The organism is Nonomuraea sp. NPDC001699 (assembly GCF_053596455.1).
Map to the genome: position 1 here is coordinate 1 of NZ_JBSFGF010000022.1, position 57,671 is coordinate 57,671.

Below are 57,671 nucleotides of genomic sequence, written 5' to 3' on the forward strand. Positions count from 1 at the left end.
TCCTCCGCCGCCACCCTCGACAGCGCAGGCCAGGGCAACTACTCAGCCGCCAACGCCTTCCTGGACGCCCTGGCCATCCACCGCACCCACCTGGGACTCCCCGCCCAATCCCTGGCCTGGGGCATGTGGGACCCCCGAACCGGCGGCATGACCCACCAACTGGCCACCCATGACCTGCAACGCCTGACCCGCTCAGGCTTCACCGCCATGGACGCCCACCACGGCATGAACCTGCTGGACACCGCACAAGCCACCCCAGAACCCTTCCTGATCCCGCTCCCCATAGACCGACGAGCCCTCGCCACACGACCAGACGGCGTCCCCGCGATCCTGCGAGCCCTGACACCCGCCCCCAAACGCCGTACCGCCGAGGCTGCGCCCGCCCCTGAGACCCGCACACCACTGGAACAGCGGCTGGCGGGGTTGCCGGTGGCCGAACAGGAACAGATCGTGCTCTCCGTGGTGCGCTCGGAGGTCGCCGCCGTGGTCGGGCACGCCTCCGGAGACCAGGTGGACCCGGACAAGTCCCTCAGCGAACTCGGCTTCGACTCGCTGACCTCGGTCGAGCTCCGCAACCGCCTCAGCCAGGTCACCGGACTACGACTGTCGGCGACGCTGGTCTTCGACCATCCCACCGCGGCCGCCATCGCCGAGCACGTCGGCGACCAGGTGCTTCCCAAGAAGGAATCGGTCGAGTCGCGGGCCATGCACAACCTGGACGAGCTGGGCCTGCTGCTGAAGGAGATCTCCGCCGACGGAGAGGCGGCGACCGCTCTCACGGTGCGCCTCCAGAAGCTCATGGACGACTGGCGCGGAGGCCGTCCCCAGGCGAACAAGGACGGCGATGTGCGTACGGCCGATGCGGACGAGCTCTTCACGATGATCGACAAGGGCCTGTGAGGTCTCACGACTCCGCCGGCACTCAGAGGCCGCACCCCGGCACCATCCATCCGGCAGAAGCGGGAGTCGTAGTGAGCGGCTTGAATCCAACGGTGGCCCCTCCGGCGCCGCGGCTCGTGCACCACCTGCTGGACGACGCCGAGGCCGCGAACCCCGACGGCATCGCGGTGCGCGACGCGAAGGGCGGCTGGAGCTACCGGCAGGTGGCCGAGCTCAGTCACGCCGTCGCCGCCTGGCTGGCGGACGCGGGTGTGGAACCGGGTGACCGGATCATCGTGCGACTGCCCAACGTGCGCGAGGTGGTCCCGCTGCTCTATGGCGCCTCCCGCCGTGGCGCCGTCTTCGTGCCGCTGAATCCCGGGATGAAGGCGTATCACCTGCGCTCGGTCCTGGAGGACTCCGAGCCCAAGCTGGTCATCGGGGGCGGGGAGGCCATGCGCGCGATCACCGACCTGCCGGTGTACGAGATCGACGACCTCTGGCAGAAGGTGCGGACGCTCGCGGACCAGGGCGGATCGGCCGAGTCCGCGCAGGTCCGCGCGCAGGACGTCGCCGTCCTGATGTACACCTCGGGCAGCACGGCCGCGCCCAAGGCGGTGGTGTGCCCGCACGCGCAGGTGACGTTCGCGGCCTCGGCCATCAACGCGATGCTCGGCTACGGGCCGGACGACGTGGTCTTCTGCCGGTCGCCGATGTCCTTCGACTACGGGCTCTACCAGATCTTCCTGTCCGCCCTCGGGAACGCCGAGCTGGTGCTGGCCGGCGACGGGCCCGACCTGACGGTGCTGAGGCGGATCCAGGAGTGCGGCGCGACCGTCGTGCCCGTCGTCCCTTCGCTGGGCTCCATGCTCGCCACCCTCGGCAGGCGCGCTCCCGGCGCCGCGTCGGCGGTGCGCATGGTCACCAGCACCGGCGCCGCGCTTCCCGCCGCCACGATCGAGGGGCTGCGCGAGTGTTTCCCCGGCGCGCGCGTGGTGCGGATGTACGGCGTCACCGAATGCAAGCGGGTCACGATCATGGAGCCCGAGCTGGACCGGGAACGCCCCGACTCGGTCGGCCGCGCCCTGCCCGGAACGCGCGTGCTGATCCTCGGCGAGGACGGCACGCCGTGCCCTCCCGGCACGACGGGGGAGATCGTGGTGATCGGGCCCAACGTGATGGCGGGTTACTGGCGCGCCCCCACGCTGACCGCCCGCACCTACCGGCCGGACGGGTCCGGCGGGACGCGCCTGCACACCGGCGACTACGGGCACCTCGACGAGGCCGGTTACCTCTACTTCGAGGGCCGGCGCGACGACACGTTCAAGCGCAGGGGAACGCGGATGAGCACCACCGAGATCGAGGCCGCCGCGCTGGACATCCCGGGCGTCCGGGCCGCCGCCGCACTGCCTCCACACGGCCGGCACGATCTGGCGCTCCTCGTCGAAGGCGATCTGGAGCCGCACATCGTCCTGCGCGAGCTGGCGGAGCGGCTGGAGTCCGCGAAGGTGCCCGCGCTCTGCCGCGTCCTGCCCGCCCTACCGCTGACGCTCAACGGCAAGAACGAGCGCACGAAGCTCGCCCGGCTCCTGGAGGAGGGGCGGGAGTAGATCAAGAAAGCGGCGGCAGGGCCAGGCGAGCGCGCACGGGTTCCAGCGAAGCCAGGCTGACGGGTGCGGCCGACCAGGGGCGGTGCAGATGGTCGGCGTCTTCGCGGGGGACGAGATGAAGATGGAAGTGGAAGACGTCCTGCCAGCCGGCGGCGCGATTGGCCTGGAAGAGGGTCATGCCGTCGGGAGCGAGCACCTGCTTGATGCGCGCGGCCATCCGGTGGGCGGTCCGCATCACCGCCGCCGCGTCCTCCGGTGAGATGTCCCAGATGTCGGCTGCGTGGGCTTTGGGGATGACGAGGGTGTGGCCCTCCGTCACCGCGGTGATGTCGAGGAAGGCCATGGTCGACTCGTCCTCGTACAACAGGGCTGCCGGGAGGCGGCGGCCGGCGATGTCACAGAAGACACATCCGGCACCGGAGAGCGTACTCATCACCGGCCGGCCTTCCGCAGCAGCTGATCGGACAGCTCCCGCAACGCCCGCGCGGTCCTCGACAACGGGAACCGCGCCGCGTTACGGAAACCGGCCGCACGCAGCTCGTCCAAGGCCGAGCCGTCCTTCGCCAGCCGCATGACGGCCTCCGGCAGCGCGGAGCGGTCCGAGAAGGTGAGAGCCGAGTCGCCCAGCACCTCCGCCAGCCCCGGGACCGGCTGATGGAGCACCGGAAGACCGCACGCCTGAGCCTCCACGGCGACCAGCCCGAACGCCTCCAGCCTCGTGGAGGGGACGACCAGCAGGTCCTGCTGCGCGAAGGCCCGCCACAGCTCCGGGCGGGTCAGCCAGCCGAGGTATCGCACGCCGGACATGTCCGTGACGCGCTCCAACGCCCGGTACTCCGCCACAGGTGCGGCGACACTCAACCGAACGCCCTCGACGCCCGCGACCGCTTCCAGGAGCGCCCCGCCCTTCTCGTCCGTGAGACGTCCCGCGTAGAGCACGCGGAACTCCTCTCCTCCGTACGGCGTGCGCTCGGGAGGGGCGGTGAGCAGGTGATCGGGAATGCCCCACGGGATGTGCACGACGCGGGAGCCGTCGCAGGGGAGCAGCCCGGCCATGGCCGCCGTGGGCACCACGATCGCGTGAGCGGCGGCGACGGCCTCGCGGAGAACGGCCTCCTGACTCGGATGGTCCATGGCGAACAGTAGATCCGTCCCGTGCACCAGCGCGACCGACGGCAGATCGGGAAACGCGCGCAGCAGTGCGGGCGTCGCCCCGAACGCCAGATGTTGCAGGTGCAACAAGCCGTGCTCGCCCGCCGGGAACCGTTTGCGGATCGCGTCGGCCAGGTCGTCGACGTACGCCCAGAACCCCGGACCGTCCAGCTGCTTGCCGGGGACGTCGAGCAGGACGGGCGACCGCGCGCCCGGGTCGTCGCCGAGCATGAACACGTCGGCCGCGATGAGCGGCTCCGGCCCCAGATAGAGGTCGTGCAGCAGTTCGACGCTCCCGCCCGGGCTGCCGTGCGGCAGGTCCAGCCCGGTCAGGATCGCACCGCCGCCGCGGGCGGCCGTGCCCTGGGTCACTGGAACTCCTGGTACAGGTGCGAGATGTCGATCCCCCGGGTCTGCCGGTACTTCGTTCCCATGTGCTGGTAGCTGGCCATGGTCCCGTGCGCCACCAGAAAGATGATCTTACCGAACGTCATGTACGGGTAGACGCGCACCGGCCGGGCCACGCGGATCTCAAGGGTCCAGTTGATGGAGTGGCCGGCGTGCCCCAGCGGCGCGGAGACGTGCACCCAGACGCCCAGCCCGCCCACGGTGTGGTTCCCGTTGATCATCTGCGCGTAGCGTTCGGAGGAGGTCCGCTCGTAGGTGACCCCCAGGTAGAGCCGTTCCGGCCGCAGGACCATGCCCTCGGGCGGTATCGGCTCCTCCACGTACGTGGTGACGGCGGCGGCGTCGAACTCCCGGTCGCAGACCCGGATGCGGTCGCCCAGCCGCCAGTCGTAGGCGTTGGGGGACAGGCGCCCGGGGTCGAACGGCTCGATGACGATGTCACCGCAGCGCACGGCGGCGGCGATCGCCTGCCCGGTGAGGATCACAGCGGAGCCATCCGGTCGTGCCAGTAACGGGAGGCTTGGGGGCCCGAGGCCGCCTGGTACTTGCCCGCGTAGAGATCGATCTCACCGCAGGACACGAAGAACATGATCTGACCGATCTTCATGCCGGGGTACACGCGCAGCGGGCGGACCGGGGACAGCATGAGCGTCCACTGACCGTGGAACCCGATGTCCCCGATGGGGGCGGTGATCTCCACGAAGAGGCCGAGCCGCCCGACGGAGGAGCGCCCGAACAGCAGCGGGACGTAGACGTCGGAGCCGACCCGCTCCACGGTGTGCCCGAGGTAGAGCTCGTCGGGCTGGAGGACGAACCCCTTCTCGTCGATCGAGACGGCCTGGGTGCGATTGGCCTCATGGGCGTCGACGACCACGTCCGGGTAGGTCAGCAACGTGTCGCCGAGCCGTACGTTGTAGCTGTTCGGATTGACCTGGTCGAGGCTGAAGGGCGAGATGTCGATGCGCCCGTCCCCGGTCGCCTGGATGATCTCCGGGCCGGTGAGGATCACGTCGTGATCCGGTTCGTCGCGAAGTCGAACTCGACGCGATCCTCGATCTCCAGCTCGCGCACCAGCCGATGCACGCCGGAGAAGTCGGTGACGAGCAGGTCGTTGCCGGGAAGGGACCGGCAGTCCTCGATGATGTCCCTGGCCTTCGGGATGTCGGCGAACTCCAGCAGCTGCGGCCACATGTCGTAGTCCTCGGCGCCGAAGGCGATGATCCCCTGCGGGAGGTTCCTGATGAAGAGGTCCTGCTGCTTCCTGTCGAGCTTGCGGAAGACCTCGCGCATGATCTCCAGCATCACCGGCCCGTGCGCGGCCTCGTCCCTCGAATGCAGCCGGGCGACGAGCGCGTGCATCGGCTGGATCGTCTTGTCCGAGGCCATGAGGTCGAGGAACGCGTTGACGCTGATCTCGCCGACGGCCGTCCACAGCAGGTAGAGCAGGTCGCGCTCCCATCGCTCGCCGGCCTGCGCCTCCAGGGCGTACAACGACCGGTTGGTGATCGCGTGGGAGTACCGCTCGGGCTCGCCGGTGAGCTTTCTCGCCTGCCGGGTCCGGCGCATGGCGAGCATGTGCATGTAGGTGTGCCACACCTCGTCGACATGCGATTGCTGCACCGATTCCCTGGCCGCGTCGCTCTCCACTCCGGGAAAGACGCCATGGGCCAGCATCTCGAATGTCGGATTGGCCACGAACTCCTCGGCGGCGATGACGCGTTCGTTCCACATCAGCCAGGCCAGCGTGTTCACCAGCCTTTGCCGGTGCTCGTCGGCCGCCAGGAAATCAGGATGCTCACCGAACGGCAACAGCGACACGGGATAGTCGAACAGTTCCGGATCATATGCCTCGGGGTGAGTCACGTTGTTCAGGTCCGTACGGATGGTCGCCCGCCTCGGCCAGGCGGCGGCCAGGCGGTGGAGCGTGGTGGGGTTTATCGCGCCGAGTTCATCGATTCGGGTCGTCACGTCGACCTCTCCCTGGGCTGCCCGCCCTCTTCGTGGACGATTAGCGCTGGTTCCGGGGTGCTGCTGGACATGGTGCCGGGCGCATTTATTCAGCCCCTGTTGCTATGTGAACAATCCGCGAGCCGAGCTCGCCGAAGGGCCGCACGGCGGAATATCGATGAATTGTCGCGGCGTTCGCGACGCGTGCTCCATGCTCTTCGCGCCCGCAATACCTGTCAAGTCGGGGTGTGCCTTCGAGAAGCGGCTGTGTATCGTTTCGCGAGTATTCGAGCGGGAGCGACATGCGGGAGTTGCGTTGACGCAATCAGGTGGCGAAAATGAAAACCACGATTCGACGACCCGCTCGATTCCGGGTGCCCGCCGGCTCGTTCAGCGGGGGTTGTTCGCCGGCCCCTCGGACGTCGTCGCCGCCGACCTGTACGCCGCCGTCGTCCGCGGACCCGTCACCCGGACCCGCACGACGCTCAGTCTGGGGCCGTCCGCGAAGGTCTCCGGCGACACCTACTTCGGCCGGTTCCCGGCGAGCTACTGGCAACGCTGGACGGACGTGACGGAGGTCCGCGTCGAAGCGCGGGTCTCCGGAGAGGGACGCCTGTCGATCGGCGCCTCCGACACGAAGGGGCCCGCCAGGGTCGTCGCCACCTGCACGGTGCGGCCGGGCATGCGCGACGTCGTGCTGGTCGCGCCGCTGGACAGGTTCGTCGACGGCGGCTCCCTCTGGGCCGACCTGGAGACCGACCCCGGCCGGCGGCTGACCGTGGAACACCTGCGCTGGACGGTCGGGACGCCGCCCGCACGACGCCCGGCGGCACTGGTCGTCTGCACGACCGATCGCCCCCTCGACTGCCTGGCCACCCTGAACGCGCTGACCTCCGACGAGACCGCGCTGGAGGCGCTCGGCAGGGTGTACGTCGTCGACCACGGCGCCGACCGGCTGGGGGAGTGCGCGGGCTTCGAGGAGGTCGCCCGTCGGCTCGGCGAACGTCTGCACTATCTCGTCCAGGCCAACCTGGGCGGGGCGGGCGGCTTCACCCGCGGTCTCGTGGAGCTGGCGGGCGATCCCGCGACCGAGACGATGAGCGCGCTGTTCATGGACGACGACGTGCTGCTGGAGCCGGACGTGATCATCCGGCTCACCGCGTTCGGCGACCACACGGCGCACCCGATGGTCGTCGGCGGGCAGATGCTCAACCTCTTCCATCCCGGGATCCTGCTCGCCGACTCCCAGCAGTGCGACATCGACGGGCTCCAGCCCGGCCTGCCGATGCCGTACGGCATGCAGGACGTGGATCTCCTCCACGACGCCCTTCAGGAACGCCGGCTCGACGCCGGCGCCAACGGCTGGTGGGCGTGCCTGATCCCGCGCGAGGTGGTCGACGGCATCGGGTATCCGCTGCCGTTCTTCTTCCAGGCGGACGACGCCGAGTACTCCTACCGCGCCCGCGCGCACGGCTTCCCCACGATCACCCTGCCGGGCGCCGGCCTGTGGCACGCCGACTTCGCGGCCAAGGACCTGGACGAGCTGAACCGCTACTTCCTGCTGCGCAACTACCTGATCATCTCGGCGCTGCACGGCAGGTTCGGCCGACGCCGGCTGCTGACCAAGCTCGGCGGCGAGCTGGTCCAGCACCTGCTGTCCATGCGGTACGGCCTGGCCGCCACGCTCCTGAAGGCCGTCGAGGACTTCCTGACCGGACCCGAGGTCCTGGCCGACGGCGGCGTCACCGCCCTGTCCGAGGTCCGCGAGCTGCGGGCGGCCTTCCCCGAGACGAGGCCGCATCCGGCCACCCGCCTGCCCGGCGTCGCCTCCGACGAGCTCCGCATCGTCAACGCCGGCCCGAGACCGCGCCTGGTGACGATCAGGCGCATGGTGGCCGGGCTGTGCGGGCGTCATCGACACGCGCTCGGCGCGATCCCGCACGACGAGGCGTACTGGTGGCATGTGGCGCTCTTCAGGGTCGCGGTCGTGACCGACGCCTCCCAGCGAGGCATGCGGGTCAGGCGGTACGACCGGCGGCGCATGCTCTCCCTCGCCGTGCACGGCGGCAAGGTGCTGTTCAAGCTCCTGACGAACGGCGCGGCCGTCCGGGAGCGGTACCGGCGGGCGTTGCCGGAGCTGTCCAGCCGCGAGAGCTGGGCGCGCATCTACGGTCTGCCCAGGTCGGAGCCGGCCCCGGCGGCCCGTTGACCTGCGGGGAGCCGCGCGGCCCAGGTCAGCGGTAGAGCCTGGCCTGCAGCCCGAACAGCTCCGCGTACAGGCCGCCCGCTTCCATGAGACCCGCGTGGTCACCCGTCTCCGCCGCCCTGCCCTGATGCAGGACGACGATCATGTCGGCCAGTCGGACGGTCGAGAACCGGTGCGACATGAAGATCGTGATGGTGCCCGACTTCCGCGCGGTCTCGCGGGAGGACGCGGCGTACTGCTCGAACAGCGCGTGCTCGGCCGCCGCGTCGAGCGCCGACGCGGGTTCGTCGAGCAGCAGGAGCAGCGGATCCTCGCGCAGATGGCACCGGCTCAGGCCCAGACGCTGCCACTGGCCCTCGGAGAGCCCGACGCCGTCGCCGTAGCCGTGGCCGAGGAGACCGTCGAGCCCGCCGGGCACCGTGTCGAGGATGCCCTCGATGCCCACTCGGCGCAGCGCTCCGGTGAGCGCCTGGTCGTCCTGGATCAGGTCCGGGCGGCCGAGGCCGACGTTCTCCCGCAGGCGCAGCTCGAACCTGGCGAAGTCCTGGAAATGCGTGGCCAGACGTGCTCGCCACAGTTCGGGGGAGAACTCCCGCAGGTCCACGCCGTCGATCAGGATTCTGCCCGCGGTGGGCTCGTAGAGGCCGCACAACAGCTTGATCAAGGTGCTCTTGCCCGACCCGTTCTCGCCCACGACCCCCACGGTGCCGCCGTGCGGGATGTCGAGCGTCACGTCCCGCAGGACGAGGCGATCGGTGCCCGGGTAGGCGAAGCTCACGTTCTCCAGCCGGATGCCGCGCGTCAGGCGGCGGGGGAGCGGGCGCCGGGCCGGCCGGGTCTCCGTCCGGCCGCCCAGCCTCGCGCGCAGCGTGGACAGCCGGTCCTGGGTGAGCCCGCTGGTCTGGAGCAGGACCAGCAACGCGAGCGCGCTGGAGACCTGCACGCTGACCTGCACGGCGAGTGTGATCACGAGCACCACCTGCCCGAGGTCGGCCCGGCCGGCGAGCGCGCTGGAGATCACGGTGACGATCGCCCCGCCGTAGGCCAGGGCGAACAGCAACTGGGCCAGGGCGCGCACCAGCGCGCTCTTGAGCTGAGCCCGGGCCAGCAGGGCGGACACCCGCGACCAGCTGCTGCCCTGCCGGTCGAGAAGTTCCCGCTCCGACCCGAAGATCCGCACTTCCTTGACGCTGGCCGGCGAGGTGGCGACGGCCAGGAGATGCGCGGCCAGCCGCGTGCTCTGGCTGCTCTGCTCCTTGGCCGCGTCGACCAGGCGTTGCGCGTGGCCGCCGAGCAGGACCGGCGGCAGCGCGGCGGGCAGCAGCAGGATCAGCCAGGGGTTCAGCCACCCGAGCACGACGGCGGTGACGGCGACCTGGAGCGCCAGGCCGCAGAACTGGAGGAGCGCCTCGATGCCCGCGCGGGTCTGTGCGATCCCCTCACGGATCAGCGCGACGGACCCCGTCACCTGCGGATCGTCGAAGTGGTCGAGCCCCCGCACGCCATGGACGAGCTCGCCGAGCTGCGCGCTGAGCTCGATCTCGACGAGCTCTCCGACCTCGAAGTACGCCAGATGCGCGAAGTGCACGGCCATCAGCTCAACGACCAGCAGGACGCTCACGGCCAGCGCGAACCAGGTGGCCGTCGCGACATCCCCGCCGATCACGGCGTTGGTGAAGGCCATGAGTGTCAGAGCGATCAGTGGCGTGGACAGGTAGCCGAGGAGCACCAGCACCGCCGCCCGCGTCAGCCGCCCACGATCGGCTCGCGCGGACAGGGCGAACAGCGCCCCGGCCGTGCGCACCAGGGATCTCATCGGGTCGCCTCCAGCGAGGGGTCGTGGTCACCGAAGCGCTGAGCCTGCAGGCGGAAGAGGCCGGCATACCGGCCGTCCAGCCGCATGAGGCCGTCATGAGAGCCGCACTCCACGACCTGGCCGCCCTCCAGGACGACGATCTGGTCGGCGCGCCGGACCGTCGAGAACCGGTGCGAGATGACGACCGTCGTCAGCCCCTGGGTCAAGGTCAGGAACCGGTCGTAGAACTCGGCCTCGGCCCGGACGTCGAGCTGCGCGGTCGGTTCGTCGAGAATGAGCACGGACGCGCCCCGGTCGACGGCCAGCAGCGCGCGGGCCAGCGAGATGCGCTGCCACTCCCCGCCGGACAGGTCACGGCCGCCGGAATAGGCCCTGGACAGAGGCGTGGACAGCCCACCGGGAAGGGAGCGCAGCAGCTCGCCCGCGCCCGCGCGCTCGGCCGCCGCCAGCAACGCGGCCTCGTCGTGGATCAGGTCGGGGGCGCCGAGGCCGATGTTGTCGGCCGCGCCGAGCTCGTACCTGACGAAGTCCTGGAAGATCACCGAGAGCGATCGCTGCCATGCCCGAGGGTCGATGTCCCGCAGGTCGACGCCGTCGACGAGCACCCGGCCGGCATCCGGGTCGTAGAAGCGCGCCAGCAGTTTCACCAGCGTGGTCTTGCCCGCGCCGTTGAGGCCGACCACCGCCGTCGAGCGCCCCACGGGGATCTCCAGGTCGAGCCCCCGCAGGACGATCTTCTCGCCGTAGCCGAACACCACGTCGTCGAACCGGATGGCCCGCCGCGGCGGCTCCAGGACGGCCCGGGCCGTCGTCCGCACGCCGGCGGCCCGGGCGGCGGCCCGCTCGAACTCGACCATCGCGTGATACGCCTGCAGCCCGACCTGCGTCTTGACGTCGCTCTCCGGGAAGTAGACGCCGTACCGGATCGGCACGAGCGCGGCCTGGATCGCCAAAGAGAGCTCCAGCAGGCTCAACCCGCCGCCCGCCGCCTCCCGGGCCAGGATGACCATCGTGAGGGCGCCCCCGACCAGCGCGACCAGCGCATACCTGAGGAAGGGCGCGAAGCAGATCCGCCGGCGGCCCGACCACAGCAGCGCCAGGTAGCCGCCCGAGTCGCCGTCGTGCCGGTTCCGCAGCCAGGGCAGGATCCGCAGGACCCGGATGTCCTTGGCCCACTGCGGGGTGGTCAGCAGGCCCCGGAGGTAGACCGCCATGCGCCGCTCGCCGGCCAGGCCGTCCCACAGCTGGGAGAAACGCGCCAACGACCTGCGCTGGCCGGTCCTGATGACGATCGCGGTGGCCGTCGCGATGACGCCGGGGAGGATCCCGAGCACGACCCCGATGAGCACGGCGGCGGTCGCCAGATGCGTGTAGCGGGCGATCAGCGCGAGGGTCCCGGCGACGGCGTCCCCCGGGGTCGGCTGCACCCGGTCGAACCCGTCCCGCGCGTCCGCCAGCCTGTTGGCCGTCTTCTGCTCGTCGAGGGCGCTCATGGGCGCGTCCACCAGCGCGGACAGCATCACGCGCCGGATGCAGCGGCCGTCGACGCGCCGCGTCACCATCTCCGCCAGGGCCAGCTGGAAGGGGACGAGGAACTGCTGGAGCACGAAGCTGCCGATCGCCAGCCCGATGGCCACGGCCAGGGCCTGGGTGTCGGCCTGCACCAGGCGCTGGAACATGACGCCGGTCCAGAGGATGAACGCGGCAGGCAGCGCCCCGATCAGCACGTTGAGCCCGATCGAGGCCCCGAGCAGGCCGGCACCGGCCTTGGGGGCGAGCTCCAGGATGGCGGCCGCGTCGGCGGTGGCTCTCCCGAACCTCACAGGAGGTCTCTCACCGCGGCCAGGCGCGCCCCCAGATACCGGCGGTTGAGCTGGTCGACGAGCGGTCCGGAGACGTGAGCGGTGAGGAAGTGCAGGCTCTCGGCGAGGCCGGGGAGCCTGCTGGAGACGGGCAGTACTCGATCCATGCTTTCGTCCTCGTCGAGTGCGGTGAGTGCGCGTCGGATCTCGTCGTCGCCGAGCGGGCCGGCCGCGTTCGCGGTGTACTCGGCCCAGAAGGCCGCGCGGGTGCGCAGCCGCGTCCCCGGGGGCCTGCCGCGCAGCGCCAGCAGGTGCCTGGCGGAGATCTCCTCACAGCTGAGGAGCGCCAGCACGGGCAGCGGGGAGGAGCCGTCGCGGTACGGCATCACCGACCGCGTCGGCATCCTCGTGCTCGGCTCCGCCCGGCACCACGGGCACGGAAGCACGTCGAACAGGATCTCCGCCTTGAGGACGTCCATCCTGATCTCGCAGGGCGGCACCGCTGTGACGACCGCCGCCTCGCGCCTGGCCATCCTGCCGATCAGCTCACCGCTGCCCGCGGCGGCGCTGCTCGCCCGGAACCCCGCCAGGCACGTGTCGATCAAGGCAGCTCTGCCCGGTTCGTCGACCTCGTCCTGAGGGGACACACCGGACTCGACCCACGAGGCCACCGCCGCGCGCAACGCCGGACGGTCCCTTCCGTCCTTCGAGGGGAAGCGGGAGACGTCGGCTCCCAGGAGATATCCGGCGGCCCAGAACTCCAGGCTCACCCGGTCCCGGTCGCCGGCGTGCGCGCGCCAGCTCTCGACGACGTGTTCGGCCTCGACGTCCAGCAGGCGGCACCAGTCGCGCCAGTACCAGCCGTAGAGATGGTCGACGGGCTCGCCGGTGCCGGGCCTCGTGAAGCGGATCAGGCAGCGGGAGTCGTAGACGTCCACGGTGAACGGCGGGACGCCCGCGTCGGGCGGCGGCTCGTCCGTCCCGTCGTCCCAGTAGCCCTCGGGCAGCTCCAGGGCGTCCGCGAACACGGTCGCGTGCCGGGAACCGTGGTTGTCGTTGCCGGCGATGCTCGGCAGGTCCGCGTGGTCCAGCAGGTTCGGGACGGCGGCGGTCACCGGTATGCCCTGCTTCCGGCAGAAGACGGTGACGGCCTCGTCGTCGGCCCGGAACTCGTCGGGAAGCGTCCGGAGATACGTCGCGAGGGCCCGCGCGTGGTGCGCCGGGAGCACGAACCCGAGGGTGGGGGTGTACTCGTGCCGCGACACGGGCGCCCAGCACGAGCCGAGGGCCGCCGCCCGTCGTACGCGGTAGGAGTTGCGCAGGCTGACGTGGTTGACGTACAGGGCGATCCCGTGGTCCGGGCGCTGGGCGACCACGGAGCGCAGCTGTGCGACGAAGTCCTCGGCGATCACCGCGTCGTCCTGGAGGACCAGGTGATGGGTCGCGTCGGGGGGAGCGGCGGCCCAGGCGAGCTTCGCGGTCCGCAGCGGGCTGGGGGCGGCGTCCGGGTCCGGATCGCGTACGAGGACCGGTGTGAGGGGCCCGCACCGCTCGGCCAGGGCTTCGGCCCGGCGCGTCCGGCTGGGGTGGTACATGACGGCGAGGCTGATCTTCAGCACATGGAGCTCCTCACGGGCTCAGCCGGAAGACCGAACGAACCCGGTCCCGGCGCCTGCCGGGCGAGCTCGAAGACGGGGTGGACGGCGCGGCGCTCGTTCCGGGCCGCTTCCGTCCTCGCGGCCTGCGCCTGCTCCGGACGGGGGGCGACCGAGAAGGCGGTGCTCGGCGTGGGGTTCGGCGACCGGTCAGAGGGCAATCTGCCACAGCGGTCACCAGGACGTCTACATCGCCGGGCTCAACCGCCGAAGAACACCTGCTCGCGTGCCTGCTCGACCGCGACGAGCAAGGCGCCACGCACGACGGGATTGTGCGGGATCCTGCTGGCCTCCACCCGAGGACGGGCCAGGCACATCCCGGCGACGGCCGTCTGCACGCGGCCGGCCAGCTCGTCGCCTCCGGCGGTGCCGACGTCGCTGCCCAGCACCACCAGCTCGGGATCGAGCACGGTGCAGATCGAGGTGACGCCGAGCGCGATCCGCTGCGCCAGCTCGTCGAGGAAGGCGGCCCCCGCGGCCGTGGCGGCCGCCGTGCCGGCCGCCACGGCGACGGCCCCCGCGGCGCTCTCGGCCACGATCCCGTGCTCGGCGGCCAGCTTCTGGACCGCCCGCCAGCCCACCAGTGACTGGAAGGCGGCGCCCACCTCGTGGCGGTTGCGGTCGAACTCGCCGTCGCTCAGGGGCGCGCCGGGGACGGGCATCCAGCCGAGCTCCCCGGCCGCGCCCACCGTCCCGCGCAACAACTGGTCGCCCACCATGGCGGCCGATCCGGGACCGCGCCCGATCCAGACCAGGATGAAGCTGCGGACGTCGCTCGCGGTTCCCAGTGCCCGTTCGGCGATGGCGGCGAGATTGACGTCGTTGTCGATGGTGATGGGCATCCGCAGCTTCTGGCGCAGGACCTCGTTCACGTCACCCCGCCAGGCGGGCATGTCATAGCAGAAGCGGATGTGGCTGGTCGTCGGGTCGATGACGGCCGGGAGGGAGATCACGCACACCTGGACCTGGGCGACGTCGATCCGGGCGGCCTTCGTGAGGTAGGTGACGATCGACTGGATCGTCCTGGTGGGATCGACGGTGGGGTCGGTCGCCACCGCCGTCTCCGCCAGCACGTCTCCCGAGATGTCGGCGAGAACGGCGGTCGTGGCGTCCAGGTAGACCACGATCCCGACGACGTAGCCGCAGGACGGGTTGAGCCCGTAGAGAGCCGCCGAGGGGCCTCGTCCGCCCTCCTGCACGCCGACCTTGATGAGGAAGCCCCGATCCTCCAGGCGCGACAGGACGTTGCTGGCCGTCACCTTCGACAGCCCGGTCATCTCGCTCACCTGCGCCCGGGTCATCGCTCCCGACGAGCCCAGCAGCTTCAGCGCGGCACGATCGTTGAGCTCACGTAATAGACGCGGACGCCCGGGCTGTGCCTTTATATGTTCCAACCTGCCCCGCAAAGCACTCCCTCGGTCGGCCGAAGCAAGGCGACCATCTCCAGGATGGAATCTTCCCCAAGGGGCCGAGGCGGGAAACGATCACCAGTCGTTCAGGAAAGCGATCTTCGAACTCTATCCCAATCACCTGGCCGTGCCCGGGGGATTCGTGCACGGCGCAGCGCCGGTTCCGGCGCCGGTTCTGTCGGGCCCCGGACGGCCGGCGGCCGGAAGCCGTCGAGTGGCCACTTTTGCCACTTGAACGCCCGCCGGTCCGGTCCGGCGGGGCGTTCACGGCTGATCCCGGGTCCGGTGCATAACAGCGTGATCGGTAAAAACCGGTAGGTGCCGCATTTCGCCGGCCGCCGTTATGCTGATCTCTGTCGGAGACCGCCGCGCACAAACGTCCATTCAACGGAATGTCCAAAGGCCGCGCGAGTTCTTGGCCGAATTTGCCGCCCAGGGGGCGTGGTAACGAATCCAGGGGGTGTTCGCGCGTGGCGGCCGTCGATATCCATGACGCAATGAGGTCGGTCAGATGTGGAGGTAGTTCATGACGCTCAACGTGAACGAGCAGCCGAACAGCACCTGGCTCGCGGCAATCGACGGCAGATGGGATGACCTGGTAGAGATCATGAAACAGGACGATCTGGAGGCGATGGAGGTCGCCGGCATCCACGCCTGCTGACGTCCGCCGACCGTGCGTCGTTCAGGCGGTGAACGCGGAACGCCCTCCTCGCGGCCCGGCGTGGTGTTCCTGACCCGAGGACACGGGTTCGGTCACGCGGCGCGGGATCTGCGCATCCTGGAATCCGTCCGCGGAATGCTGCCGGACGCCGACATCAGCCTGGCGTCGTCCGGTTCGGGCTGCAGGTACTACGGCTTGCACGGTGTCCCGTTCGTGGATCTCGGGATCCCGGACGACGCCGACATGACCCACGCGGCGGGCCGGCGGGTGTTCGAGTTCCTGACGAGCGCCGGCCGGCCCGACCTGGTGATCGCCGACGAGGTGGTCTGGGCGCTGCCGATCTGCAAGGACGCGCTCGACGTGCCCTGCGTGCTGATCACGGACTGGTTCTTCTCCCAGTGGGGACGCCCGCGGGCCAACGCCCTGCTGAACAAGGCCACGGCCATCGTCGTGCCGGACTTCCGGGACGCGCACGAGGAGCTTCCGCACATCACGGTGCCGGTGCACTTCACCGGGCCGCTGGTGAACAGGTTCGGGAACGACGGGAATTCGGCACGCCACGACCTGGGAGTCCCGCCGGACGCGTTCATGGCCGTCGTCACCCTCGGCGGCATGACGGATCGGCCGGAGGCCCGTCAGATCGCGGCACTCGCGCTGGAGGCGTGGCGGACGCACGCCGGCCCGCGGGATCGCCTCTTCGTCCTGGCCGGACCGGACGCCGGTGATCCCTTCCCGCACGGCGGCGTCACCTGGGTGGGCGTCACACAGGATCCGGAACCGTACTTCTCCGCCGCGGACGTGGTGGTGGCGGACGCCGCCGGGTTCACCGTCTGCGAGCTGAGCCGGAGCGACATCGCGGTCGTGACGGTGGAGGCGGGCGTGTTGAACGACGCCACCCGCAGACGCCTGCGGCTGCTCGCCGACGCCGGTGCGACGACGGGCGTGACCGTCCGGGCGAGCCCGGACGACCTGTGGCGGCACATGAGGGCTGCCAGGGCGCCGCGTCCGGCAGGTGACGAACCGGTGTGGGCGACCGCCGACGACGTGGCGGCCCGCATCCTGGCCTACCTCGGTGGGACCTGAGGATCGGCCTGTCGCCGGCCGAGTCGTTCCTCCAGGCAGCGGACGAGCGTGGGGAGCGGCACGGCGGCGCCGCCGTCCCGGCGGTCGGTGGTCAGGCTGATGCCGGGCCGGGGAGGCAGGACGACGACGTTCGGGCGTTCGGTGAGCGTTCGGACATGGGCGCGCAGCGCGGGACTCTCCCATCCGCCAGGAGGCAGGGAGAGCGCGAGACCGACGGGAACGGTGGTGCATTGCAGAGCCAGCAGCGACGGGGTGTCCGCCAGGCCCAGCGCCAGGCGCGCGAGAAACTGAAAGGTGGCCGGCCACACGATGACGGCGTCCGGCCATTGCGCCCATTCGACGTGCCGGGCGCCCGTCTCCGCGTCGTCGGACCACTGGTCGGACCACTGGTCGGACAACGCCTCGCGGCCGGAAAGGGCGGTGAGCGCGGCGCGCGTGACGAATTTCTCCGCACTTCTCGTCACCACGGTCCGGCAATCGAGACGCGGATAGGAGACGCGCAGCCAGCTGAGCCAGAATGGCAGGTTGGCCACGCCGATGGAGCCCGTGCCGATCAACAGCAGCCTGGCGCAGCTGAAAGCGGGAGGCCGGGCGGGCGCGGCCGTTTCCCGTGGATTCACGGCATCAGCCGTCACGGCTTCTCCCCGGATCGGCGGACTTTTCAGTGAGGGTACACGTCGTCGAAGGAGAATCGATGGGAGAGCGGTACGCGGGCCAGGCGGTACTCGTGACCGGAGGCGCGTCCGGCATCGGCCGCGCGGTCGCGGCGGCATTCGCCGACGAGGGCGCCGGCGTGATAATCGTGGATCGTGATGAATCGGCTCTCGCCACGACCCTGGCGCAGTTCCGGGAAAAGGGAAAACCGGTCGCCGGAGTGAGCGCCGACATCAGCGCCGAGGCGGATGTCGCCCGTGCCGTGAAAAGCGCGGCGGCCGAGTTCGGGCGTTTCCACGTCGCGGTGAACGCGGCGGGAATTCTGCACGGACGCGGCGAACTGGCGGACCTGCCGGAGAATGACTGGCAGACGGTGCTGAACAACAACCTGACCGGCACCTGGCTGTCGATGAAGCACGAGATCGCGCACCTGCGGTCGCACGACGGCGGGGTCGTCATCAACATCGGGTCGGTCGTGGGCACGCGCGTGACGATCCCCGGCCTGGGCGCCTACGCCGCGACGAAGGCGGGCATCGCCGCGCTGACCCGTACGGCGGCCCTCGAATGCATCGCCGACGGGATCCGCGTCGCGCTCATCGTGCCCGGCCCCATCGACACGGCCATGTCCCGGCTCCCGGGCGAGGGGGACGCGCAGCGGGACGCCCGGACGGCCAGGGAGCTGCCGATCGGCCGGATCGGCCGCACCGGCGAGGTGGCGGGCGCGGCCCTGTGGCTGGCGTCGCCGCAGGCCGAGCTCTTCGTCGGTCACGAACTCGTCCTGGACGGGGGCAGCACGGTCTGACGGCGGCGTGGATCGGGAAGGAGGCGGCCTTGGCCGCGGACGTGGTGCTGTCGGCAACCATCATGGCTCATCCGCGCAGAAGGGCGGACGCGCTGGCCCTGCGCGCCCGCCATCCGGAGATGGGCTTCACCCTCGCGCTCGATCCCGACCCCGGAGGGCCGTCGTCGGCGCTGCGGACCGCGCGGGTCGCGTGGGGCATGGCCCGCGCCGACGCGACCCACCACCTGGTGGTCCAGGACGACGCGCGGTTGTGCGCGGGATTCCTGCCGCTCGTGCGCCGGGCGATCGGGCTGCGCCCTCGGGACGCGATCTGCCTGTTCACCGAATGGGGGTCCGACAGCTCGTACAACGTCCGGCTGGCGGCCCTGGGCGGGAGCACCTTCGCGCAGGTCGTCGATCACTACATCCCCACCGTGGCGCTGGTGCTGCCCGCGGACGCGGCCCGCGAGTTCGCCGGCCGGAGCCTGCCGGACATCCCCGAGGACGACATCGCCCTCCGTCACTTCCTGGACGAGAAGGGCGTCTCGCAGGTGGTGCTCGTGCCCAACCTGGTGGACCACCTGGGCGGGGAGAGCCTGCGGGGCAACGCCGCGATGGGGGAGCGCCGGGCCGCCTGCTTCCTCCCGGCCCCCCGGGGCACGGGCTGGTCCGGGCACGTCGCCGCCCCGGCGGTGCTTCCCGTGCTGTCCACCATGGACGGGGGCATCCCCCGCTGTCTGGTGCGAGGTGACCACGGAGGCTGGGCGCGCCGGGACGCCTTCCACGTACTCAGGTCGCACGGAGTGGACGCGCAGGCGGTCATCTCCCAGGGCAAGGACGTCGTCGAAGGTCACGCCGGACTGGGGCAGAAGGAGCGGAACCTCTTCTTCGGGCTGTGGCTCACCGGCTACAGCCTGGGCCTGATCGCGCGAACCGCCGCGCCCGCCCGGTCCGGTCCGCCCGCCGGGCCGGAGGTGACCCGATCCCTGGAGTCGGCCTCCTCCGGGATCCTTCGGACCGCCGGAGACCAGGCCGTTCCGCAGGCGCTGCGCACCGCCATGGCCGACGGTGTGCGCCGGGCCTGGGAGGCCGGCCATGCCTGACGCGGACGCGGTCGAAGGGAACGGCGGCCATGCCTGACGCGGACGCCGCTCCACCGAGGGTCGCCGTCGTCTCGCCGCACCTCGACGACGCGGTCCTGTCCATCGGCGCCTCCATCGCGGACTGGACGAGCCGGGGAGCCGAGGTGCGGGTCATCACGGCATTCGCCGGGGACGCGCCGGGCCTCCTGTCACCGGTGGCCCGCGCGTACCACGACTCCAGCGGCCTGGGCGCGGACGCGATGGCGACGCGACGGGCGGAGGACGAGGCGGCGGCCGCGGCGCTGGGCGCGTCCACCTGTCACCTGCCCTTCCCGGACGCCGTCTACCGGAGACGCGAGGACGGGTCGTGGCTGTGTGACGGCATGCGCTCGATGTTCGACTCCCGGCTGCCCGAGGACGGACGGCTGGGTCCGGACCTGGCGAACGCGATCATCGAGCACTGCCGAGGGGACGCCGCTCCGCACGTGCTGGTCACCTGCGCGGGCTTCGGCGGACACGTGGATCACCGGCTGACCCGGCGGGCGGTCCTGGCGGCGGCCCACGCGACGGGGTTGCCCGCGATGTTGTGGGAGGACCTGCCGTACATGCTGGGGTCGAGGAGGCGGGGGATCGCGGGATCGGCCTGGCCGTACGCCGCCGCCCCGGCCGCCTGGGAGCACAAGTGGCGGGCCGTGGAGGCGTACGGTTCCCAGCTCAGGCTCCACTGGCACGACGACCGATGGCGGACCCAGCTGCACGAGCACGCGGTCGATCGCGGGGACGGGGTCGCCGTGGAGCTCTTCTGGCCGGAGCCGGCCGGAGCGGCCGAGGGGACGGACCGTCCGCCCCCGTGGCTGCGACAGCGCGACGACCGGCCCCGCTGAGCGGGCGGGAGCGGATCAGGGCGCGGGCGCGCTCGTCCCCTCCACCGCCGGGGCGGGCCAGCGGATCCAGGTGGCGCAGACGCACACCAGCAGGGCCGCGACGACGACCGCTCCCATGCCCCACACCAGGCTGCTCGCGCCGGCGATGAACCCGATGATCGGCGGCCCCGCCAGCAGCCCCGTCGTCCCCATGGACGCCACCAGGGCCAGGGCGTCGGTGCCCTGCCGCGCGGCGGCCACGTAGATGCACGGCGTCACGGCCGCGATGCCGATCCCGACGCAGGCGAAGCCGAGCAGGGTGGGGATCAGCCCGCCGGTCAGGAGGGCGAGCCCGAGCCCGACGCCGGCCAGGACGCTTCCGGCGCGGACGACGAGGCCGTCGCCCCACCGGCTGCGCCAGCCGTCGGCGAACACGCGCGCCGTCACCATCGTGACCGAGGCCACGGCCACGCCCATGGGCACCAGCTGCGGCGGCGCGCTGACCACGTCCTTGAGGTACAGGGCCGACCAGTCGGTGATGGAGGCCTCGGTCACGGTGCCGAACACCATCGCGCAGCCCATCCAGACGGTGAGGCGGGTCGGCACGGGCAACCCGCGGCGGGCCTTGGCCGGTGCCGGCTCCTCGGGCGGGGGCGCGTCGGCCAGGAGACCCCTTCGGGCGTACGTCGTGAGCAGGAGGATGAGCGCGGCGGCCAGCACGAAGTGAACGAGGACGGCCGGCGTCAGCGAGGTGGCGCCCGAGGCGAGGACCGCGCCGAGCAGGGCCCCGCCGCTGAAGGTGGCGTGCAGCCTGCTCATGGTGGTGCGCCGGAAGCGGGATTCGAGCGCGGCTCCCTGGGCGTTCATGGCGACGTTCAACGCGCCGGCGCCGATCCCGTCACCGCACATGATGACCAGCGCGGTCGGGTAGTTCGGCGCCACGGCCAGGGCGATCAGGAGGACGCCCATGTACAGGGCCGAGAACAGCGCCAGGCGTCGTGACCCGAGACGCTTGGTCAGCACCGGGACGAGGGAGAAGGACAGGACGCCCCCGACCCCGCAGGCCATCAGCAGCAGGCCCACCTCGGCCTCGCTCAGCCCGAGCCGCGCCTTGATGTCGGGCAGCCGGGCCGCCCAGGTGGCGTACTGGAACCCCAGCGTGCAGAACAGGGCGGCGACGGCCAGTTGTGCCCGTCGAAAGTCATGGGGCGCACGCGACATGCGTTTCAGTCCCTCCCGTTGCGGTGACCGGCGTGGACATGTACCTCGAACGCCGGCCGTAGCAGCTCGGGACGGCGATCTCTCGATGGGCGTCGTAGCCCTGCGCGGACCAGAAGGGCTCCGTGCCCTCGACGGCGACCAGGGAGATGTGTTCGAACCCCGCCCGTTCCGCGTGCGCGCTCAGGTGGCGCAGGAGCAGCCGGGCCAGCCCCCTGCCGCGGAAGTCCTCGGCGATGACGAGGTCGTGCAGGTGCAGGTTGGCCGAACGGAAACGTTCCCGCTCCGGCCTGGTCAGGTCCGGGAAGCGGAACATCGGGTACGGCAGGGCGATCACGTAGCCGGCCGGCCTCCGCCCGCACTCCAGGAGGAAGCAGGTGTCCGGCGAGACCTCGGCCCGGGATCGGAGCGCGGCCCGGCCCTCCGACAGGCCCGCGTCGCCGTACACGACGGACTCAAGAGCCGCGATGTCGTCCCAGTCGCCGTCGGAGATGCCCCTGATGCGCACGTCCTGGCTCATCTGCCCTCGCCTTCCGGCGGGAGGTCGCGCTCGCGATCGACGCAGACATAGGGGAGTGGGCTGAAGCCGTTGAAGCCCTGCGTCGTGTAGCTGGTGGCGTAGGCGCCGCAGGACAGCAGCCAGACCGGATCTCCCGACGCGACGGCCCTGGGCACGGGGACCGTGACGCGGCCCTCGTTGAACGTGTCGTGGTTGTCGCAGGTGGGGCCCGCGACGATCGCCTGGACGTGGTCCCTGCCGGGATGGGTGGGAAAGATCATCGGGTACTGCACCGCGTCCATCTCGTACAAGCCGTTGAACTTGCCGCAGCTGAGGTACAGCCAGTACTGGCGCTCGCCGTCGGCCCGGCGTCGTGTGGACAGCCGGCACACGTGCGCTCGCAGGGCGCCGTGGTCGGCGACCAGATGCCGTCCCGGTTCCATGACGAAGTCCAGCGCGTGGTCCGAGATCTCCCGCAGCCGCTGCATCCCTTCCCGGATCACCGCGAACATCTTGTCCAGCGGCGGATTCAGCGGCCTGCCCCCGTGGTCCAGGTAGCCGAGCGCGGGCAGTCCACCGCCGAGGTTGACCCGGGTGAGGGGGATCCCGCGCCGGTTCAGGGCGGCGAGGACGTCCGCCAGACCGGCCAGGGCGCTGATCCACGCCTCGGCCGTCATCTGCTGGGAGCCGACGTGGAGGGAGAGGCCCGCGGGGATCAGGCCCGCCGCCAGCGCGGCCTCCAGGACGATGGGCACGTCGGCGGCCGAGCAGCCGAACTTGTCGCTCAGGCTCCACATCGCGCCCCGGCCGTCGGTGGCCAGCCTGCAGAACACCCGGGCGCCGGGAGCGTGGGCCGCGATCGCCCGCACGTCCTCCACGCTGTCGGTGGCGAAGTCCCGGACGCCGAGCCGGTACGCCTCGGCGATGTTCCGGTCGGACTTGACGGTGTTGCCGTAATGGATCCGGTCGAGGGGGGCGCCTGCCGCGATCGCCTGCGCCACCTCGTTGGGGCTCGCCGCGTCGAAGCCGGAGCCCTTGCGCGCCAGGCAGGACAGCACCTCGGCGACCGGGCACGCCTTGATCGCGAATCGCACCGAGACGCCGGGCAGCTCGCGCAGCAGCGCCGCGTACCGTTCCTCGATGCCCGGGAGATCGAAGACGAACCTGTCCTCGGTGGCGGCCTCCAGTGCGGCCAGCAGGCGGGCCGTGACGTGCATGACGGTTCCTCTTCCGGCTACCGGCTCAGCTGGTGGAAGCCGGCGGTCGAGGCGGCCCGCATCAGCCCGTTCCAGGAGTCGATCAGCAGCGCGAAGTCCTCCATGTCCCGGCGGGCCTCCTCCAGCAACCGCGGGCGGAGGCCGGTCAGCCGGTCGGCGATCGAGGCGTAGCGGCCCCCGAGCCGCTGGAAGGACCGTTCTAGGACGTCAAGGCGTGCCACGTTCTCCGACACGTCCAGCGCGGTGGACTCCCGGACGAGCTCGGCGACGAGGGAGGCGCGGACGGCGCCGTCCTGGTCGAGGAGCGTCGTGCCGGCCGCACCCATCCTCGTGTAGATCCAGTTCAGGTACAGCATCGACAGGAGGAACTTCACGAACGCCAGCTGGTAGGACGTGAAGCCGGAATCCGTCCGCCGTTCCCCGGTGTGGAAGTTCACGATGTTGCGGTTGTGCAGGACGCCCGGCAATCCCGCGGCGTGGACCAGGTGGATCAGGAAGTAGTCGCTGCCGATGGTGTCGGTCGCGGGCAGCAGCGGGACTCGTTCGTGCACCTGGAAGAAGCTGATGTTGCACATGTCGACCCGCATGGGATCGACGCGGCCGAGGACGGACCGGTCGTGGGTGAACGCCTCCGTCCCGGCGCCCTTGAACGACTCGTCGACCAGCTCGCGCTTCTTCTCCTCGGGCCAGGTCAGGGGAGCCCAGAGGGCGACGATGTCGTGGTAGAGGCCCTGGTGGAGCCGGTGCATCTCACCGAGGTCCACGGACATCTCCCCGATGAAGGAGCCGCCGACCAGCACCACCCGCCTGTCCTCGTGGCAGGGCTCCAGCGCCGTCCGCGACACGTGACGCGCGGCGTCGGACGTGCGTTTCCCGAGGGACAGGAGCTCCTGGTGGACGGGGAAGACGGGCCGGCCGTTCCGGAGCTGGTAGCGGCTGTCGGAGTCCCGGCGGTGGACCGACTCGCACCCGAGCGCGCGGGCGATCAGGAAGGCCCTGTTGGTGCAGGAGCCGTACGAGACCCCTTCGGGCAGCATGAGCGCGAGGACACGTTCGGCCTGCGCCTGCTCGGAGCGGCGGATGATCTCCCGTAGGAAACCGCGCTGCTCCGCCTCGTCCAGGTGATGCACGGTCACGTCGGGCGCCTGGCGGGTGTCGCGTACGGTTCGTGCGTGCTCCGCGAAGGCCTCCCGGCCGGAGGAGTCCAGGATCAGCACGTGGACGTCCACGTCGAAGTGCTCCGCCGCGTGGGCGGCCTCCTGGCTCAGTGCCGACACCATGGCGGTGCAGGCCCTGTTGGTGGGCAGGGTCAGGCAGATCCTCCTGCGCATGCGCTTCCTCCAGTCGAGCGTAGAGCCGGTCCCGCGGTCCAAGAGGTGAGCCCCAGCAGCCGTTCGCCGAGCTCGTTGAGCTTCGCCGGGCCGTACCTGAGCGACTCGTGCAACGTCGCGTCGCCGACCAGCGTCCTGTTCCATTCCGGCGTGCTGAGGGTCCGCCAGGACTTCACCCTGGAAGTCCTCAGGGCGTGGTGCGACTCCAGGGCGGGCATCATGGCCAGGTACTGGACCGCCCGGACGCCGCACTGGGAGCGGTTGGGCGCGACACCGTGTGCCAGCATGCCGTCCCAGATCAGCAGGTCGCCGGCCATGAGCTCGGGCCTGGCCAGGGGGAACCTGTTCCGGTCGGCGTTGGGCCGGTAGGGGTCGCGGTCGTCCGGCTGGTCGAGCTTCCACGCGTCGAACTGGCGGAACAGGTCCGGCATGCAGTGGAAGCCGCCGAGCAGCTGCTCGGTGTCGGTGAGCGCGATGAGCCCCTGGACCCTCTGGGGCGGCACGCTGCGGGTGGAGTCCACGTCCCAGTGGAGCTCTATGTCGAACCCCCTGGTCGTGGGGGCGACCAGCCTGCGGTCACGGTTCTTGACGTTGGGCGGGTTGAGGTTGAGCCGGTCGAGGGTGACCCAGAGCTCCAGGCAGTCCCACACGTCGACGAACGCGTCGTAGACCCGCTGGGTCTGGCGGCTGTCCCACATGAGCTGGTGATGGTAAGCCTCGACGAAACCGTAGACGTACAGGTCCCGTTCCAGGTCCGAGCGGAACTCCCGGTAGGCGTACCAGCTCTCCGGCTTGTCGGGGTCGAGGCCCTGGAAGTCCCAGGCGAACCCGAGCAGGCGGAGAGCGGCCTCGGTGGTGATCGCCCGATTGACCACCACATAGCCGTTCGCCTGCCAGAAGGCGAAGTCCTCGGCCGAGAGCACACGAAGCGGCAGGGATTTCTTGAGGTCCTTCAGCGGCGTGGGCGCGACATATGTCTCACCGTCCGTGCTGAGGTACGCGATTTCCGAAACGGCTCGGTACGGCTGTTCTTCTGGCGCGGGCATGTGGCGACTCCAAGGTGTGCGTCGTCTTATGAACCGAATCGTGTTGAACGACGTGCCCTCGACGCTTGTTCGAGAAATTCGGCGCTTCCGCCACCGGAGGAGCGGCCGGCCGGCTTTCGTTTCCGGCTGTCCGGTGTCGCTGCTGCGCATTTCGTGCGTGCGCAAAGTTAACTACGCATCCAGGTCCTGGACACCCCTACGTGCCGTGCTCACCCCTACACGGGACGGGTGTATCCGGCCAGGGACGGCCCCTCGGACTTTCGGCGCCGTCGCCGGGCGGGGTGGGCCTGTCAATTCACCGGCTTCTTGGAAATCGGCGCACATAAGGAAAGAGCGGGAGAACGGAAGTTGCGCACACGGTACACACCGGATCGCGGGGTGTGATCAGGGCGTCGGGGGCTCGTCGGTGCGTCCCGGGCCGGCGTCCCTGATCTGTCCCGGCTATCACCGCCCGCCGCGGGCCGCACGTCCACGCGACCGTCGCGTTCGCCCATATCAAGGACCCGGCAGTACCCGATGGGAGCGTCCACGATCGGCCGAAATCCGCAGGCGGCGCCGTTCAAGATCTTTAAAGATCGGTGTTGTTGATTGTGACCGGGTCCGTTGACAAGGCGAGCGATAGCTTGAAATATCAATCTGGTGTTTGAGTTGACGGGGTCGGCTTGGCTGCGGCTCGGCGGTGGAGCATGAAGGACTGCCATCAAGGGGGACAACCTTGCACGTGGGACGCTCAGCGCACTATGCACTCCGCTTGACGTACCTCATTCGCCCCCGTATTTCGCGGTGAGCGTGTGAAATCATGCATTTAATCGAACGCGAGTACGAGGTCGAACTGCTCAAATATGCCTTGGCCGAGAGCGACGAAAGACGGGGGCATTTCGCTCTCATCGTCGCTCCGACGGGCTTCGGGAAGACGCGCCTGTTGCACGCCCTGAACGACCTGGCGATGGAGTCGGACATCACCTGCATCAGCGCCACGTGCCTGCGGGACGAGCGCGCTGTGCCGTTCGGCCTGGTCAACCAGCTCTACCAGGAGTTGCGCCTGCTGGGCCTGACGGAAGGGGCGGCCTCGCAGCGAGGCGGCGGCGAGGCCGAGGAGTCGGGCTCGCTGGACCTGGCCTACGAGTTGTGGAATGCGATGGCCGGTTATGCGCGGAACCGGACCCTGCTGATCGCGGTGGACGACGTGCAATACGCGGATTCGCCGTCGCTGCGAATCCTGCATCATTTCGTGGGGCGTATGCACAACGCCAGGATTTTCCTCGCCTTGACCGCGAACGAGGACGCGACCGGTGTGGCCAGCCGGGTGGAGACCAATTTCCTGTACCACCCGCTGTGTGTGCGCGTCCGGCTGAACCCGCTTTCTCCAGCCGGCGCTTCCCTGATGCTCGTCCAGGACGCCGAAGGGAAATCGGATGAACAATTCGTGGCCGACATGCATCAGCTCACCGGCGGAAATCCGCTGCTCATTCGCGCGCTGATCGAGCAACGGCAGCACGTCGACGGGGACATCTTCGCCGGATCGCTGAGGACGCTGCTGCACCGCAGCGGGCCCACGGCGTTGAGAACGGCGCAGGGAGTCGCCGTCCTGGGCAGCGCGTCCACGCCCCATCTGCTGGCCGAGATGCTGGAGATCGAGATCGCGACGGTCGAACGCATCCTGCAGTGGCTGGAGACCGTCGGCGTGCTGGAGTCGACCCGGTTCCGACATCCCGTCGCCAGGACGGCCGTCCTCGCCTCGCTCGAACGCGCGGCCTCCCAGGATCTGCACTGGCGGGCGGCGAAGGTGCTGTACTCGGCCGGCTGCCACGCCGGCCTGGTGGCCGAGTACCTGCTCGAAGGCGGCGGCCAGCGCGCCGGCTGGGCGCTGGACGTCCTGCGCGAGGCCGCCGACCAGGCCATGGCGAGCCACGAGTTCAACCTCGCGGTGAAGTACTTCCGGGTGGCCGCCGAGCTGTGCGGCGACGGCGACCAGCGCGTACCGATCACGATGTCGCTGGCCAAGGCCGAATGGCTGCTGAACCCCGCCAGGGCCATCAGCCACACTCCGCTGCTCCTCCAGGCCGCCGAGGACGAGCTGCTGCGGGAGAGCGAGATCCATTGGCTGCTCATGTGCATGCTCTGGCACGGCCGCACGGCCGAGGCGGCGCAGCTCTACGAGCGGCTGAGGGCGATGTTCCAGGAGTCGGAGGGGAGTCAGGCGCGCGTCGGCGTCTGGTACCGATCGGCGAGCGCATGGCTGGCCAGCACGTACCCACCCCTGCTCCGGATGGTGCGAGGGGCTCACGACCCGGCGTCCCCGGCCGGCGTCCCCCAGGCGCAGCACGGCGAGGACCTGCACGAGCGCGCGGTCGTGGCGCTCAGGAGCAACCTGCGGCACGAAGAGGGCGAGACGGCGCTGAAGACGGCGGAACGCATCCTGCAATCCGTGCAGCTGGACGAATGCATGGTGGAGACCGTCGAGTCGGCGCTGTTCTCGCTCGTCTACACCAACCAGGCCGAGCAGGCCGACGCCTGGGCCGAGGCCCTGTACGGCCGCGCCGAGCGACATCGCGCGCCGACCTGGATCAGCGCGCTCGCCGCCTTCCGCGCCCACATCGCCATCACCATGGAGGACCTGCCGCTGGCGGTCGAGCACGCCCTGAACTCCCTCCAGATGTTGCCGGCCCACTGCCTGGGCGTCCGCGCGGCGCTGCCGCTGGCCAGCCTCATCGAGGCGAACCGGCAGATGGGCAGGCCCGACCAGGTCGAGCGCTACATCCACCGCCCCCTCGCCAAGTCCGTCTTCCAGACCAGGTACGGGCTGCACTACCTGACGGCGCGGGCGAGATACCTGGCCAGCATCGATCAGCCCGACGCGGCCCGCCGCGACATTCTGAAGTGCGGCAAGCTGATGTGCGACTGGGGGCTGGACAATCCGCTGCTGTCCCCGTGGCGTCTGGACGCGGCGGCGATCTCGGTCGAGCTGAAGGACAACGCCTACGCGCTCGCCCTGCTGGACGAGCACGGCTCCCGGCGGCATGCCGAGACGCCGTGGATCAAGGCGGCGTCGTTGACCGTCCTGGCCTCGACGGAGGAGGTCAGCAGGCGGCCGCGGCTGCTACGCCAGGCCATCGACATCCTGCTGGACGCCGGCCGCGACGTGCAGCTGGTGAACGCGCTGATGCAGCTCGGCTACTCGCTCGCCGTGCTGGGCGAGGCGGACCAGGCCAGCCTGGTGATCCGGGAGGCCGACAGCCTCGCCAAGAAATGCAAGGCCGCGCCGGTCAGGAACGAGGTGTCAGTGATCGCCGAGAACAGCTTCAATGTCGTGAAGAACACCTTGACCCCGTCGGAACACCGGGTCGCCCTGATGGCGGCGCTGGGATACACCAATCGGGAGATCTCCAGCCGGATGCACATCACCGCCAGCACGGTCGAACAGCACCTCACGAGCACGTACCGGAAGCTCAACGTGAAGGGCCGCAAGGACCTGCCGCTCCTGCTCTCCAGCCCGTAGGGGGCATGCGCCCGGAGCCGGTCGAGAGGTCAGGCGGAGGTCCTGTGATCGGGGACGGGGTTCTCGCGCTTCTCGATCGCCTGGGCGAAGTGCAGCCAGGCTTCGGCGCTCGCCCGCGCGACCCGCGCCAGCCGGGTCGCGCAGTGCGGCGGCACGCTGTCGCTGAGCATGGTCCAGTCGCTCGTCCGTGAGGCCATCTGCGCGATGTCCAGCAGGCGGAGGATCGTGCGTCCCCTCTCGCTCATCCGCAGCGACGGGTCGCGTCTGAGCTGTTCGAGCACGGTGGCGATCTCCTCCGGCGGCGCGCTCTGGGGCGCCTTGCGCGGCTGGTCGGCCTGCTGGACGTCGTCGTCGCGCAGCTTGCCGGGGACCGGGTCCTCACCGCGGCGCACCCGTTCGCGGACGTCCCTCGCCGTGGCGAGCGCGATCCCCGCCGCCTCGGCGATCTCGCGGAGGGGGGCCGAGGGCCGCTCGGCCATCAGCCGTCCGGCCAGCTGACGCCCTTCCGACGTGCTCAGGGGACGGGTGCGCCCGTCGCGACCCGTGCGGGCGTTCAACTGCTGGGAATTGCCAGTTGAACGCCTGCGGATGGAGGCGACGGTCGTGTGCGACAGGCCGCTCAGCTTGGCCACCAGCCGATCCGACCAGTCCGAGTGGGAGACGAGGATGCGAGCGGCCGCGGCCGTGCGGTCGGCCCGCGACAGGGGCAGGCCGTGCGCCGAGTTCAGCTTCACCGCCAGCACGAAGGCGTCGTGGTCGCTGCCGTCGAAGAATCTGGCCCTGATCGTGGTGCCGCCACGCAGGCGCACCGCGTTCAGCCGATGCATGCCGTCGATGACTCTCATGGTGGGACGATGGACCACGATCGACGGCAACTCGATGTCGAGCTGTGCCAGCGCGCGCACGTGCAGCGGATCCTGGCCGGCGATCCTGGGCGAGTCTCCCGGCCGCAGGACGGTGACGGGGACGACCTCGGACTCCTCCGACAGGCTGCCGAGGAACGGATCCGTCTGCTGCGTCACCTGAATGTCACGTTCCGTGTCCGCCGGCGAGCCTGGTTCCGCGCCTTCCTGCAACGCCGCGATGGTGTTCTCGCTCGACGCCGCCAGAGGGTCGAACGCTATCCGTTGCACACGTTCGGAGCAGAAATCGACCCTCTCGGCGAACGTATGCATTTGCCGAATCCTCCCCGTATGAAGACGCTGTGGAGTAGGCGCGTCACCGGCTGGAAGCCGGCCACAGGGGAGAGCGAGGCGGAGGTCGGCCGCTCCCCGGGCCGGTCCAACCATGTGAGGTGACTATTCGATCAGTATAGTTAAGACGCGCAATTTGCCCAGTCAATCGCCGAACTTTCTTCGGCGGCCTGCCCTGCCAAGGCGCGCGACATAACTGACACCCTGCTTTGGGGTGTAAACAGTGGTCAGGACGATGTCCGCGGAATAAACACGCGACTTACACAATATGAAGGTCCGTGACCCCGCCGGAGTTTTGGTTGAGCCGAAATGCGCCAGGCTTTTCCGCTGCTTCACCGGGCCCCGTAGTCGGCCTTCTTCCGGCGCAGCCCGATGATGACCAGAACGCCCGCCAGCACGGATATGGCCATGCTGGAGACGGCGGCAATGTGCATGCCGTCGACATACGCCGCACGCGCGGCGGCCCGTAAAATCTCGCCGGATTCTCCGGACAGCTTTTCCGCCGTCGCCAACGCGCCGCCGAGGGTTTCCCGCACCGCCGCCGACGGCACTTCCGGCATTCCCGTCAGGTCGGACCCGAGCAGCGAGCTGCGATAGACCGCCAGCCCGATGCTGCCCAGCACGGCCGCGCCGAGCGCGGCGCCGAACTCGGTGCTGAACTGGAAGGTCCCCGAGACGGCGCCGGCCTTGGAGCGCGGCGCCAGCGCGACGACCATGTCGGAGGTCACCGCCGAGGCCGAGCCGATGCCCCAGCCCAGCAGCGCCGTCGCCGCGACGAGCGTCACCGGGTCCGGTTGCGTGTCCAACCGCACGACCTGCAGGAACCCCACCGCCATCGAGAGCATGCCCTGGCCGATGATGAACCCCGGCCTGACCTGCCGGGCGATGCGGGCGGCGAGCGTGGCCCCCAGGATGGAGGTGACGGCCGCGGGCGAGGTCGCCAGGCCCGCCACGACCGGCCGCAGGTCCAGCACCAGCATCAGGTACTGGGTGAGGAACAGCGTCGTCCCGACGAGGGAGAACATCGCCACTGCCGCGGAGGTCAGGGAGAGGCTGAACCCGACGTTGCGGAACAGGCTCAGATCCACCATCGGCGCCGCCAGCCGCCGCTGCCGGCGCAGGAAGAGCGTCAGGAAGACCGACCCCACCGCGGCGCCGGCCACACAGGCGCGCAGGTCCCCGCCGGACGAGAGCTGCTTGATCGCGTACACCAGCGGCAGGGCCGCCAGCAGGAAGAGTGTGCCGCTCGCGATGTCGAAGGACTTGCTCGCATCGAGATCGGGGCTCTCGGGAATCAGGAACGGCCCGACGACCAGCACCAGCGCGACCAGGGGGACGTTGATGAGGAAGATGGACCCCCACCAGAACCTCTCCAGCATCCAGCCGCCGACGATCGGGCCCACCACACTGCCGACGGAGAGCGTGGCCGCCCACAGCGCGATGGCCATCTGGCGTTTGCGGGTGTCGGTGAACATGACCCGGATCAGGGCGAGCGTGCCCGGCATCAGGCTGGCCGCGGCAAGGCCCTGCAACCCGCGCGCGACGATGAGGAACTCCGCGCTGGGGGCGAAGGCGGCGCCGGCCGAGGTGATGCCCAGCACCGCCGATCCGGCCAGCAGCAGGCGCCGCTGCCCGATCCGGTCACCCAGGTTCCCCATGGGGAGCAGCAGCCCGGCCAGCGCGAACGTGTAGATGTCCACGATCCACAGCTGCTCGACCCCGCTCAGTCGCAGGTCGGCCGTGATGGCCGGGAGCGCGAAGAACAGGACGGTGACGGTGGTGGAGGTGATCAGCAAAGGCAGCATGAGGACGGCCAGCCCGGCCCACTGCTTTCCTGCCTTCTTGCCTTCGCCAACGACGTTCACGTTTTGTCTCCGAGCACGGTGATGTCAGGGAAGCGCTGTCGTGAGGGGCGCCTGTGGCGGCGTCGCATGAATCAGATCACAAAGCCGCCCGAAAGTCGCTACCCGCCCAGCGACCTGAGCCAGTCGTCGATCGCCGCAGCCGTGGTCGGGGCCTCGCTTTCGAGAACCGTGAAATGGTCACCTCTGACTTCGCACAAGGTGTGTTCGCCCGGCCAGGTGGCCCGCCACTGCCCTGTCCGGCGTCGTTGTCCGTCGGGGCCCGACGGCAGCGGAGTGTCGGGGGCGAGGCAGAGAACCGGCGTCTTGACCGGTGCCGGGCCGGTGTGCTCGAAGAGCTCCTTGGTCAGGCGGTAATAACGGCCCATCGCGGCCATCCTGGCGTCGGTGAACGGACCGAAACGATCCTCGCGCTCGAACATGCCCTCCGTCATCGCGTCGCCTATCTCGTCGACGACGGTGAGATCGGGGAACGTGTCCAGCAGCACGAGCCCCTCCGGATGGAGGCCGATGCCCTCCAGGTGGGCCGCCGCCGCATAGGCGAAGTTCCCGCCGGCGCAGTAGCCCAGCAGCGCGAACGGTCGCCCGCCGGCCGCCTCGGCCGCGCACTGCGCCCAGAAGCGGACCACGGCGTCCACGCTGTCGGGCAGCGGCTCCTCCGGCGCGAATCCCGGCACGGGCAGCGCGTAGAGATCGCGGACGCCCTGGAACCCGGCCGCCAGCCGCGCGAACTGCGCCGCCCCTCCCAGCGCCACCGGGGTGCTGAAGCAGAACAGCGGGGGCGACCCGGGCCCGGACGCCAGCAGCAGCGGCGCCGGGGCCTTGTCGGGCGTCTCCCCGGCCCGGAAGGAGGGACGCAGCTTCGCCACGGCCTCCAGCATCGCGATCGCCTCGTGCAGCTTGCCGCCGGCGGTCGCCTCGTGCAGCAACGTGCTGAGCGAGCCGTTGCCGTTGAGGGCGGAACCGGCACCGTCCTGCCCGTAGAGCTCCGCCAGGAGATACCGCGCCAGGTTGGCGGGGGTGCGCTGGTCGAAGACCAGGGTGGCCGGCAGGCGCAGCCCGGTGATCCGGTTCAGGACGTTGCGCAGCTCCACCGCGCCCAGCGAGTCGAAGCCGACTTCGAGGAAGTTCTTGTCCGGTCCCACCGCTTCGACACCGGCCAGCCCGCGGATCTTCACGGCCTCCGCCCGGATGTGGGCGACCAGGGCGTCCTGCCGTGCGGCGGGGGACAGCGGGTCGAGTCTCCTGCGGAGGTCGGTGTCCTGGGCGCCGGCGGCGGCGGTGGTGTCGGTCGCCAGGGCCTGCGCGTACTCAGGGACGGCCGACACCAGAGGGCGGGGACGCGACAGGGAGTAGGCGGGGGCGAAACGGTCCCACTCGATGTCGGTGACGACGTGCTGCCGATCGGGCGCGGCCAGGGCATGGGAGAGGGCCTCGGCGGCCAGGTCGGGCGGCATGATCCGGACGCCGATCCTGGCCAGCCGATCGCCGACGGCGGCGTCGACCATGCCGCCGCCGCCCCAGGCGCCCCAGGCGATGGACGTGGCGGGCAGCCCGGCGGCGCGCCGGTGCGCCGCGAAGGCGTCCAGGAAGGCGTTGGCGGCGGCGTAGGGGGCCTGGCCGTGCTGGCCCCAGACGGCGGCGCCGGAGGAGAACAGGACGACGACCTCCGGGGAGTGATCGCGCAGCACCTCGTGCAGGGCGAGCGTGCCCGAGACCTTCGGGTGCGCGATGCGGGCGACGTCGGCCAGGGTCTGCTCGGTGATGAGGCGGTCGGGGGCGGCGACCCCGGCGGTGTGGATCACGGCCGTCAGCGGATGAGGCAGGCGGTCCAGGGCGGCGCGCAGAGCGTCGGGATCGGTGATGTCGCAGGCGACGACGCTCACCGTGCTGCCTGTGGCGGCCAGTTCCGCCTGGAGGTCGCCGGAGCCTTCGGCGTCGGGGCCGCGCCGGCTGAGCAGGACCAGGTGGTCGGCGCCCTGAAGGGCCAGCCGGCGGGCCAGCTGCCGCCCGATGCCCCCGGTGCCGCCGGTGATCAGGACGGTGCCGTGCGGACGCCAGGGAGCGGAGTCCCGGTCGTCGGGCAGCGCGCGGATCATGCGGCGGGCGTGGGAGGCATGGGCGCGGACGGCGATCTGGTCCTCGCCGCCGGCGCCGGCGATCGCCGCCCGCAGGCACGCCAGGTCCTCGGGGTCGGGCAGGGCGGGCACGTCGACGAGGCCGCCCCACGTGGCTGGCTGTTCCAGGGCGGCGACCGTGCCCAGGCCCCACAACCACGCCTGGCCCGGGTCTCTCACCTCGTCGGAGGCGTGGACGGCCACCGCCCCGGAGGTCACCACCCACAGGGGCGCGGTCGTGCCGGCGTCGGACAGGGCCTGCATCAGCGTGACGGTCGCGGCCGCTCCGCGGGTCAGGGGCGGGAAGTCCGGATGTGCGTCCTGGTCGAGGCCGAGGAGGGAGAGCACGCCGGTCACGGGGGCGTCGGAGCAGGCGTGCCGGATCTGCTCGGCGAGCCGCGTGCGATCGGCGTCGGCCAGCTCGACGGTGACGAGCTGGGCGCCATGGGCGGTCAGGTCGTCGGCGATCCGGCCGGGCAGCGGGTCGCCCGCGGTTGCGGCGGTGACGGCGACGAGCCATCGGCCCAGGCCGGACGGGTCGCCGACGGGAGAAGGGGGCAGCGGGTGCCAGGCCATCTCGTAGCGCCAGCGTCGCAGCACGTGCTCGTCGTGCCGGCGCTGCCGCAGCCGGGTCAGCGCGGGAACGACCGCGTCCACGGCGGAGGCGTCCACGTCCAGGCGCCGGGCCAGGTCGCCGGGGGAGGCGTCCCGCAGCATGGACCAGAACCCGTCGTCGTCCGCGGCCCTGGCCGCGGCGGAAGGCCGCAGCCAGTAGCTCTGGTGGCGGAAGGCGTAGGTCGGCAGGTCGGCCACGCCGCCATCGGGCGGCAGGACGGCCGGCCAGTCGACGAACGTGCCATGGGCGTGCAGTTCACCCATCGACAGCAGGAACCGGCGCCCGCCGCCCTCGTGACGGCGCAGCGACGAGTGCGCGCGAGCGTCGGCGCCGCTCTGCTCGATGGTCTGCTGGACGCTCATGGTGAGCACGGGATGAGGGCTGACCTCCAGGAAGGTGTGGTGCCCGTCGGCCAGCAGACGCTGGATGACAGGGTGGAACCGCACCGGTTCACGCGCGTTGCGGTACCAGTACTCGGCGGTCAGCTCGGCGCCGTCGATCGGCGCGGCGGTGACGGTGGAGTAGAAGGGCACGCGGGCCGGGTGGGCGGCCAGGGGCCCGACGAGGTCCAGGAACTCCTGCCGCAGCGGCTCGACCTCGGCGGAGTGGGACGGGACCGTCGAGGTCAGCGAGCGGGCCTGGATGCGCGCGGCCCGGCAGCGGGAGACGAAGTCGGCCAGCGCCTGCGGGCTGCCGCACACGGCCGAGGCCGTGGGGCTGTTGGTCGCGCTGACGGTCACCGGGACGCCCCAGTCGGCGATGACCTGACGCACCCGGACCTCGCCCAGCTCGACCGCCGCGATGGCGCCCCGGCCTGCCAGCCGGTCCGCGAACAGGCGGCTCCGCCCCACGATGAGGCGCACGGCGTCGGGCAGGGACAACGCCCCGGCCACGTACGCGGCGGCCAGCTCGCCCTGCGAGTGGCCGACCACCGCCACCGGGCGCACCCCCACCGACTCCCACAACGCCGCCAGCGACACCATCATGGCGAACGTCAGGGGCTGCAGAACCTCGATCCGCTCCAGATCCGGCGCGCCCGGGGCCTGGCGCAGCACGTCCAGCGGTTTCCAGTCGACCAGCTTCTCGATCTCGGCGAAGCAGTCGCGGAGGCGGGCGGCGAACACGGGGCTGTCCTCCAGCAGCTCCAGGCCCATTCCGGCCCACTGCGAACCCTGTCCGGGAAAGACGAACACCGCGTCGCGCCGCCCTCCGGCGGCGACCCCCTCGACGACCGACGCGTGCGAGCGGCCCTCGGCCAGCGCCGTCAGGCCCGCCAGCAGCTCCGTCCGGTCCCGGCCCACCACGACCGCCCGGTTCTCCCAGTGCGTACGCCGGGTCGCCAGGGCGTGCCCGATCGGCTCCGGCTCCAGCTCCGCGTGCTCGCGCACGTGGGCGGCCAGGCGTCCGGCCTGAGCCCGTAGGGCCCGTTCGCCCCGGCCCGACACCGTCCACGGCACTGTCCACGGCACCCGTCCCGGCGCCATGACACCGGAGGCGTGGGAGTCTGCGGGCGGATCGGGGTCGGGGGCCTGTTCGAGAACCAGGTGGGCGTTGGTGCCGCTGACCCCGAAGGACGACACTCCCGCCCGCCGCGGCCTGCCCCGGTCCGGCCAGGGCCGGCCCTGTTCCAGCAGCCGTACGGGCCCGTCGCCCCACTCCACGTGGTGGGTGGGAGCCGACACGTGCAGAGTCCGCGGCAGGTGGCCTTCCCGCAGGGCCATGACCATCTTGATCACACCGGCGACGCCGGCGGCCGCCTGGGTGTGCCCGATGTTCGACTTGACCGATCCCAGCCACACCGGCTCCGCCGCGTCGCCGTCGTGCCCGTAGGTGGCCAGCAGCGCCTGCGCCTCGATCGGGTCGCCCAGCGCGGTGCCCGTGCCGTGCGCCTCCACCACGTCCACCTCGGACGCCGACAGCCGGGCGTCGGCCAGGGCCTGACGGATGACGCGTTCCTGCGACGGGCCGTTGGGCGCGGTCAGCCCGTTGCTGGCGCCGTCCTGGTTGACCGCCGATCCCCGCACCACCGCCAGCACCGGATGCCCGTTGGCGCGGGCGTCGGTCAGCCGTTCCAGCAGCACCATCCCGACGCCCTCGGAGAAGATCGTGCCGTCGGCGTCGTCGGAGAACGCCTTGCAGCGGCCGTCTCGGGCCAATCCGCCGAGCTGGCGTCCGATGTCCACGATCTGCGTGGTGGACAGGATCGTCACGCCTCCGGCGAGCGCGAGCCTGCTCTCCCCGCGCCGCAGCGACGCGCACGCGAGGTGCATCGCCACCAGCGAGGACGAGCACGCGGTGTCCACCGTCAGAGCCGGCCCCTCCAGCCCCAGCGTGTACGCCACCCGCCCGGACATCACCGAGCTCGACGTCCCCGTGCCCAGGTAGCCTTCGGTGCCCTCGGGGAAGGGGCCGCCGCCGATCCCGTAGTCGTTGCCGAACGCGCCGACGAACACGCCGGTCGCCGTGCGTCGCAGGGTGTGCGGGTCGATCCCGGCCCGCTCCAGGGCCTCCCAGCACACCTCCAGCAGCAGCCGCTGCTGGGGATCCATGGCCAGCGCCTCCCTCGGGGAGATCCCGAAGAACGCCGCGTCGAACCCTCCCGCGTCCCGCAGGAAGCCGCCTTCCAGGACGTAGGGGAGGCCGTCGGGGGAGTCGTCCATCGTGGTCCTGAGGCTCCAGCCCCGGTCCTGCGGGAAAGGCCCGACCCCCTGCCTGCCCTCGCTCACCAGGCGCCACAGGTCCTCGGGGGAGCCGACGTCGCCGGGGAGCCGGCAGGCCATGCCCACGATCGCGATCGGTTCGTGCTCCTTCGCGTCGAGCTCACGCAGGCGCTGGTTGGCGTGCTGGAGTTCCTCGGCCACCTGGCGCAGATACTTGAGGAGTTTTTCTTCGTCAGCCATTTGCCGCCTCCTCCGCGCTCATCGCATGGGGGTCGCCTGCCGATGACGGCTCACGAGATCATCAAGGTCCTTGACGATGTCATGCGGAGTGGGCATGGAGAGCATGTCCTGACGGATCTCCGCCGCGCTCCGGGCGAACGTCTGCTCCTCCAGGACCCGCTGCAGTTCCCGGCGAAGGCTCGCCGCACTCACCTGGTCGGGCGGAAGATGCACGCCCGCGCCGCGGGTGGCGACCCCCTCGGCCAATTGGTGGGCGTCGTAGACGGAATGCGGAATGATGATCTGCGGTACGCCGTTCAGTATCGCCGTCGCCGTGGTTCCCCAGCCGCCATGATGAATGATCGAGGCGCAGCTCTTCAGCAGGAAATTGTTCGGGACGAATCCGGCGAATTTAATATTGTCCGGGATCGCCGTCACGGAATCCCCGAAGGGCGGTTCGCTCAGCACGATGACTTCGACGTTCAGGTCCACGATCGCCTCGTAGAGGTCCTTGAGCGCGAAGGTGGCGCCGGTGCGCCACACTTCCTCCAGCGAGACTCCCATGGTGAGACAGACGCGGGGGCGATCCGGAATCGACTCGGACAGCCAGGAGGGGAATGCCCCGGGGTTGTTGTGCGCGACATAGCGCATGGGCAGGTGAGCCGACTCCGTCGGATATCTCAGCCAGGACGGGACGGAATCGAGCGTGGCGTGCCCGAGAATGACGCTCTCGTCGTAATCGCAGCCGTACTTCGCCAGCTTGGCGGCCACCCAGTCGCGGACCGGGTCCTCGTCCTCGGCGCCGGGGCGATCCTTGCGCAGACGCAGGAACAGTTCGCGCATGCGCGCCCAGTGGTCCAGGCCGCAGGTCGTCCGGACGTGCGCCGCGCCGCACACGGTCGCCGCCACCGGCCCGGAGAAGGTGACCGAGTCCCAGACGACCAGGTCGGGCTTCCAGTGCCGGCAGAAGGCCACAAGGTCGTCGTACATCGTGTCGTCGACCATGAGGTCCAGCGACAGCGGGGAGGCGAGCGCCGCGAGGGTGTCGCGCGTGTATTCATAGGTGAGGACGTGGGGCCGGGTCTCGGTGATGTCATATTCGGTGCCGTGAATGGTCTCCTCCGGCTGCAGGTTCGCCATACGCTCGGCGAGCCTCGCCTCCTTGCCGACCGCCACGCCGGTCAACCCCGTATTGTTCACCGCGTTGAGGAGATCCGGCTGTGTGGCCACCACCACGTCGTGCCCTGCCGCCTTGAGCGCCCATCCGATCGGTGCGGTCAGGCAAAGATGACTGGTCGCCGCGATTTGAGTGATCACCACACGCATATTCGGGGTCCTTTCGTGGAGCTGCCGGCGGAGTATCCAGACATGCTTCGCAAACCCTCACTGATTCACCCGACATGGTATGCACCAGACCTGGAGCGATATCCCCCTACGGCCCCCCTACGGCTCCCCTAGGGGGTGCGGCATTCTGTAATGCGCCGCCGGCCATTTTAATTCAATGAAAGGCGCAGGAATTCCCTTCGATTTCAGCGGCGCGGAGAGCGGCGGACCGTCAAGCCAGGAAGAACGCGGCCAGCGTGCGGGCGACCATCGCGGGATCGTTCTCCATGGGGATGTGGCCGGCCTTCGCGACCCGCACCAGCGTGGTGTTCGGCACCTCGTCGGCGAACCGCTGCGCGTAGCCGACCTTCTGGAAGGTGTCGTCCTCGCCCCACACCAGCAGCTTCGGCGCGTCGCAGGCGAGCAGGGCGGGCATGAGGTCGAGGGTGTGGCGGCTGTCGGCGGCGCCGGCCAGCGCCATCCAGGACCGCGCCACGCGTGGTGCGCGCCACGGGTCGAGATAGTCGGCCAGCTCCCCTTCGGCTACAGGCCGGGCCAGGGCGGTGGAAACGGCCACGCGCCGGGCGGCGAGCAACTCCTCCACGGTGGTGGCGGCGACCACGGCGGGGTCGCGGTAACGCGCCACGCCGGGCACCGGCCAGGAGTCGTAGCTCACCGAGTTCACCAGCGCCAGCCGGGGCACCGCCAGTTCGCCGCCCACCAGCAACCGCTGGGCGATCGCACCGCCGATGTCGTGGCCGGCCACGCCCGCCGGCGCGTCCATGCCGAGCGCCGCCGCGAACCGCGCCACCCAGGCGGCCAGTGCGGGCACGGTGGCCGTCTCCGGCGTCAGCTCCCCCTCCGAGCGGCCAAGGCCGGGGAGGTCGACGGCGACCGGCCGCAACCCGGCCGCGGCCAGGTCGTCGAGCACCGGCAGCCAGACCCGGCTCCAGTAGGTGCCGTGGAGCAACAGGACCTGCGGGCCGTGCTCGCCCGCCGTCAGATAGCTGGCCATGCGGCCGTCGACCTCGATCGTCATGCGTGTGGACATGGCCATAACCATGTGGGAATGGGGCAGCGCCGGTCAAATACCGTTTAGGGTATGGCCCCATGACGTTGACGCAGCTCCGAGTGCTGATCGCGGTCGCCGAGCAAGGCGGCTTCACCGCGGCGGCGGATCTGATCGGCATGTCCCAGCCCGCTGTCAGCCGCGCCGTCGCCGCCCTCGAACGTGAGCTCGGCGCCCCCCTGTTCGTCCGGCACGCCGACGGCATCGCCCTCACCGAGGCCGGACGGCGGGCCCATCTCCGGGCTCGCGAGGCTCTGCGCCACTTCGACCTGATCCGCGCGGAGGTGGCGGCCGCCGCCGGTGAGGTCACCGGGCCGCTCCGGCTGGCCAGCCTGCCCAGCGCCACCGGCACCCTCATCGCCCCCCGGCTGCGGACCTTCACCGACCGCTACCCCCAGGTCCAGGTGCGCCTGTTCGAGGGGGCCGACGACGACGTCCGCGGCTGGCTGCGCGGGGGCGCGGCCGAGGTCGGCGTGGTCACGCTCCCCGCCCCCGGCCTGCACACGATCCCGCTCAGCACCCACGAGATGGTCGCCGTGGTGCCGGACGGCCATCGCCTGGCCGGGCAGGAGAGCGTCCACATCGCCGACCTGGCCGGGCAGCCGTTCATCCTCACCACGGCGGGCTGCCGCCCGCTCATCACCGAAGCGGCACGCCAGGCCGGCGTCCAACTGGACGTCGCCTACGAGGCCGGCGGCCAGTCGGCCATCCTCGAAATGGTGGCCGCGGGCCTGGGCGTCAGCATCGTGCCCACGCTCGGCCTGCCGGCCGAGCTCGGACCGGTCGTCACCAGGCCGCTCGAACCACGCCTCACCCGCACGCTCGCCCTGGCCGTCGTGTCGCCGAGCGACCGCGGGCCCGCCGTACGAGCCTTCCTCGACCTGGCCGAACCCGGCTGATCCGGCCTTCGTCGGGGCGCGGAGGTTGTCAGTCCGGCACGTCCAGACCCGCGCTGCGGGCCGCGATCATCGCCGCGGTGACGAACTGCTCGTACGTTCCCATGCCGTTCTTCAGGCCGAAGAGGTCGGTCTGCCGGTACTCCACGACCACGTGCGAGGCCCGGTACGGCGTCGTCTTCTGCCCCATGGAGTACGTGAACCATTCCGCCGGCCGCCCGGGGAAGGGCTCGTGCGCGGGGTAACCGCGAGGCGGGGACATCGCGTCGTAGGCGACGCCGCGCGGGCCGTCGCCGCTCATGTGGACGGCCAGCGTCTCGTCGCCCTGGCCGGGGTCGCCGACCTGGATCGACCGCAGCCACCAGAAGAGGGTGAGCCGGTTGTCGTACGTGTGCCGCCCGCCGAGACCGTACGGCCGAGGGCACACCCGGGAATTCTGCTCGTCCTCGGGCAGGGCGTTGACCATGGCGTCGAAAGCGGACCGTTCCACCTCCGTCAGCGCGTTCATGTAGACCGAGCGCAGGTTCGTCCGCGGCAGCAGCGCGAAGCCCGCCTTCGGCCCGTCGTCGGAGGTGAGCTTCTGATGGGCGAAGACCCACAGCATGTACTGGATCAGCGTGACGAACCCGATGAGGTTGTCCGTCGGACGGCGTCCCGCCAGCCATGCGTGCACCCGCTCGCTCGGATCGAAGTCGAGCACCCTCAGCCGGTCGGGCAGCTGCACCAGCGGCACGTCGATGGTGGCCTGGACCGTTCCGTGGACGAGGTTCCCACCGGCGGTCAAGGCCAGGACGTCGCCCGCGGCACAGGCGGTCGTCATCACCGGGTTGCCGGCGGAGTCGAATTCGCACCTCTTGATGGGCGCCGCCAGCGCGACGGTGACGATGTTGCCCACGTTGGTGCCCGGCACGAAGCGCAGGCCGTCGGTCTGCTGGACGTCGTCGTGGGTCCTCAGGTGCCCCTGGGCCACCCGCACGGCCTGCGTCTTGTTGCTCGTCCGGCTCCTGCTCGATCGCCTGGGGCCGGTCGCCGTGTCGGCCTCCTCCTCGTCGGCCTGGAGGAACGCGGCAGGAAGCGCGGCGGGGTCGGGTGAACGGCTCGTCAGCAGGCTCAGCAGCTCGCCGATGAAGACGAGCTGACGGCGCAGGGCCGCCCATGTCGTCACCGAGTCGGTGATGATCTCGACGTCGCCGCCGTCGGACTCGATGGCCACCCCGGGGTCCTGCCAGTAGCAGACCCGTCCCTTGGACGGCAGGGCTTCCTCGGCCTGCCAGCCGTCCCTGGAATTCTTCAGAAACCTCAGCTCAGTACGCTGGAACTGCCATTCGAACCCGATCCTGGGCATGGGCGCCTCCATGGGATGTGTGCGGCCGCCCCTCCGGAGAGTGCCCGGCGCGTCCCAGATACGTGCCCGATGCTCGTCAATCGTGGAAGCGGTCCGGTTTCCTGGCCGCCGGTGTGCTCCTCGCGGTGACGGCGGCGGCAACGGTGCTCATAGGCTACGTGGGTGCAAACGTGGGCAAAGTGGACCGTCCTTCTGGTGCTGGCCGGGTTAGCCGGCGTCTACGCGATAGCCGGGTCACCCCTGGCCCTGGCGGTACTCGGCTTACAGGTGCTCTTCACCCGGCGCCGGTCCTGGTGGTTGATCGCGCTGCAGGCCGCCGCCGCCTACGGTTCCGTGTTCGTGTTCGACACTTCGGTCGGCATCCTCGGCTTCGTCGCCGGTTCCCTGCTGCTGACCAGGTCCTGGCCGCTCGCCCTCGTGGTGACGGGCAGCGCGCTGCTGCTGGGACCGGCCGACCCGGTGATCAGCATGGTCCTGATCGCCCTGATCGTCTACGGCCTGGCCACGATGCTGGACCGGATCCAGGAAGTGACCGCCGCTCGCCTGTCGCTGGCGATGACCGCGGCGGCCGAGGAACAGCTCCGCATCGCGGCGGAACTCAACCAGAGCCTGGGCGCCGCACTCGACACGATCGCGGCCAGCGCCCGGAAGGGCACGCCTGACGTGGAATCGGCCCGGCACTCGCTGAGCGAGGCCAGAGCCGCCGCCGTCGGCTACCGCGCGATGTCGCTGGCCCCCGAACTCACCACCGCCAAGGGCATGCTGATCGCCGCGGGAATCGCCACCGAGGTGCGGATGCGGCACGCGGAACCCCTCGGCCCGGCCGGCGCGCTGCTGGCCACCGTCCTGCGCGAGGCCGTGACCGAGATCGTCCGGCGCCGCGCCGCCTCCCGCTGCGTGATCGAGTCCGCCACAGAAGACGGCACGGTCCGGCTGAACATCGCCCACGACGGCACTCCCAGTGCCACGGACGAATTCCTGGCCGATCTCCCCGCCCAGGTCGCGGCGGCCGGTGGCACGCTCACCACCGGCGTCGACGACAACGCCCAGGTCTTCGTGGAGGTGGCGCTGCCCGGCACCACGCTGCCTGACCCGCCCGCCCTGTCCAGCAAGCTGTCGACGGCGGTGCTCGCGGCGGTGCTGGTCGGGTTCTCGGCCAAGGCGTTGCTGCTGGCCGGCTCATGGTGGCCCCTTCCTCTGCTGGTCGTCATCATCGTCATCCACCTGCGCTCGATCGAGGGCAGGCATCCGATCGCGCTGATCGTCATGGGTGTGCTGACGCTCGCCCCGATCCCGGTGTTCGAGCAGGCCTGGCTGGTGACGACCGGGTTCCTGACCGGGCCGCTGCTGCTGGCCCTGCGGCTGAGAGCGGCGGTGCCGCTGGTGGCCGCCGTCATGGCGCTGGTGGCGGGCACCGGGCTGGTGATCGGCCTGCCGTACCCGCTGGTGGTGAACTACACGGTCAGCACGCTCGTGACGGGGCTGGTCATCTACGGGCTGTTCACGCTGGCGCGGCTGGACCGGGAGCTGAGCGCGGCCAAGGACGGGCTGGCCAGGTCGGTGGTGGTGGAGGAGCGGCTGCGGGCCGCGCGTGACCTGCACGACCTGCTCGGGCACACGCTGGCGGCGATCCTGCTCAAGAGCGAGCTGGCCAGGCGGCTGGAACCCGAACGCGCCCGCGCCGAACTGGACGACGTGCTGGCCATGACCGAGCAGGCCATGGGCGACCTGCGGACCGTCTCCGGCGAGCGGGGGAGGCTGTCGCTGGCGGGCGAGGCGGAATCGGCGCGTTCGGTGCTGGCGGCCGCGGGCATCGAGGTCACGCTGGAACTCGGTCACGGCATGCTGGGCACCGAGGTGGAGACCACGCTCGGCGCCGTGCTGCGCGAGGCGGTCACCAACGTGTTGCGGCACAGCTCCGCCCGCCACTGCGCGATCAGCACGAACGCGCGCGACGGCGAAGTACGCATGACCGTACGCAACGACGGCGCGCAGGCCAAGCCGATCCGCCGCGGCTCGGCCGGGATGGGCAACCTGACCACGCGCCTGGCCGAGCTGGACGGGCGGCTGGACCTGGCCCGGGACGGCGAGTGGTTCGAGCTGGCCGCGACGGTGCCGACGCGCTCCTGGGTCCCCGCCTAGATCCAGAGTACGAGCGCCCACGTGGGTGGGAGCGGACGACTTACCGGCTTCTCCTGCCCGCACTCCTCATCAGTGCATCGAGGGCGGCGCGGCCCTCTTCGACGCGATGTGGGATCAGCAGGAGGGTATGGGCTCGTTCCAGCCGAGCGTCGATACCCTCCCACTGGGCGACGGAGGCCGCCAGCGCGTCCGGATCCGCGTGGAGCCTGCCGCCGGCGCGAGCAAGGCATGCGGAGGCCCAGTGGTTCTCACCGGCGGTGAGGAGCGCGGCCGCGAGCCGGTCCGGGGCGTCGGGCAGCCCGGCGACGACGGCCAGCTCGGCTCCCGCCGCCTGCGCGTACGCCGCGTAACGTCCCATGGAGAACGAGTCGAAAGCCCGCTCCACCAGGGCGGTGGCGTCGCTCAGGTCGCCGGAGTGCAGCGCGGCCCGGGCATCGACGAACGCGCCGAAGGAAGTCAGCCGGGCATGCCCGGCCTGCGCGTGGTCGACCACCACGCCGGCTCTGTGGCGCCAGAGCCGGAAACGCGCCCGGTCGTCGAGGAGTCCGTGGGCGAGCGCGATGGCCGACACGGAAGGCAGCAGCCATCCGGCCGGGGGGCGGCCGGCTCGTTCCCAGCCCTCCCACATCCGTTCGCCGTAGCGCAGGGCCGCGCCGAGGTCTCCGGTGAGGACGAGCGCGGGGATCAGCCTGCTGGCCGAAAGGTAGGGGTGGTCTCCGACGAGGTCGTCGGCCATCATGAGCCGACCGGCGCTGATCGCGGTGGGCAGATCTCCCGCGACGATCGCGTCGGTGCAGGCCACGTGCAGGGTGTCCACGATCTCGATGGCCGAACGCGGGTCGTCGCGGTCCATCTCCGACAGCAGTGCCAGCCGCTCCTCGGTGTACCTGCGGGCCTCGCGATGCCGGCCGGCCCGTACGGCGGCGGTCGTCACCGCGTCGAGCCCCGCGCTGATGAGCACGGCGTCGCGCGTCGTCCGTGCGATGTCGAGTGCGCGGGCGGCCAGGGCCGGGTCCGGGTCGAAGGCGCCCGGCCGCTCGGTCCAGGCTGCCGCCGTGGCGAGGGCCGCCGCCACGACCGGGTCGCCGGGGTCTCCGGCCTCGGCGGCTTCCGTGAGATCACGGCGTAGTCGTTCGCCGGGAATGCCCTCGGGGAAGGAGGCGAGAAACCTTGCGCCCGTCTCCACCGCACGGGCCAGGGCGACCGCGCGGCCGTTCTTGTCGCCCGCGGCATGGGCCTGTGCCGCTGAGGCGAGCAGCAGGTCGAACACGTTCTGCCCGGAGATGTTGTCCAGGGAGCAGTCGGCCGCGTTCCGCAGGTCCTCGGCCGCTTCGGCGGGGCCGGGCGCTCGTTCGGCGGCCTGTCGGTAATGGCCTTGGGCCTCGGCCAGGAACCGGCGGGCGAAGGTGAGGTGACCCAGCGAGCGGGCCAGCCGGTGCGCCGCCCCGCCCGGTCCGGGCGGGGCGGCGGCCAGCGCCGCACGCAGATCGTCCGCGACCTCGTCGAACTCCCGCCGCCAGACCTCGGCGTCGTCCTTCTGGCTGTCTCCGATCGGCGCCGCTGTCCCGGCGTCGTGCTGTCTGGCGGCGATCAGCCGCTCCTGCATGGCCGTCGCGGTACCGGCGGCCCACAGCAGATGGAGTTCCCGAGCCGCGTCGTACTCGCCGGAGTCGCGTAACAGGTCCTCGGCGAAGGCTCTGACGGTCTGCAGGAGCCGCCATCGGCTCGCTGTCCCCGGGGCGCGTACGACGAGGCTCTTGTCGACGAGTCGCCCCAGCACATGGCTCACGGCGCCGGGTCGGCGGCCGGCGGTGAGCGCCGTCGCGGCGGCCAGGTCGAAGCCGCCGCAGAACATCGATAATCGCCGGAACAGCGCCTGTTCCTCCTGGTCGAGCAGGTCGTGACTCCATTCGAGCACCGCGCGCAGGGACCGATGCCGCCGGTCGGCGGCCCGTCCTCCGGTGAGCAGCCTCAGCGTGTCGTCGAGCGCGACGAGCAGCCCGGCAAGCCCCAGAGAGGCGCTGCGGGCCGCGGCGAGTTCGATGGCCAGGGGAATGCCGTCGAGCCGGGCGCAGATCTGCGTCAGCAGGGCCGGGTCGGCGACGAACCCGGGATCGGCCGCGGTGGCCCGGTCGAGGAAGAGCGCCTCCGCGTCGGAGGCCAGGGGCAACGGGCCGATCGGCACGGTACGTTCGCCGGGCACGCCGAGGCGCTCGCGGCTCGTCACGAGGATCCGGGTGCCCGGACAGGCTGCCAGCATCCGCGCGGCGAAGCCGGCAGCGGTGTCCAGCATGTGCTCGCAGTTGTCGAGGACGAGCAGCGCCCGATCACGGCGAAGCCGTTCGATGACGGCGTCCTCCAACGGCTGCTGGGCGCGCTCACTGACCCCGAGCACCTTGGCCGCCGCCTGCGCGACGAACCCGTCCCGGACGGGAACCAGATCCACGAACGCCCCGCCGGCCGGGTACGTGGAGCAGATCTCCACCGCGAGGCGGCTCTTGCCCGCGCCGCCAGGACCGAGCAGGGTGACCAGCCGGGAGGCGCCGAACGCCGCCAGGACCGCCTCGTGTTCTCGTGCGCGCCCGACGAACGAGGTCATCGGGGTGGGAATCCCGGGGTGCGGCGTGTCCGGGATGTCGCGGTCCACGCCGGCCTGCACCGCCTGCTGGGCCAGCTCCTGCCGGTCGGCCACGCCGTACTTGCGCAGCAGCGAGGCGACGTGGCTCTCGACCGTGCGGACGGAGATGCGCAACCTGTTCGCGATCTGCGCGTTCGACAGCCGCGCCGCCACCGCCGCCAGCACCTCGGCCTCGCGCTGGGACACCTTTGCGATCATTCGGACATCATCACGTACGTGTGGACGTCACGGAGGTCTCAGTGGCGAATCAGTGGAGTCCACGGATGTCGGACAGCTGCCACGTGAAGCATTCTGATCACGCAAGCGACGAACACGAACACGAACACGAGGGAATCGACATGGACAAGGTCATTTCGCAGGACGGCACCGCGATCGCCTACGACCGGATCGGGCAGGGCCCGGCGGTGATCCTGATCGGCGCCGGCCCCAACGACCGATCCGCGACCGCGCCCCTGGCCGAGCTGCTGGCCAAGGACCTGACCGTCTACAACTACGACCGGCGCGGCCGTGGCGACAGCGGTGACACCGCCCCCTACGCGGTCGACCGCGAGTACGAGGACATCGAGGCGCTCATCACCGCGGCGGGCGGGTCGGCGCACCTGTACGGCACCTCCGGCGGTGGCATCATCGCCCTGGAGGCCGCCGCCCGCGGGCTCGCCGTCGACAGGCTGGCGGTGTGGGAGGTTCCCTACATCCTGCCCGGCACCCGTACGCCGGTGCCGGCCGACTACCGCGAGCAGCTCGTGGCGCTGCTGGCCGAGGGCCGCCGGGGCGACATGTGCGAGCTGTTCCTCACCGCCGCGGTCGGCATCCCGGCCGAGTTCGTGGCCCCGATGCGCGACTTCCCGGGCTGGCCGGCGATGGAGGCCGTGGCCCACACGCTCGTCTACGACGCCACCATTACCGGCGACTTCTCCCTGCCCGCCGATCGGCTGACCGGCGTCACGGCCCCCACCCTGGTGATCGACGGCGAGACGATCCCGTGGATCAGCAGCACGGCGCAGGCCGTGGCCGATCTGCTGCCGGACGTCCGGCGGGCCACCCTCACCGGTCAGCCTCACAACGTGGACCCCGAGGCCATCGCCCCCGCGCTCGCCGCGTTCTTCACCGAGGCCACAGCGTGAGCACCATCGTCTCGCAGCTGTTCGTGTCGCTGGACGGTGTCGTGGAAGCCCCCGAGCAGTGGCACTTTCCCTACTACGACGAGGAGATGGCCGCGGCCGTCTCCGGCCAGCTCGACGAAGCCGACATCCTCCTGCTCCACCCGGTCGTCCTCGGTCATGGAGAGCGGCTCTTCGCCGGCAGCGGTCCGACCCCGCTGCGACTGGTCCACTCGGCCGCCTTCGCCACCGGTGTCCTGCACCTGATCCATCACCCTGGCCCCTGACAAGGCCGGGGCAGGGCCCCCCGACAACGCGCCTGTGGCAGCCTGCACCGTGAGGCGCAATCACAGGCCGGGCCGGGTGGAGCCGGACGCATGGCGACGTAGCCGCCGCCACACGTGACGCGGCTGGTCGCCCAGATGCCTCAGGAAGCGTCCCGGGCGAGGCGTTGCGACACGGCCGCGTGATCCACACCCAGCCGGGCAAGCAGTTCTGCCGCCGGGCCGGGACGATCCAGTTCCAGTAGTGCCCGCAGCAAGTGCCTGGTGTCGACGTCGCGGGTCCGGGCCTTCGCGGCTTTGACGGCCTTCGTCAGGACCGCCTGGGCGGTGGAGGTCATCGGCGGGTACTTGCGGGAGGGGGCGCCTGGATCGGTGGCGAGGCATCCCAGGTCGATGCCGACGGCGCGTAGGCTTCACGGTCCAGCGCCTCCAGGGCCGATCTGCCTGTCCTGCTGGACGGCGCTCCGGTCGCCGTTGTGGCGGTGGCGGCGTGAGTGTCGCGCGTGGCCGCGTTCTTGTACGGGGTTGCCCGTCGTCTTACCCGTGCCGGACCCGCCCGACGTCAGGCCCGTCACATCTGCGGCTGACAGAGATGGTTACCGTCTCGGGTGCCTGGCGGCCGTGCTCGCGGAACTGGGCGGCCGGCTGGATCGCCGATCCACCGCCGGCGGCCTCGTGCTGTGCACGGCCACCGGCGTGGTCTACCTGACGAGTCTCGCCCCGGCCGTACTGAGCACTTACAGACCGCGCGGAATAGGGCTTGGGGCGGAGGGCGCAAGTGGCTACGTGCCTCGGCTGTCGATCATCATCGTGACCAGGCTTGACCTATGCTGAGCCGATGACCGGCAACGGCGCACCGACGAGAAGCTCGGGCGCTGAAGAGCCTGGCGTTGACGCGAACCTGCCCGCGACTGTGCGTATCGCCGGGGTTGTGTTGAGAAGGATGGAGAGCCCTCCATCGCTGGCCTGCTGGACCGGTTACTTCCCGGAGCCGACAGGCGCGGTCGAGACCGGGATGAGTCTGGTGATCGAGCCAGCCGCCCCGCCGGAAGAGGCCACCCTCCATTTCGCTCACGACGTCGTGAGCCACTTCGATGTCTTCGTCGACCAAGCTTTGGAGTACTGCCGCACCCGACTCCGGGAATCGCACTTCGAACTCACAACTGAGGAACTGAGCTGGCTCGACCTTCCGGAGTTGCCCCTGGCAGGTCCCGAAGCAACCGTGTGGGCCGACCAAACCTGGGCAATCCGTTTCACGGAGAGCAGGCTCCGGCTGGCGGACCCCTACGGAATCCTCGTGACGTTCAACGGAAGGCAGCCTGTCGACGTTGAGGGCCTCGACGACGAGCAATGAGCCGCTCGACGCGCCATCGGGCGAGGCGCTGGAAGGCGTTCTGCCAGGCATGGGTACGCTCCACATGCCACCTGTCGCTTGCCTGGACCGATGCCTTCTCGCCCTTGTGCGCGATCCGGCCGTCCAGGCCACGTTCGGCAAGCAGGGCGCGGGTCTTGTCGGAGTCGTGGCCGGCGTCCAGGTGCACGGTGATGTCGTCGGGCAGGGGCCGGAGGTCGTCCAGCGGGTCCAGGGTCGCGGCGAGCAGCGGGGAGTCGTGACGGTTCGCTCCGGCCAGGACACGGCCCAGCGGAATGCCGTAACCGTCCGTCATCCCGGAACGCTGCAAGCCCTGCTTGCCGCGGTCGACCGGGAAACGCCCCGCCACCTCACCACCACCAGGCGCCTTGGTGATGCAGCCGTCCACAGCAATCCGGTCGAGGACCAGGCCGACGATCCGGTCGTAGGACTCCAGCGCGATCCGCTTGAACTGCGCGAAGACACCCAGACGTATCCACTCGTCACGACGGCTGCGGATCGTCGTGGCCGAGCACGTCGCATCCGCGATCGCCTCATAGGAACAGCCGAAACGCAGCACGTGGAGGAGCGTGCCGTCACCGATGCCGTCACGGGAGCCAGGTCTCGTGCAGGTGCAACCACGTGGCGGCCTGGAGGACCGCCGTGGACTGCCGGGTCCGATCCGGCTGGACCTCCTGGTAGGTGGCCACCGCGAGGGCGCCGTCGGTGGCGACGATCCGTACGTGGCGGATCTCGATGGTCAGCCCGGGTGCCCTGCCATGAAGTGCCTCGACCTCGGCGAGGACCTGGTCGCGGGGGAGCGTCCGGCCGTCGGGGGTGATGAGCGTGAAGCCGGGGGCGTGGGCGTCGGCGAAGCGGGCGAACTCCTCCCGCGCGGCGGCACCGGTGAGCCAGCGTTCGATGACCTCGTGGTGGCGGACGATCTCCGCCTCGACGCCGTTCACCGGGTCGCCCAGGGTTGGGCGGCGATCCAGGTGCGCAGCGGCGTCAGCCGGAGGCCCAGCAGATCGGCCACCGCGGGGTCGGCCGCGAACAGGTCGCGGTCGGCGGCGGCCCAGCGGTAGGTGGCCGCCACCACGGCGGCCGTCGGCGCGCCCAGCGCCATCGTCAGGCCCGCCTCGAACTCGTCCGGATCCTGCGCGGCGTATCGGGCGCCGAAGACGGCCGCCAGCTCGTCGCCGGTCACCACGTCGGGCCCGCCGAGCCTGAGCACGGCTCCCTCCAGATCGTCACGCACGAGCGCGGCGTGCGTGGCGGCCGCCAGGTCGTCGTGCGAAAGCCAGGGCACCGGCAGGTCGGCGGGCAGCGGGTAGCGCAGCACGCCCTCGGCCGCCAGCGGACCCGCCACCCACGGCGCGGCCAGGTTGTCCAGGTAGACCGGCGGGCACAACACCACGACCGGCAGCCCGGCCGACCGCAGCGCCCGCACCGCCCACCGGCGCGTCTCGAAGGCCGCCACCTGCGTGGTGGCCTCGGGCAACCGGTTGGCGGTGTTGAACACCAGCCGCCGCACCCCGGCCGCCAGCGCGGCGTCGCGCACATGATGGACGTGGGCGGCCACCGTGTCCGGCTCGTAGACCATGGGGAGCGTCACCGAGGCGTGCGTCACCCCGGCGAAGGCCGCCTTCACCGCCTCGGCGTCGCCGAGGTCGCCGGTGACCGGCTCCACCCCGTGCGGAACTCGGCCGCTCCTGGTCAGGCCGCGCACTGTGTGTCCCTCGGCGACGAGCCGCCGCGCGACCGCGCCGCCCTGGGCGCCTGCAGCGCCGATCACAAGAAAGGTCATGCCGGACAGCCTTCACCCAATCGGCGATACGCTCGATAAAGCGAAATATCGGGTTATTTAAGGATCGTCCGGTGGATGGTGACCTGCTGAGCGCTCTGCTGGCCCCGCTGCGGCTGGAGGGCGTCTTCCACAGCCGCTGGCAGGCTGGCTCGCCCTGGGGCGTCGCGGGCGAGAGCGAGGACTGCGCGCTGCTGCACTACGTGCACGAGGGCACCTGTGCCGTCGAACTGCCCGGCGCCGAGCCCGTCCTGCTGCGCGCCGGGGACCTGGCCGTCTTCCCGCACGGCAGCGCCCACCGGCTGGGCGACCGGCCGGGGCGTCCCGCCGTGCCGCTCGCGGCCGTGCTGCCCGAGCGGCCGCAGGGCGGCGTGAGCACCGTCGAGCTGGGCGGGCCCGGCGAGCGGACCGTCCTGCTGTGCGGCGGGCTCCACTACGACCGGGCCGCCATCTCGCCGATCTACCGGGCGCTGCCGCCCGTCCTGGTGCTCGACCGGGCCGCGCTGGAAGGTCACGGGCTGCTCGGCGGCACCCTCGGACGGCTGGCCGGCGAGTGGGACCTGGCCGAACCCGGCGCGACGCTGGTCGCCCTGCGCGCCTTCGAGCTGGTCTTCGTCCTGGCGTTGCGGGCCGCCGTGGGCGAGCTGGCCGAGGGCTCGCCGGTCCTGCGGGCGTTGCGCCACCCGGCGATCGGGACGGCGCTGCACGCCGTGCAGACGAGGTTCGCCGAGCCCTGGACGGTGGAGTCGCTGGCGGCCCAGGCCGGGATGTCGCGCTCGGCGTTCGCGGCGACCTTCCGCGAACTGGTCGGCGAGGCGCCGATCCGGCACCTGACCGCCCGCCGCATGCAGGAGGCCGCACGCCTGCTGAGCGAGACCACGCTCGCCCACAGCCGCATCGGCGAGCGCGTCGGCTACCACTCGACGGTCGGCTTCCACCTGGCCTTCCGCCAGCAGTACGGGACCACCCCCGGCGACTACCGCCGCCGCTCGGCTCGGCACACCGCACTCGGGACGACGGACGTGACGCGCGACCCGAGGTAGCGCCCGCCGGCCCGGTCAGCCGCGCAGGACCTCGATGTCGCCCGACCCGGACGTGGCCACGATCTTCCGGGACGCGCCCGGATCGTCGGTCACCGTGACGTTCGTGTCCCCGGATTTCGTGCTGGTCTCGACGTCGTACGGCTCCGCCGGAAGCGTCAGCTTGGCGTGCCCCGAGCCGGACGTCACGCCGACCTTGTCCGGCGCGCTCGCGAACGTCAGTGCGATGTCCCCCGAGCCCGTCTGCCCCGTGAACTCCCTGCCGGTGAGCCCGGTCGCCGAGACGTCGCCCGAGCCGACCTTCACCTTCAGCGGACCGCCGAGCCCGCGCAGGTCGACACCCCCCGAGCCGGTCTCGACCTCCACCCGCAGCCCCTCCGGCACCTCGATCACGTAGTCGACCGAGCAGTTGTCCGTGGCCGCCGAACAGTCGTAGCTCATGGTGAGCATGTCACCTTCCACCTCGTGCTCGGCGACCGGACGTCCGGCCGACCAGCGGTGGGTCTCCACGACCCGGACCGCGGCGCCGGACGTCTCGCTGACCCTGACCTCCCCCGCCCCGCCGACCAGGGAGAGACCGGCCACCTTCTCCGTCACTTTGTAGGTGACCTGCTCCTGGTTGGCCGCCTTCGTGATGCCCTGCAGCCCGCATCCGGTCAGTACCAGCGCGGCCAGAACCAGGCCGCCCGCCGTCCCCGTCGCCCTCATACCGACGATCCTGCTGGACCGGGGAGCGCGGCACAGTGAGGTACACCCCCCAATGGGCATGGAGGAGCGCCCGACCACCCGTCCCAGCACCGCCGCGCCCCCGCCTGCCTGCGCTCATGACGCCCCGCTCGCGTAGTGGGCGGCGATCTCGTCACTGGTGGTCAGCCACACGCCGGGGTGCCCGGCGATGTAGGCCAGCGCCTGGTCGAGGTACTTGGCGCGGAAGGCCTGGCCGATCACGAACGGGTGCAGGGCCAGCGCCATGACCCGCCCGCTCGTGGCCGAGTCCGCATAAAGCTGGTCGAACTGGTCCTTCACCAGTTGCAGGAAGTCCGGCCCTGTCATCCCGTGCGCAGTGAACAGGCCGAGGTCGTTGACCTCCACCGAGTACGGCACGCTCAGCATCCCGGGCACGTTCAACCGGAACGGCTGGTCGTCGCAGGTCCAGTCGAGCACGTAGCTCAGGCCGAGCTCGGCCAGCAGGGCGGGGGTCCGGAGGGTCTCGTTGAGCGCCGGGCCCATCCAGCCGTGCGGCCGGCGGCCGGTTGCCTTTTCGATCGTGGCGACCATCGCGGCCAGTTCGGCGCGTTCCTCGTCCTCGGACATGCCGGACGGCAGGACCGAGTTGGTCCGCCCGTGTGCCACCCACGCCCAGTCGCGGGCCGTACCGGCCTGGATGATCTGCGGGTAGTGGTCACACACGGACGAGTTGAGCAGGACGCTGGCCCGGACGCCGTGGCGGTCCAGGCATTCCGTCACCCGCCAGAAACCCACCCGGGGGCCGTAGTCGCGCCAGCCGTGGTTCAGCGGGTCGGGCACCAGGGCCGAGGTGGCCTCGTTCAGGCTCGTCGACGGCCGGCCGAACAGGAAGTGCTCGACGTTCAGGCCGACGTAGAAGGCCACCCTGGCGTCCCCGGGCCAGCGGATGGGCGGCCGGTCGACGATCGGGTCGTAGGCGTACAGTGCGTTCTCCATGGTTCTTCCTCGTTCTGATGGGATTCGTGGGCCGGTCATGAGGCGGCCATGTTCGCTTCCCGCGCCTCGCCAGGGGTGCGCGCCGCGCAATCCAGAGCCGCGGTGAGCAGCATGGTCGGCGGCAACAGGACGGCCAGCCCGAACCACTGCCGGCGTCCGGCCTTCTGCTCGGTGCGAACCTTCATGCCGGTGACCGTACGGATCACGCCAGGTCCAGCAGGAGGACCGAAGGCGTCAGGAAGGGGACATATCCCGCCTGAGTGCCGCGGGGCCGTGGCCGTACCAGCGATGGATCGCCCGGCGCAGCGCCCGCTGGTCGGCGTAGCCGGTGCGCGCGGCGATCGACTCCACCGTCATGCGGGTGTTCTGCAGCAGGTGCTCCACCCATTGGCGACGTACCCGCTCGATCTCCTCGCGCCAGCTCGTGCCCTCCTCGCGCAGACGGCGCTGCAAGGTGCGCGGCGCCATGCGCAGCCGGTGGGCGACGGCGGGGAGGTCTCCGTCGGGCAGGCTCAGCTCGACCTCCACGCGGAACCGGTCCAGCCAGCCCAGCACCGGCCGGGCGCCGGCCAGCGTGGTGCGCGCGTGGTCGCGCAGGATCGTGGCGAGGGCCGGGTCCGCCCGCGGCAGGGGAGCGCGCGCGTCGGCCGCGGAGAAGGTGACCGAAGGGAGCTCGGCGCCGAACTCCAAATGCGTCGTGCCGTACGCCTCCATCAGGTAGTCGTGGCGGCGCGGCGCCGCGCCGGGCAGCGTCACGCGCACCGGGGTCAACGGTCGTCCGGCGGCGGAGCGCGCCGAGATCAGGATCAGCCCGGTGGCGAACTCGGAAATGATCGGAAACACCGGGTGACCGGCGAAGACGCCGCGAAAGTCGACCGTCAGCCGCCCGGCCCCGTCGACGGTGACGGTGAACGACTCCGCCGGATCGGTGATCGCGGCGGCGTGCCGGTCGCCCTCGCGGAAGGCGTCGACGAGGGTGTCGGCGGTGGAGAAGAGGTAGTCCCACACCCCCAGCGAACCGGGCTGCCACAACTCCCACGGCAGCGTGCCGCCGCCGCGCTCGCGCAACGCCGTCTCCCATTCCTGCCAGATCCGTACGAGCGAGGCGGACGGCAGGCGGATGCCGTCCTCACCCGCCACGGCCAGCCCGGGGACGCGCGTCAGCCTGCTCCGGTCGAGCCCGGCGGCCCCGCCCGCGAGCAGGATCAACCTCGTGATGTGCGGGGGGCAGGTGTGCTCCATCCCCGTCATGCTGCCTCCCGACGATCAGCGCATGATCACGATATCGCTCAGACGTCAATAACTCGCTCGTCAGGGGCCATTTCGGGCGGAAAGTCCAGCGAACGGTCAGAGCATCGGACGGGGGTAGCCGCTCGGGGGAGCGTCCAGCCGCCACGGCTGATGGACGTGGGCGGCGGGCACGCCGGCCAGCTCGGGGACGTAACGGCGTACGTAGTCGCCCGCCGGGTCGAATCGCTGGGCCTGGCGCAGCGGGTTGAAGCCACGGTTGGGGCGCGTGTCGTTGCCGGTGCCGGCGATCCACTGCCAGTTGCCCGAGTTGTTGGCCACGTCGCCGTCGAGGAGGAGCTCGAAGAAGTGCCGGGCGCCGGCCCGCCAGTCGATCCCGAGGATCTTGACCAGGTAGGAGGCCACGATGAGGCGGGCCCGGTTGTGCATCCAGCCCTCGGCGAGGAGCTGGCGCATGCCGGCGTCCACGATGGGGAGCCCGGTCATGCCCTCCCGCCAGGACTGCAGCGCGTCCTCGTCGTCGCGCCAGCGGTGGCCGCGGGGGCGGTAGTCGTCCCGGTTGATCCGCGGGAAGGCGTACGTGACCTGGTGGTAGAAGTCGCGCCAGCACAACTGGCGGAGGAACGCCTCGCCGCCTGCGGCCAGGTGGGCCAGTTCCAGCGGGGACAGGCAGCCGAACCTCAGGTACGGGCTCAGCCGGGACGTACGGTCACCGGCCAGGTCGTCGTGGCCGTCGGCGTATCCCCCCAGGTCACGACGGATCCACCGCCGGGCACGGTCGCGGGCGGCGCTCTCGCCGCCGGGCACGGGTTCCGGCCGGGCCTGGACCGGCAGCCGCCCGGCGCCGAGGTCGTGGGGCGTCGGCACCTGGCGAGGCGCCGCGAGCAGGGGACGGTTCCGGTGCCGGCTCCAGGCGCGCCAGTACGGCGTGAAGACCCGGTAATGATCCCCGCCCCCGGACGGGGTGAGCGCGCCGGGCGGCACCACCGTGACCCCGGGGAAGAGCTGGTACGAGATCCGTTCGCGGGCCAACCGGTCCTGCCTGCGCCCGGCCAGCAGGCTGACGTCGGCACTGGCGAAGACCGCCTCGGCTCCGGTTTCCTGGACGAGCTTCATGGTCTCGGTCACGACGTCGCCGTGCCGGACGATCAGGTCTCCACCGCGTGCCCGCAAGGACGCCCGCAGGTCGGCCAGGCACTCCAGCAGGAAGCCGCGGCGGCGCCCGGCGGGGACGGCGTCGTCCAGCACGAACAGGGGGAGCACGGCGCGGGCGCCCTCGCAGGCGGCCGTCAGGGCCGGATGGTCGTGCACCCGCAGGTCCCTGTTGAACAGGACGATCACCGTGTCCACCGATGGCTCCTTCGCGACGAGAGATGCCCGCGGACCGCGCCCGCACGCCTGCGGAGCGTGACCGACGCCTCCGGGACGAGGCAAGCAGCCGCGCCGGGCACGGATCGCCCCCGCCGTCCCGAGCATGAGGCGTGGGGGACGGGGAAGGTGCGTGGGCATGGCATTGTGCCTGGTCACCGGGGCGACGGGTTACATCGGCGGACGGCTGGCGCCTGAGCTGCTGGCCGCCGGTCATGACGTGCGCTGCATGGTGCGCTCGGCCGGACGCCTGCGCGACCTGCCCTGGGCGGAACAGGTCGAGGCGGTCGAGGCCGACGCCACGGACGCCGAGCGTACGCGCCTGGCGCTGGACGGGGTGGAGGTCGCGTACTACCTGATCCACGCGATGGGGACGAGTGGCCGGTTCGCCGAGCGGGACCGGCTGGCGGCGCGCACGTTCGCGACGGCGGCGGCCGAGGCGGGCGTGCGGCGGATCGTCTATCTGGGCGGGTTGACGGCGGACGAGCGGCTTTCGCCGCACCTGTCGTCCCGGGCCGAGGTGGGGGAGATCTTCCTGCGGGGCGCGGTGCCGGCGGTGGTGCTGCGGGCCGCTGTGATCATCGGGTCGGGGTCGGCCTCGTTCGAGATGCTTCGCCACCTGACCGAGCGGCTGCCGGTGATGACGACGCCGCGCTGGGTGCGCAGCCGTACGCAGCCGATCGCGGTGCGGGACGTGCTGCGCTATCTGGTCGCGTGGGCGGATGCGCCGGGGACGGTCAACCGGGGGTTCGACATCGGCGGGCCGGACGTCCTCACCTATGCCGACATGATGCACGGCTATGCCGCGGTCGCCGGGCTGCCGCCGAGGTTGATCATTCCGGTGCCGCTGCTCACCCCCCGGCTGTCGAGCCTGTGGGTGGGGCTGGTCACGCCG

The 57,671-nt window shown here is 71.0% G+C and carries 46 protein-coding genes and 1 pseudogene (1 of these 47 running past the window's edge); 16 read left to right on the top strand and 31 right to left on the bottom strand.

From position 1 onward, the window contains the following. Together ACWCSU_RS41205 and ACWCSU_RS41210 are read left to right on the top strand one after the other, a co-directional pair. A partial coding sequence (locus ACWCSU_RS41205) for a beta-ketoacyl reductase (protein ID WP_449942086.1) occupies positions 1-900 on the top strand: 900 nt, incomplete at its 5' end. Positions 901-992: 92 nt separating this feature from the next. Further along, complete coding sequence (locus ACWCSU_RS41210) at positions 993-2,489, top strand: AMP-binding protein (RefSeq protein ID WP_449942087.1); 1,497 nt, start codon at positions 993-995, stop codon at positions 2,487-2,489. A gap of 1 nt (position 2,490) precedes the next feature. Here the strand turns inward: ACWCSU_RS41210 and ACWCSU_RS41215 are convergent, their stop codons facing one another. The 5 genes from ACWCSU_RS41215 to ACWCSU_RS41235 are packed head-to-tail and all read right to left on the bottom strand — an operon-like array spanning position 2,491 to position 6,017. After that, positions 2,491-2,922 carry an HIT family protein gene (locus ACWCSU_RS41215; RefSeq protein ID WP_449942088.1) on the bottom strand — a complete coding sequence of 144 codons (432 nt, stop codon included), beginning with the start codon at positions 2,920-2,922 and terminating at the stop codon, positions 2,491-2,493. After that, entirely contained in the window at positions 2,922-4,013 is a 1,092-nt protein-coding gene (locus ACWCSU_RS41220; protein WP_449942089.1) for a glycosyltransferase family 4 protein, read from the bottom strand. The genes ACWCSU_RS41215 and ACWCSU_RS41220 overlap by 1 nt, the downstream gene beginning before the upstream one ends. Beyond that, positions 4,010-4,534 (bottom strand): dCTP deaminase, encoded by a 525-nt coding sequence (locus ACWCSU_RS41225; protein WP_449942090.1) that lies wholly within the window; start codon positions 4,532-4,534, stop codon positions 4,010-4,012. Before ACWCSU_RS41225 ends, ACWCSU_RS41220 begins: the two co-directional genes overlap by 4 nt. Further along, positions 4,531-5,058: a dCTP deaminase gene (gene dcd, locus ACWCSU_RS41230; protein WP_357709564.1), complete on the bottom strand. Its 528-nt coding sequence runs from the start codon at positions 5,056-5,058 to the stop codon at positions 4,531-4,533. Before dcd ends, ACWCSU_RS41225 begins: the two co-directional genes overlap by 4 nt. Beyond that, positions 5,055-6,017, bottom strand: a complete 963-nt coding sequence (locus ACWCSU_RS41235) for a diiron oxygenase (RefSeq protein WP_449942091.1) — start codon at positions 6,015-6,017, stop codon at positions 5,055-5,057. Before ACWCSU_RS41235 ends, dcd begins: the two co-directional genes overlap by 4 nt. 379 nt (positions 6,018-6,396) lie before the next feature. Between ACWCSU_RS41235 and ACWCSU_RS41240 the strand changes: the two genes are divergently transcribed. Further along, positions 6,397-8,205, top strand: a complete 1,809-nt coding sequence (locus tag ACWCSU_RS41240; RefSeq protein ID WP_449942092.1) for a glycosyltransferase — start codon at positions 6,397-6,399, stop codon at positions 8,203-8,205. A gap of 25 nt (positions 8,206-8,230) precedes the next feature. On the opposite strand, the gene ACWCSU_RS41245 is transcribed toward ACWCSU_RS41240, so the two are convergent. The 4 genes from ACWCSU_RS41245 to ACWCSU_RS41260 form a co-directional block, all read right to left on the bottom strand. Next, on the bottom strand, positions 8,231-10,018 hold the full coding sequence (locus ACWCSU_RS41245) for an ATP-binding cassette domain-containing protein (protein ID WP_449942093.1): 1,788 nt from the start codon (positions 10,016-10,018) through the stop codon (positions 8,231-8,233). Continuing rightward, a complete protein-coding gene (locus tag ACWCSU_RS41250) occupies positions 10,015-11,841 on the bottom strand; it encodes an ABC transporter ATP-binding protein (protein WP_449942094.1) in 1,827 nt (608 codons plus the stop codon). Before ACWCSU_RS41250 ends, ACWCSU_RS41245 begins: the two co-directional genes overlap by 4 nt. Continuing rightward, positions 11,838-13,439, bottom strand: coding sequence for a hypothetical protein (locus ACWCSU_RS41255; RefSeq protein ID WP_449942095.1), 1,602 nt, complete (start codon positions 13,437-13,439; stop codon positions 11,838-11,840). The genes ACWCSU_RS41250 and ACWCSU_RS41255 overlap by 4 nt, the downstream gene beginning before the upstream one ends. A 236-nt stretch (positions 13,440-13,675) precedes the next feature. Then, entirely contained in the window at positions 13,676-14,881 is a 1,206-nt protein-coding gene (locus ACWCSU_RS41260; protein ID WP_449942096.1) for an ROK family transcriptional regulator, read from the bottom strand. Between the two features lie 529 nt (positions 14,882-15,410). Here ACWCSU_RS41260 and ACWCSU_RS41265 point away from each other — a divergent pair. Together ACWCSU_RS41265 and ACWCSU_RS41270 are read left to right on the top strand one after the other, a co-directional pair. Further along, complete coding sequence (locus ACWCSU_RS41265; protein WP_449942097.1) at positions 15,411-15,545, top strand: hypothetical protein; 135 nt, start codon at positions 15,411-15,413, stop codon at positions 15,543-15,545. A 213-nt stretch (positions 15,546-15,758) separates the two neighbouring features. Further along, entirely contained in the window at positions 15,759-16,628 is an 870-nt protein-coding gene (locus ACWCSU_RS41270) for a hypothetical protein (RefSeq protein WP_449942098.1), read from the top strand. Here the strand turns inward: ACWCSU_RS41270 and ACWCSU_RS41275 are convergent. After that, a complete protein-coding gene (locus tag ACWCSU_RS41275) occupies positions 16,610-17,263 on the bottom strand; it encodes a flavoprotein (protein WP_449942099.1) in 654 nt (217 codons plus the stop codon). The two genes, ACWCSU_RS41270 and ACWCSU_RS41275, sit on opposite strands and share 19 nt — an antisense overlap. Positions 17,264-17,322: 59 nt before the next feature. Between ACWCSU_RS41275 and ACWCSU_RS41280 the strand changes: the two genes are divergently transcribed. The 3 genes from ACWCSU_RS41280 to ACWCSU_RS41290 are packed head-to-tail and all read left to right on the top strand — an operon-like array spanning position 17,323 to position 20,029. Beyond that, the gene (locus ACWCSU_RS41280; protein WP_357709594.1) at positions 17,323-18,084 is read left to right on the top strand and encodes an SDR family NAD(P)-dependent oxidoreductase; all 762 of its coding nucleotides are present in this window, start codon (positions 17,323-17,325) and stop codon (positions 18,082-18,084) included. 29 nt (positions 18,085-18,113) lie between these two features. Continuing rightward, positions 18,114-19,166, top strand: a complete 1,053-nt coding sequence (locus ACWCSU_RS41285; RefSeq protein WP_449942100.1) for a hypothetical protein — start codon at positions 18,114-18,116, stop codon at positions 19,164-19,166. A gap of 29 nt (positions 19,167-19,195) precedes the next feature. Then, positions 19,196-20,029, top strand: coding sequence for a PIG-L deacetylase family protein (locus tag ACWCSU_RS41290; RefSeq protein ID WP_449942101.1), 834 nt, complete (start codon positions 19,196-19,198; stop codon positions 20,027-20,029). A 15-nt stretch (positions 20,030-20,044) separates the two neighbouring features. Here ACWCSU_RS41290 and ACWCSU_RS41295 read toward each other — a convergent pair whose 3' ends face one another. Genes ACWCSU_RS41295 through ACWCSU_RS41315 form a run of 5 tightly spaced genes read right to left on the bottom strand, consistent with a single transcriptional unit; the run spans position 20,045 to position 25,319 of the window. After that, entirely contained in the window at positions 20,045-21,229 is a 1,185-nt protein-coding gene (locus ACWCSU_RS41295) for an MFS transporter (RefSeq protein ID WP_357709603.1), read from the bottom strand. Further along, on the bottom strand, positions 21,210-21,746 hold the full coding sequence (locus ACWCSU_RS41300; RefSeq protein ID WP_357709606.1) for a GNAT family N-acetyltransferase: 537 nt from the start codon (positions 21,744-21,746) through the stop codon (positions 21,210-21,212). The genes ACWCSU_RS41295 and ACWCSU_RS41300 overlap by 20 nt, the downstream gene beginning before the upstream one ends. Beyond that, positions 21,743-22,942, bottom strand: coding sequence for a type III PLP-dependent enzyme (locus ACWCSU_RS41305; protein ID WP_449942102.1), 1,200 nt, complete (start codon positions 22,940-22,942; stop codon positions 21,743-21,745). Before ACWCSU_RS41305 ends, ACWCSU_RS41300 begins: the two co-directional genes overlap by 4 nt. Before the next feature lie 17 nt (positions 22,943-22,959). Next, positions 22,960-24,273 carry a DUF6271 family protein gene (locus ACWCSU_RS41310; protein ID WP_449942103.1) on the bottom strand — a complete coding sequence of 438 codons (1,314 nt, stop codon included), beginning with the start codon at positions 24,271-24,273 and terminating at the stop codon, positions 22,960-22,962. Next, on the bottom strand, positions 24,252-25,319 hold the full coding sequence (locus ACWCSU_RS41315) for a phytanoyl-CoA dioxygenase family protein (protein WP_357709615.1): 1,068 nt from the start codon (positions 25,317-25,319) through the stop codon (positions 24,252-24,254). The genes ACWCSU_RS41310 and ACWCSU_RS41315 overlap by 22 nt, the downstream gene beginning before the upstream one ends. A gap of 799 nt (positions 25,320-26,118) precedes the next feature. Between ACWCSU_RS41315 and ACWCSU_RS41320 the strand changes: the two genes are divergently transcribed. After that, complete coding sequence (locus tag ACWCSU_RS41320; protein WP_449942104.1) at positions 26,119-28,818, top strand: helix-turn-helix transcriptional regulator; 2,700 nt, start codon at positions 26,119-26,121, stop codon at positions 28,816-28,818. A 29-nt stretch (positions 28,819-28,847) separates the two neighbouring features. Here the strand turns inward: ACWCSU_RS41320 and ACWCSU_RS41325 are convergent, their stop codons facing one another. From ACWCSU_RS41325 to ACWCSU_RS41345, 5 genes are all read right to left on the bottom strand, one after another. Further along, complete coding sequence (locus tag ACWCSU_RS41325) at positions 28,848-29,840, bottom strand: ParB/RepB/Spo0J family partition protein (RefSeq protein WP_449942105.1); 993 nt, start codon at positions 29,838-29,840, stop codon at positions 28,848-28,850. A gap of 503 nt (positions 29,841-30,343) precedes the next feature. Next, complete coding sequence (locus tag ACWCSU_RS41330; RefSeq protein ID WP_449942106.1) at positions 30,344-31,876, bottom strand: MFS transporter; 1,533 nt, start codon at positions 31,874-31,876, stop codon at positions 30,344-30,346. 98 nt (positions 31,877-31,974) lie between these two features. Then, positions 31,975-37,506: a type I polyketide synthase gene (locus ACWCSU_RS41335; protein ID WP_449942107.1), complete on the bottom strand. Its 5,532-nt coding sequence runs from the start codon at positions 37,504-37,506 to the stop codon at positions 31,975-31,977. 18 nt (positions 37,507-37,524) lie between these two features. Then, positions 37,525-38,811: an activator-dependent family glycosyltransferase gene (locus ACWCSU_RS41340; protein ID WP_449942108.1), complete on the bottom strand. Its 1,287-nt coding sequence runs from the start codon at positions 38,809-38,811 to the stop codon at positions 37,525-37,527. 229 nt (positions 38,812-39,040) lie between these two features. After that, positions 39,041-39,859, bottom strand: a complete 819-nt coding sequence (locus ACWCSU_RS41345; protein ID WP_449942109.1) for an alpha/beta fold hydrolase — start codon at positions 39,857-39,859, stop codon at positions 39,041-39,043. Between the two features lie 59 nt (positions 39,860-39,918). Between ACWCSU_RS41345 and ACWCSU_RS41350 the strand changes: the two genes are divergently transcribed. After that, positions 39,919-40,776, top strand: coding sequence for a LysR family transcriptional regulator (locus ACWCSU_RS41350; RefSeq protein WP_449942110.1), 858 nt, complete (start codon positions 39,919-39,921; stop codon positions 40,774-40,776). A gap of 28 nt (positions 40,777-40,804) precedes the next feature. Here the strand turns inward: ACWCSU_RS41350 and ACWCSU_RS41355 are convergent, their stop codons facing one another. Then, complete coding sequence (locus tag ACWCSU_RS41355; protein ID WP_449942111.1) at positions 40,805-42,118, bottom strand: hypothetical protein; 1,314 nt, start codon at positions 42,116-42,118, stop codon at positions 40,805-40,807. 162 nt (positions 42,119-42,280) lie between these two features. Here ACWCSU_RS41355 and ACWCSU_RS41360 point away from each other — a divergent pair, with 162 nt between their 5' ends. After that, positions 42,281-44,260 carry a histidine kinase gene (locus ACWCSU_RS41360; protein WP_449942112.1) on the top strand — a complete coding sequence of 660 codons (1,980 nt, stop codon included), beginning with the start codon at positions 42,281-42,283 and terminating at the stop codon, positions 44,258-44,260. A 40-nt stretch (positions 44,261-44,300) separates the two neighbouring features. Here the strand turns inward: ACWCSU_RS41360 and ACWCSU_RS41365 are convergent, their stop codons facing one another. Beyond that, positions 44,301-47,096, bottom strand: coding sequence for an ATP-binding protein (locus ACWCSU_RS41365; protein ID WP_449942113.1), 2,796 nt, complete (start codon positions 47,094-47,096; stop codon positions 44,301-44,303). A 140-nt stretch (positions 47,097-47,236) separates the two neighbouring features. Between ACWCSU_RS41365 and ACWCSU_RS41370 the strand changes: the two genes are divergently transcribed. Together ACWCSU_RS41370 and ACWCSU_RS41375 are read left to right on the top strand one after the other, a co-directional pair. Then, the gene (locus ACWCSU_RS41370; protein ID WP_449942114.1) at positions 47,237-48,022 is read left to right on the top strand and encodes an alpha/beta fold hydrolase; all 786 of its coding nucleotides are present in this window, start codon (positions 47,237-47,239) and stop codon (positions 48,020-48,022) included. Then, on the top strand, positions 48,019-48,285 hold the full coding sequence (locus tag ACWCSU_RS41375; protein ID WP_449942115.1) for a hypothetical protein: 267 nt from the start codon (positions 48,019-48,021) through the stop codon (positions 48,283-48,285). Before ACWCSU_RS41370 ends, ACWCSU_RS41375 begins: the two co-directional genes overlap by 4 nt. Before the next feature lie 140 nt (positions 48,286-48,425). Here ACWCSU_RS41375 and ACWCSU_RS41380 read toward each other — a convergent pair whose 3' ends face one another. Further along, on the bottom strand, positions 48,426-48,620 hold the full coding sequence (locus ACWCSU_RS41380; protein ID WP_449942116.1) for a Clp protease N-terminal domain-containing protein: 195 nt from the start codon (positions 48,618-48,620) through the stop codon (positions 48,426-48,428). Between the two features lie 500 nt (positions 48,621-49,120). Here ACWCSU_RS41380 and ACWCSU_RS41385 point away from each other — a divergent pair, with 500 nt between their 5' ends. Beyond that, on the top strand, positions 49,121-49,636 hold the full coding sequence (locus ACWCSU_RS41385) for a hypothetical protein (protein ID WP_449942117.1): 516 nt from the start codon (positions 49,121-49,123) through the stop codon (positions 49,634-49,636). Here ACWCSU_RS41385 and ACWCSU_RS41390 read toward each other — a convergent pair. The 3 genes and pseudogenes from ACWCSU_RS41390 to ACWCSU_RS41400 form a co-directional block, all read right to left on the bottom strand. Further along, positions 49,635-50,264, bottom strand: a pseudogene (locus ACWCSU_RS41390) (IS5 family transposase); the annotation flags it as partial. The gene ACWCSU_RS41385 and the pseudogene ACWCSU_RS41390 sit on opposite strands and share 2 nt — an antisense overlap. Then, positions 50,242-50,598, bottom strand: a complete 357-nt coding sequence (locus ACWCSU_RS41395; protein WP_449942118.1) for a DUF4440 domain-containing protein — start codon at positions 50,596-50,598, stop codon at positions 50,242-50,244. The gene ACWCSU_RS41395 and the pseudogene ACWCSU_RS41390, both read right to left, overlap by 23 nt. Further along, entirely contained in the window at positions 50,595-51,440 is an 846-nt protein-coding gene (locus tag ACWCSU_RS41400; RefSeq protein WP_449942119.1) for an SDR family oxidoreductase, read from the bottom strand. Before ACWCSU_RS41400 ends, ACWCSU_RS41395 begins: the two co-directional genes overlap by 4 nt. Positions 51,441-51,511: 71 nt before the next feature. Between ACWCSU_RS41400 and ACWCSU_RS41405 the strand changes: the two genes are divergently transcribed. Next, positions 51,512-52,480 (top strand): AraC family transcriptional regulator, encoded by a 969-nt coding sequence (locus ACWCSU_RS41405; protein ID WP_357707245.1) that lies wholly within the window; start codon positions 51,512-51,514, stop codon positions 52,478-52,480. A 15-nt stretch (positions 52,481-52,495) separates the two neighbouring features. On the opposite strand, the gene ACWCSU_RS41410 is transcribed toward ACWCSU_RS41405, so the two are convergent. The 5 genes from ACWCSU_RS41410 to ACWCSU_RS41430 form a co-directional block, all read right to left on the bottom strand. Beyond that, a complete protein-coding gene (locus ACWCSU_RS41410) occupies positions 52,496-53,185 on the bottom strand; it encodes a DUF4097 family beta strand repeat-containing protein (protein ID WP_449942120.1) in 690 nt (229 codons plus the stop codon). 114 nt (positions 53,186-53,299) lie between these two features. After that, the gene (locus ACWCSU_RS41415; RefSeq protein ID WP_449942121.1) at positions 53,300-54,160 is read right to left on the bottom strand and encodes a polysaccharide deacetylase family protein; all 861 of its coding nucleotides are present in this window, start codon (positions 54,158-54,160) and stop codon (positions 53,300-53,302) included. Positions 54,161-54,195: 35 nt separating this feature from the next. After that, positions 54,196-54,345: a hypothetical protein gene (locus tag ACWCSU_RS41420; protein ID WP_449942122.1), complete on the bottom strand. Its 150-nt coding sequence runs from the start codon at positions 54,343-54,345 to the stop codon at positions 54,196-54,198. 49 nt (positions 54,346-54,394) lie between these two features. Next, positions 54,395-55,411: a helix-turn-helix domain-containing protein gene (locus ACWCSU_RS41425; RefSeq protein ID WP_449942123.1), complete on the bottom strand. Its 1,017-nt coding sequence runs from the start codon at positions 55,409-55,411 to the stop codon at positions 54,395-54,397. Positions 55,412-55,507: 96 nt separating this feature from the next. Then, positions 55,508-56,758: a cryptochrome/photolyase family protein gene (locus ACWCSU_RS41430; protein WP_397045065.1), complete on the bottom strand. Its 1,251-nt coding sequence runs from the start codon at positions 56,756-56,758 to the stop codon at positions 55,508-55,510. Between the two features lie 157 nt (positions 56,759-56,915). Between ACWCSU_RS41430 and ACWCSU_RS41435 the strand changes: the two genes are divergently transcribed. Continuing rightward, a protein-coding gene (locus ACWCSU_RS41435) for an SDR family oxidoreductase (RefSeq protein ID WP_357707253.1) crosses the window boundary here: on the top strand, positions 56,916-57,671 show its 5' portion. 714 nt of this gene lie beyond the right edge of the window; only the first 756 of its 1,470 coding nucleotides appear in the window; the start codon lies at positions 56,916-56,918; the stop codon falls past the right edge of the window.

Coding starts and splice junctions, on each gene's coding strand:
- ACWCSU_RS41315 (WP_357709615.1), bottom strand. CDS start 25,319: ATGCCCGCGCCAGAAGAACAGCCGTACCGAGCCGTTTCGGAAATCGCG.
- ACWCSU_RS41300 (WP_357709606.1), bottom strand. CDS start 21,746: ATGAGCCAGGACGTGCGCATCAGGGGCATCTCCGACGGCGACTGGGAC.
- ACWCSU_RS41350 (WP_449942110.1), top strand. CDS start 39,919: ATGACGTTGACGCAGCTCCGAGTGCTGATCGCGGTCGCCGAGCAAGGC.
- ACWCSU_RS41420 (WP_449942122.1), bottom strand. CDS start 54,345: ATGAAGGTTCGCACCGAGCAGAAGGCCGGACGCCGGCAGTGGTTCGGG.
- ACWCSU_RS41305 (WP_449942102.1), bottom strand. CDS start 22,942: ATGCACGTCACGGCCCGCCTGCTGGCCGCACTGGAGGCCGCCACCGAG.
- ACWCSU_RS41320 (WP_449942104.1), top strand. CDS start 26,119: ATGCATTTAATCGAACGCGAGTACGAGGTCGAACTGCTCAAATATGCC.
- ACWCSU_RS41295 (WP_357709603.1), bottom strand. CDS start 21,229: ATGTCGCGTGCGCCCCATGACTTTCGACGGGCACAACTGGCCGTCGCC.
- ACWCSU_RS41340 (WP_449942108.1), bottom strand. CDS start 38,811: ATGCGTGTGGTGATCACTCAAATCGCGGCGACCAGTCATCTTTGCCTG.
- ACWCSU_RS41425 (WP_449942123.1), bottom strand. CDS start 55,411: ATGACGGGGATGGAGCACACCTGCCCCCCGCACATCACGAGGTTGATC.
- ACWCSU_RS41290 (WP_449942101.1), top strand. CDS start 19,196: ATGCCTGACGCGGACGCCGCTCCACCGAGGGTCGCCGTCGTCTCGCCG.
- ACWCSU_RS41215 (WP_449942088.1), bottom strand. CDS start 2,922: ATGAGTACGCTCTCCGGTGCCGGATGTGTCTTCTGTGACATCGCCGGC.
- ACWCSU_RS41400 (WP_449942119.1), bottom strand. CDS start 51,440: ATGACCTTTCTTGTGATCGGCGCTGCAGGCGCCCAGGGCGGCGCGGTC.
- ACWCSU_RS41280 (WP_357709594.1), top strand. CDS start 17,323: ATGGGAGAGCGGTACGCGGGCCAGGCGGTACTCGTGACCGGAGGCGCG.
- ACWCSU_RS41410 (WP_449942120.1), bottom strand. CDS start 53,185: ATGAGGGCGACGGGGACGGCGGGCGGCCTGGTTCTGGCCGCGCTGGTA.
- ACWCSU_RS41345 (WP_449942109.1), bottom strand. CDS start 39,859: ATGTCCACACGCATGACGATCGAGGTCGACGGCCGCATGGCCAGCTAT.
- ACWCSU_RS41310 (WP_449942103.1), bottom strand. CDS start 24,273: ATGCGCAGGAGGATCTGCCTGACCCTGCCCACCAACAGGGCCTGCACC.
- ACWCSU_RS41265 (WP_449942097.1), top strand. CDS start 15,411: ATGACGCTCAACGTGAACGAGCAGCCGAACAGCACCTGGCTCGCGGCA.
- ACWCSU_RS41335 (WP_449942107.1), bottom strand. CDS start 37,506: ATGGCTGACGAAGAAAAACTCCTCAAGTATCTGCGCCAGGTGGCCGAG.
- ACWCSU_RS41365 (WP_449942113.1), bottom strand. CDS start 47,096: ATGATCGCAAAGGTGTCCCAGCGCGAGGCCGAGGTGCTGGCGGCGGTG.
- ACWCSU_RS41380 (WP_449942116.1), bottom strand. CDS start 48,620: ATGACCTCCACCGCCCAGGCGGTCCTGACGAAGGCCGTCAAAGCCGCG.
- ACWCSU_RS41415 (WP_449942121.1), bottom strand. CDS start 54,160: ATGGAGAACGCACTGTACGCCTACGACCCGATCGTCGACCGGCCGCCC.
- ACWCSU_RS41355 (WP_449942111.1), bottom strand. CDS start 42,118: ATGCCCAGGATCGGGTTCGAATGGCAGTTCCAGCGTACTGAGCTGAGG.
- ACWCSU_RS41245 (WP_449942093.1), bottom strand. CDS start 10,018: ATGAGATCCCTGGTGCGCACGGCCGGGGCGCTGTTCGCCCTGTCCGCG.
- ACWCSU_RS41385 (WP_449942117.1), top strand. CDS start 49,121: ATGACCGGCAACGGCGCACCGACGAGAAGCTCGGGCGCTGAAGAGCCT.
- ACWCSU_RS41370 (WP_449942114.1), top strand. CDS start 47,237: ATGGACAAGGTCATTTCGCAGGACGGCACCGCGATCGCCTACGACCGG.